At 74.3% G+C, this 45,441-nt stretch carries 46 protein-coding genes; 30 read left to right on the forward strand and 16 right to left on the reverse strand.

Going from position 1 to position 45,441, the window contains the following annotated elements:
* The coding region (locus tag ABD352_RS56215; protein ID WP_344620925.1) for a chitinase at positions 1 to 978 on the forward strand (978 nt) is incomplete at its 5' end.
* 101 nt (positions 979 to 1,079) lie between these two features.
* Here ABD352_RS56215 and ABD352_RS56220 read toward each other — a convergent pair.
* Genes ABD352_RS56220 through ABD352_RS56235 form a run of 4 tightly spaced genes read right to left on the reverse strand, consistent with a single transcriptional unit; the run spans position 1,080 to position 4,300 of the window.
* The gene (locus ABD352_RS56220; protein ID WP_344620926.1) at positions 1,080 to 1,556 is read right to left on the reverse strand and encodes a MarR family transcriptional regulator; all 477 of its coding nucleotides are present in this window, start codon (positions 1,554 to 1,556) and stop codon (positions 1,080 to 1,082) included.
* A gap of 57 nt (positions 1,557 to 1,613) precedes the next feature.
* Positions 1,614 to 2,585 (reverse strand): sigma-70 family RNA polymerase sigma factor, encoded by a 972-nt coding sequence (locus ABD352_RS56225; RefSeq protein ID WP_344620927.1) that lies wholly within the window; start codon positions 2,583 to 2,585, stop codon positions 1,614 to 1,616.
* Positions 2,585 to 3,319, reverse strand: a complete 735-nt coding sequence (locus ABD352_RS56230; protein ID WP_344620928.1) for an SDR family NAD(P)-dependent oxidoreductase — start codon at positions 3,317 to 3,319, stop codon at positions 2,585 to 2,587. Before ABD352_RS56230 ends, ABD352_RS56225 begins: the two co-directional genes overlap by 1 nt.
* A 36-nt stretch (positions 3,320 to 3,355) precedes the next feature.
* On the reverse strand, positions 3,356 to 4,300 hold the full coding sequence (locus ABD352_RS56235; protein ID WP_344620929.1) for an ArsR/SmtB family transcription factor: 945 nt from the start codon (positions 4,298 to 4,300) through the stop codon (positions 3,356 to 3,358).
* A gap of 73 nt (positions 4,301 to 4,373) precedes the next feature.
* Between ABD352_RS56235 and ABD352_RS56240 the strand changes: the two genes are divergently transcribed.
* From ABD352_RS56240 to ABD352_RS56265, 6 genes are all read left to right on the forward strand, one after another.
* Positions 4,374 to 5,570, forward strand: a complete 1,197-nt coding sequence (locus tag ABD352_RS56240) for an MFS transporter (RefSeq protein ID WP_344620930.1) — start codon at positions 4,374 to 4,376, stop codon at positions 5,568 to 5,570.
* Positions 5,571 to 5,700: 130 nt separating this feature from the next.
* A complete protein-coding gene (locus ABD352_RS56245) occupies positions 5,701 to 6,714 on the forward strand; it encodes a TauD/TfdA family dioxygenase (RefSeq protein WP_344620931.1) in 1,014 nt (337 codons plus the stop codon).
* Positions 6,715 to 6,791: 77 nt separating this feature from the next.
* Positions 6,792 to 7,859, forward strand: coding sequence for a cobalt transporter CbiM (gene cbiM, locus ABD352_RS56250; RefSeq protein ID WP_344620932.1), 1,068 nt, complete (start codon positions 6,792 to 6,794; stop codon positions 7,857 to 7,859).
* The gene (cbiQ, locus tag ABD352_RS56255) at positions 7,856 to 8,779 is read left to right on the forward strand and encodes a cobalt ECF transporter T component CbiQ (RefSeq protein WP_344620933.1); all 924 of its coding nucleotides are present in this window, start codon (positions 7,856 to 7,858) and stop codon (positions 8,777 to 8,779) included. The genes cbiM and cbiQ overlap by 4 nt, the downstream gene beginning before the upstream one ends.
* Positions 8,776 to 9,543 (forward strand): energy-coupling factor ABC transporter ATP-binding protein, encoded by a 768-nt coding sequence (locus tag ABD352_RS56260; RefSeq protein ID WP_344620934.1) that lies wholly within the window; start codon positions 8,776 to 8,778, stop codon positions 9,541 to 9,543. Before cbiQ ends, ABD352_RS56260 begins: the two co-directional genes overlap by 4 nt.
* A gap of 31 nt (positions 9,544 to 9,574) precedes the next feature.
* Positions 9,575 to 10,894: a L,D-transpeptidase gene (locus tag ABD352_RS56265; RefSeq protein ID WP_344620935.1), complete on the forward strand. Its 1,320-nt coding sequence runs from the start codon at positions 9,575 to 9,577 to the stop codon at positions 10,892 to 10,894.
* Here the strand turns inward: ABD352_RS56265 and ABD352_RS56270 are convergent, their stop codons facing one another.
* Both ABD352_RS56270 and ABD352_RS56275 read right to left on the reverse strand, forming a co-directional pair.
* Positions 10,895 to 11,626, reverse strand: a complete 732-nt coding sequence (locus tag ABD352_RS56270) for an NAD-dependent epimerase/dehydratase family protein (RefSeq protein ID WP_344620936.1) — start codon at positions 11,624 to 11,626, stop codon at positions 10,895 to 10,897.
* 24 nt (positions 11,627 to 11,650) lie between these two features.
* Positions 11,651 to 12,532, reverse strand: coding sequence for an SDR family oxidoreductase (locus ABD352_RS56275; RefSeq protein ID WP_344620937.1), 882 nt, complete (start codon positions 12,530 to 12,532; stop codon positions 11,651 to 11,653).
* Positions 12,533 to 12,616: 84 nt separating this feature from the next.
* Here ABD352_RS56275 and ABD352_RS56280 point away from each other — a divergent pair, with 84 nt between their 5' ends.
* From ABD352_RS56280 to ABD352_RS56290, 3 genes are read left to right on the forward strand one after another with little or no spacing between them, the layout of a single operon-like run.
* Positions 12,617 to 13,195: a TetR/AcrR family transcriptional regulator gene (locus ABD352_RS56280; RefSeq protein ID WP_344620938.1), complete on the forward strand. Its 579-nt coding sequence runs from the start codon at positions 12,617 to 12,619 to the stop codon at positions 13,193 to 13,195.
* Between the two features lie 13 nt (positions 13,196 to 13,208).
* Complete coding sequence (locus ABD352_RS56285) at positions 13,209 to 13,736, forward strand: AAA family ATPase (protein WP_344620939.1); 528 nt, start codon at positions 13,209 to 13,211, stop codon at positions 13,734 to 13,736.
* A 10-nt stretch (positions 13,737 to 13,746) separates the two neighbouring features.
* Positions 13,747 to 15,804, forward strand: coding sequence for a hypothetical protein (locus tag ABD352_RS56290; RefSeq protein WP_344620940.1), 2,058 nt, complete (start codon positions 13,747 to 13,749; stop codon positions 15,802 to 15,804).
* A gap of 496 nt (positions 15,805 to 16,300) precedes the next feature.
* On the opposite strand, the gene ABD352_RS56300 is transcribed toward ABD352_RS56290, so the two are convergent.
* The 4 genes from ABD352_RS56300 to ABD352_RS56315 form a co-directional block, all read right to left on the reverse strand.
* A complete protein-coding gene (locus ABD352_RS56300; protein WP_344620941.1) occupies positions 16,301 to 17,221 on the reverse strand; it encodes a glycoside hydrolase family 16 protein in 921 nt (306 codons plus the stop codon).
* 163 nt (positions 17,222 to 17,384) lie between these two features.
* On the reverse strand, positions 17,385 to 17,972 hold the full coding sequence (locus tag ABD352_RS56305) for a zinc ribbon domain-containing protein (RefSeq protein ID WP_344620942.1): 588 nt from the start codon (positions 17,970 to 17,972) through the stop codon (positions 17,385 to 17,387).
* A gap of 17 nt (positions 17,973 to 17,989) precedes the next feature.
* Positions 17,990 to 18,619: a hypothetical protein gene (locus tag ABD352_RS56310; RefSeq protein ID WP_344620943.1), complete on the reverse strand. Its 630-nt coding sequence runs from the start codon at positions 18,617 to 18,619 to the stop codon at positions 17,990 to 17,992.
* Between the two features lie 61 nt (positions 18,620 to 18,680).
* Entirely contained in the window at positions 18,681 to 19,631 is a 951-nt protein-coding gene (locus ABD352_RS56315; RefSeq protein ID WP_344620944.1) for a hypothetical protein, read from the reverse strand.
* A 149-nt stretch (positions 19,632 to 19,780) separates the two neighbouring features.
* Here ABD352_RS56315 and ABD352_RS56320 point away from each other — a divergent pair, with 149 nt between their 5' ends.
* The 3 genes from ABD352_RS56320 (at position 19,781) to ABD352_RS56330 (ending at position 21,816) form a co-directional block, all read left to right on the forward strand.
* Complete coding sequence (locus ABD352_RS56320) at positions 19,781 to 20,410, forward strand: TetR/AcrR family transcriptional regulator (protein WP_344620945.1); 630 nt, start codon at positions 19,781 to 19,783, stop codon at positions 20,408 to 20,410.
* Between the two features lie 188 nt (positions 20,411 to 20,598).
* The gene (locus ABD352_RS56325; protein WP_344620946.1) at positions 20,599 to 21,018 is read left to right on the forward strand and encodes an ASCH domain-containing protein; all 420 of its coding nucleotides are present in this window, start codon (positions 20,599 to 20,601) and stop codon (positions 21,016 to 21,018) included.
* A gap of 102 nt (positions 21,019 to 21,120) precedes the next feature.
* Positions 21,121 to 21,816, forward strand: coding sequence for an MBL fold metallo-hydrolase (locus tag ABD352_RS56330; RefSeq protein WP_344620970.1), 696 nt, complete (start codon positions 21,121 to 21,123; stop codon positions 21,814 to 21,816).
* A 105-nt stretch (positions 21,817 to 21,921) separates the two neighbouring features.
* On the opposite strand, the gene ABD352_RS56335 is transcribed toward ABD352_RS56330, so the two are convergent.
* Both ABD352_RS56335 and ABD352_RS56340 read right to left on the reverse strand, forming a co-directional pair.
* Entirely contained in the window at positions 21,922 to 23,769 is a 1,848-nt protein-coding gene (locus tag ABD352_RS56335; protein WP_344620947.1) for a hypothetical protein, read from the reverse strand.
* The gene (locus ABD352_RS56340) at positions 23,754 to 23,888 is read right to left on the reverse strand and encodes a hypothetical protein (RefSeq protein ID WP_344620948.1); all 135 of its coding nucleotides are present in this window, start codon (positions 23,886 to 23,888) and stop codon (positions 23,754 to 23,756) included. The genes ABD352_RS56335 and ABD352_RS56340 overlap by 16 nt, the downstream gene beginning before the upstream one ends.
* Before the next feature lie 50 nt (positions 23,889 to 23,938).
* Between ABD352_RS56340 and ABD352_RS56345 the strand changes: the two genes are divergently transcribed.
* The 3 genes from ABD352_RS56345 (at position 23,939) to ABD352_RS56355 (ending at position 25,917) form a co-directional block, all read left to right on the forward strand.
* Positions 23,939 to 24,328, forward strand: coding sequence for a PPOX class F420-dependent oxidoreductase (locus ABD352_RS56345; RefSeq protein WP_344620949.1), 390 nt, complete (start codon positions 23,939 to 23,941; stop codon positions 24,326 to 24,328).
* Between the two features lie 174 nt (positions 24,329 to 24,502).
* Positions 24,503 to 24,829, forward strand: a complete 327-nt coding sequence (locus ABD352_RS56350; RefSeq protein WP_344620950.1) for a beta-galactosidase small subunit-related protein — start codon at positions 24,503 to 24,505, stop codon at positions 24,827 to 24,829.
* A gap of 149 nt (positions 24,830 to 24,978) precedes the next feature.
* Positions 24,979 to 25,917 (forward strand): Dyp-type peroxidase, encoded by a 939-nt coding sequence (locus ABD352_RS56355; RefSeq protein WP_344620951.1) that lies wholly within the window; start codon positions 24,979 to 24,981, stop codon positions 25,915 to 25,917.
* 12 nt (positions 25,918 to 25,929) lie between these two features.
* Here ABD352_RS56355 and ABD352_RS56360 read toward each other — a convergent pair whose 3' ends face one another.
* Positions 25,930 to 26,259: a response regulator transcription factor gene (locus ABD352_RS56360; protein ID WP_344620952.1), complete on the reverse strand. Its 330-nt coding sequence runs from the start codon at positions 26,257 to 26,259 to the stop codon at positions 25,930 to 25,932.
* Positions 26,260 to 26,394: 135 nt separating this feature from the next.
* Between ABD352_RS56360 and ABD352_RS56365 the strand changes: the two genes are divergently transcribed.
* A complete protein-coding gene (locus tag ABD352_RS56365) occupies positions 26,395 to 29,136 on the forward strand; it encodes an AfsR/SARP family transcriptional regulator (protein ID WP_344620953.1) in 2,742 nt (913 codons plus the stop codon).
* Here ABD352_RS56365 and ABD352_RS56370 read toward each other — a convergent pair.
* On the reverse strand, positions 29,133 to 31,088 hold the full coding sequence (locus ABD352_RS56370; RefSeq protein WP_344620954.1) for a hypothetical protein: 1,956 nt from the start codon (positions 31,086 to 31,088) through the stop codon (positions 29,133 to 29,135). The two genes, ABD352_RS56365 and ABD352_RS56370, sit on opposite strands and share 4 nt — an antisense overlap.
* Before the next feature lie 164 nt (positions 31,089 to 31,252).
* The gene (locus ABD352_RS56375) at positions 31,253 to 31,654 is read right to left on the reverse strand and encodes a DUF2004 domain-containing protein (RefSeq protein WP_344620955.1); all 402 of its coding nucleotides are present in this window, start codon (positions 31,652 to 31,654) and stop codon (positions 31,253 to 31,255) included.
* A gap of 155 nt (positions 31,655 to 31,809) precedes the next feature.
* On the opposite strand from ABD352_RS56375, the gene ABD352_RS56380 reads away from it, so the two are divergent.
* From ABD352_RS56380 to ABD352_RS56440, 13 genes are all read left to right on the forward strand, one after another.
* The gene (locus tag ABD352_RS56380; RefSeq protein ID WP_344620956.1) at positions 31,810 to 32,469 is read left to right on the forward strand and encodes a carboxypeptidase-like regulatory domain-containing protein; all 660 of its coding nucleotides are present in this window, start codon (positions 31,810 to 31,812) and stop codon (positions 32,467 to 32,469) included.
* A 32-nt stretch (positions 32,470 to 32,501) separates the two neighbouring features.
* Positions 32,502 to 33,713 carry a phage tail sheath family protein gene (locus ABD352_RS56385; RefSeq protein ID WP_344620957.1) on the forward strand — a complete coding sequence of 404 codons (1,212 nt, stop codon included), beginning with the start codon at positions 32,502 to 32,504 and terminating at the stop codon, positions 33,711 to 33,713.
* Positions 33,714 to 33,725: 12 nt separating this feature from the next.
* Positions 33,726 to 34,223, forward strand: coding sequence for a phage tail protein (locus tag ABD352_RS56390; RefSeq protein WP_344620958.1), 498 nt, complete (start codon positions 33,726 to 33,728; stop codon positions 34,221 to 34,223).
* A gap of 937 nt (positions 34,224 to 35,160) precedes the next feature.
* Positions 35,161 to 35,487 carry a hypothetical protein gene (locus ABD352_RS56395; RefSeq protein ID WP_344620959.1) on the forward strand — a complete coding sequence of 109 codons (327 nt, stop codon included), beginning with the start codon at positions 35,161 to 35,163 and terminating at the stop codon, positions 35,485 to 35,487.
* Positions 35,475 to 36,206, forward strand: coding sequence for a CIS tube protein (locus ABD352_RS56400; RefSeq protein ID WP_344620960.1), 732 nt, complete (start codon positions 35,475 to 35,477; stop codon positions 36,204 to 36,206). Before ABD352_RS56395 ends, ABD352_RS56400 begins: the two co-directional genes overlap by 13 nt.
* The gene (locus ABD352_RS56405; protein WP_344620961.1) at positions 36,203 to 37,702 is read left to right on the forward strand and encodes a phage baseplate assembly protein V; all 1,500 of its coding nucleotides are present in this window, start codon (positions 36,203 to 36,205) and stop codon (positions 37,700 to 37,702) included. Before ABD352_RS56400 ends, ABD352_RS56405 begins: the two co-directional genes overlap by 4 nt.
* The gene (locus ABD352_RS56410; protein ID WP_344620962.1) at positions 37,699 to 38,037 is read left to right on the forward strand and encodes a hypothetical protein; all 339 of its coding nucleotides are present in this window, start codon (positions 37,699 to 37,701) and stop codon (positions 38,035 to 38,037) included. The genes ABD352_RS56405 and ABD352_RS56410 overlap by 4 nt, the downstream gene beginning before the upstream one ends.
* Complete coding sequence (locus ABD352_RS56415; protein WP_344620963.1) at positions 38,034 to 38,459, forward strand: GPW/gp25 family protein; 426 nt, start codon at positions 38,034 to 38,036, stop codon at positions 38,457 to 38,459. Before ABD352_RS56410 ends, ABD352_RS56415 begins: the two co-directional genes overlap by 4 nt.
* Before the next feature lie 175 nt (positions 38,460 to 38,634).
* Positions 38,635 to 41,211: a putative baseplate assembly protein gene (locus ABD352_RS56420; RefSeq protein WP_344620964.1), complete on the forward strand. Its 2,577-nt coding sequence runs from the start codon at positions 38,635 to 38,637 to the stop codon at positions 41,209 to 41,211.
* Positions 41,192 to 41,665, forward strand: a complete 474-nt coding sequence (locus ABD352_RS56425; protein ID WP_344620965.1) for a phage tail protein — start codon at positions 41,192 to 41,194, stop codon at positions 41,663 to 41,665. The genes ABD352_RS56420 and ABD352_RS56425 overlap by 20 nt, the downstream gene beginning before the upstream one ends.
* Positions 41,666 to 41,683: 18 nt before the next feature.
* Positions 41,684 to 42,736, forward strand: coding sequence for a PASTA domain-containing protein (locus tag ABD352_RS56430; RefSeq protein WP_344620966.1), 1,053 nt, complete (start codon positions 41,684 to 41,686; stop codon positions 42,734 to 42,736).
* A 1-nt stretch (position 42,737) separates the two neighbouring features.
* The gene (locus ABD352_RS56435; protein ID WP_344620967.1) at positions 42,738 to 43,181 is read left to right on the forward strand and encodes a hypothetical protein; all 444 of its coding nucleotides are present in this window, start codon (positions 42,738 to 42,740) and stop codon (positions 43,179 to 43,181) included.
* A gap of 5 nt (positions 43,182 to 43,186) precedes the next feature.
* Positions 43,187 to 43,996, forward strand: a complete 810-nt coding sequence (locus ABD352_RS56440; protein WP_344620968.1) for a hypothetical protein — start codon at positions 43,187 to 43,189, stop codon at positions 43,994 to 43,996.
* Positions 43,997 to 44,006: 10 nt separating this feature from the next.
* On the opposite strand, the gene ABD352_RS56445 is transcribed toward ABD352_RS56440, so the two are convergent.
* On the reverse strand, positions 44,007 to 45,441 hold a 1,435-nt coding region (locus ABD352_RS56445), incomplete at its 5' end, for a CHAT domain-containing protein (protein WP_344620969.1).

Raw genomic sequence — 45,441 nt, forward strand, 5'->3', positions numbered from 1 at the left:
TGGACCTGCGGCGGCGGCGCCAACCAGAAGTGGACGCTGCCCGGCGGCGGCCCCACCAACCCGCCCACCAGCACCCCGCCGACCACCACCCCGCCCGGCCCGGGCGCCATGGCGGCGGCACCGTACCTCTACGAAGGCTGGGGCAACCCGCCGAACCCGGCGACGGTCATGTCCGCAACCGGCGTCCGGTGGTTCACGATGGCGTTCATGCTCAACAACGGCAACTGCAACCCCCTCTGGGACGGTGGCCGCGCCCTGACCGGCGGGGTCGACCAGTCCACGATCAACACGATCCGGGCCAACGGCGGCGACGTCGTCATCTCGTTCGGCGGCGCGTCGGGCCCGTGGTTGGAGCACTACTGCACGAGCGCCACGGCGCTCGCCGCCGCCTACCAGAAGGTCATCTCGACGTACAACCTCAAGGCCATCGACATCGACATCGAGGGCACCCCGTACAACAACGCGACCGACCAGCAGAAGACCGTCGACGCGTTGAAGATCATCAAGGCGAACAACCCCGGCATCGTCCTGTACATCACGCTGGGCAGCGGCACCAGCGGACCGGACGCCTCGCTCATCAACCGGGCGGCGGCCTCCGGCCTCGTGATCGACGGCTGGGGCATCATGACGTTCGACTGGGGCAACTCGACCGGCAACCAGGGCGTGCTCACCACCCAGGCGGCCGACGGCCTCAAGAACCGCCTCAAGACCGCCTACGGCTGGAACGACGACACCGCGTACCGCCACGTCGGCATCTCGTCGATGAACGGCATCACCGATGAGGGCGCCCGCGTGACCGTGGCCGACTTCCAGACGATCCTGGCGTACGCGCAACTGCATCACATCGCACGCCTCACGTACTGGTCGCAGAACCGCGACCGGCCGTGCCCGGGCGCGTACCCCAACGACGACACCTGCAGCGGCGTGAGCCAGAACGCGTGGGACTTCACCCGGGTGTTCGCGCAGTACAAGGGATAAGGGATCCGAAACGGACGTTGGCCGCCCCGGCCCGTGGGCGGCCGACGTACCGGCTCGCCCCTGACGGCGGCGGGGACACGGTGCCGGATCGCGCAGGTTGCTCAGCCGTTGGCGAGGTCGTCCGTGGCGGTGCGGCCGGCCTCCGTCGCGTTGCGCAGGAAGCCGGCCAGCAGGTCGAGCTGCTCGTCCGTGTAACCGGCGCAGAGGTCGTCCATGGCCGTGTTCATCCCGGCGTACAGCTGGAAGAGCTCCGCGTTGCGGTCCTTCAGGGCGCGGACGGTCACCGCCCGGCGGTCGGTGGCCTCGGGGTCGCGCTCGCGGGTGACCCAGCCGCCCTTCTGCAGCCGGTCCAGGATGCCGGTCATGGTGGCCGGGTGCAGGCCGGTCTGGCGGGACAGGGCGGTCGGGCTCAGCGGGCCGAGGCGGTTGATGAGGTCGAGGCAGTAGAAGTCGACGTCCTTGAGGTCCAGGTGGGCGCCGACCTGGTGGTTGAGCAGCGACAGCTGGATGCTCAGCACGCGCAGCGACTCCTTGATGTCGTTGGCCGCGCGCCGGCGCCGTCTCGGCTCTCCCGTCATCCTCGATGTACTCCTCGAACCATATTTTCCCGGATCTGAATCGTATCCGTCCCGCGGTCACAGGGTCTGCGGCAGGCCGAACGGGCGGTACAGGGAAGGGTCACGGAAGGCCACGATCCGCGCGATGGCCGTGGGGGTCACGGTCAGCACCATGATGGCGTGGAAGTGGCGACGGTCGTACATGGCGGCCGCGGGCTGGCCGTTGGCCGCCGTGGGCAGCATCCGGTGGACGCCGGGCTCGACCAGCACTCGTGAGGCGAGGAAGCGGCGGATGTTCGACCGGCCGGCGAACCACGTGGGGGTGGGAGGCATCTCCAGTACCGCATCCTCGGTCAGCAGCCGGGTCAGCGCCTCGACGTCGGCCCGCTCGAACGCCGACGCGTAGCGGTCCAGCAGCTCCCGCCCGGCGGCCGGCTCCACCGTGGTGTCCTCGGTGGGGGAGGCCTCGCTCAGCTGCGTGCGGGCCCGCTGCAGCAGGCTCTTGACCGCCGGCACCGACACGCCGAGCAGGGCGGCGACCTCGGCCGCGGGCAGCCGCAGCACGTCGCGCAGGATGAGCACGGCGCGCTGGCGCGGGGGCAGGTACTGCAGGGCCGCGACGAGAGCCAGCCGCAGCCCGGCCCGTGCCGTCACGATGCTTGCCGGGTCGCCGCCCACCAGCCGGTCGGGCAGCGGCTGCAGCCACGGCACGTCCGGCGGCGGGGCGACCGGGCCCTCCGGGTCGTCGGACGGCGCGCCCAGCCCGGCCGGCAGCGGCCGGCGCCGCCGTTGCTCCAGCGCGGTGAGGCAGGCGTTGGTGGCGATGCGGAAGAGCCACGTGCGCAGCGACGCCCGGCCCTCGAAGGACTCCCTGGCCCGCCACGCGCGCAGGTACACCTCCTGGACCAGGTCCTCGGCGTCGTGCACCGAGCCGAGCATGCGGTAGCAGTACGCCAGCAGCTCGGCCCGGTGCGACTCGGCCGCACCGAAAGCCTCGGGAGAGGCCGAAGGAGAGGCCGACGGGAGGGCCGCAGGGAAGTGGGCGGACATCAGTCGGCGATCAATCCGCCGGTCAGGTTGAGGATCGCGCCGGTCATCGCGGCGGCCCGGTCCGAGGCGGCGAACACCGCCGCGTCGGCGATCTCGGCGACCGTGGGCAGGCGCTTGCGCAGCGTCCGCTCGGCCATGCGGGCGTGGAAGTCGTCCCCGGTGATGCCGTAGGCCTCGGCGTGCAGGCCGTAGACCTCGGTGAGCTGGGCCGTCTCCGGCATGCCGGCCGCGTTGAGGCAGACCACCCGCACGCCGTGCGGGCCGAGCTCCGCGGCCAGGCCCCGCGACATCGCCTCGACCGCCGCCCAGGCCGGGGCCATGCCGCCCATCAGCGGCACCGCGGTGCGAGACGGGCTCGCCGTGATGGTCAGGATCACCCCGGAGCCCTGGCCGATCATGCGCCGGGCCGCGGCCCGGGCGGTGATGAAGCTGGACCGCGGGTAGGCCGCGAGGGGCCGCTCGAAGGCCTCCACGGACAGCTCGGCCGGCCGGGTGCCCTGGATGCCGGCCTGCGGCAGGCTGGTCGCGTTGAAGGAGATGTCGATGGAGCCGGCCTCGGCCAGCACCGCGTCGGCGTGGGCCTCGACGGCGGCCTCGTCCAGGGCGTCCACGACGGTGATGCCCGGTGCCGGCGTGCGCCCGGTGCGGAACACGCGGATGCCGTCGGCCTCGAAGGCGCGGGCGACCTGGTCGCCGACCGCTCCGCCCGCCCCGTAGATGATTGCGTTCTTCATGCCCGTACCGACCCGGCGGCCTCCGGAAAGGAACCGTCAGGAGAGTGTGAGGAGCGACTCACCGACGGCGGTGCGGGCGTACAGCACCGAGCGCCCCGCCCGGTGGGCGCTGACGATGCCGGCGTCGCGCAGCGCGGTCAGGTGCTGGGAGACGCCGGCCGCCGAGGTGCCGGTGCGGCGGGCCAGCTCGGTGGTGGAGGCGGGGGCGTCGAGCTCGGTCAGCAGGCGGGTGCGGAACCGGCCCAGCACGGCGGCGATGGCCTCGGCGCGTTCGGCCGGGCGGCGCTCCCACAGCGCGCCGGTGCCCCGGGCCGGGTACGCCAGCTGCGGCGGGGCCGGCGGCCGGGACCACGTGAGCACGCGCTTGGCGAAGACGGAGGGGACCAGCAGCAGGCCGGGGCCGGTGGCCTCGCGGGACAGGGCGCACTGGCGGCGTACCAGTCGCAGGGTGTTGTCGTCCCAGCTCACCGTCGAGTGCAGGTCGTTGAACAGGTGGGCCGCCCCGCGCTCGGCCACCTGCCGGGCGCGGTGGAACACGTCGGCGTCGAGGAGGGCCTTCACCCGGGCCCAGTAGGGGGCGATGGCGAGGTCCCAGTACGCCTCGATCTCCTCCACCAGCCTGGGCAGGCGCAGTGGGCGCGCGACCGGGGTGCCGAGCTTGTCGAGGTCGGCTTGGACCTGGTCGGCGGGGGTGGAGCGGATCGCGGCCAGTTCCTCGGCCAGGGTCGGCGCCGGGACCGGGGGGAATGGGGTGAGGAAGTCGGGCAGGTAGGCGCGCTCCGGCGGCAGGAGCTCGGCCAGCCGGCCCGTGTCGAGGCCGGCACTGGCCACTCGCGGTCGCACCTGGTCGAGCCACGGCTGGTGGACCGGGTGCGGGGCGCCGGCGGCCAGCAGGCGGAAGCTGTTGACGACCTCCCACATCGGCGAGACCGCGAACCGGGTCAGTGCGAGGTCGTCGGCCGTGAAGACCAGGTCGGACACTGTCTGCCCCCGTGGATTCGTTCCTGGCTTAATCAATGGTGGCGAGCATAGCGCGGCCCGCACGATGCCGATCATGTTCTCGACCTTCGGCGGGCTGCCCCGGGCGGCCTGGATCGTCTTCGCCGGCACCGTGGTCAACCGGCTCGGCTACGTGATCACCCCGTTCTTCGTGTTCTACCTCGGCGCCCGCGGCGTGCCGACCGCGCAGGTGCCGATCGTGCTCGGCGCGCTCGGCGCCGGAAACCTGGTCGGCGCGGCGCTCGGCGGCCTGCTCGCCGACCGGTTCGGCCGCCGCCCGACGATGCTGGCCGGCCTGCTCGGCACCGCCGCCGCCCAGGGCCTGCTGTTCGTGTCCCCGAACGTCCCCGCCCTGGCCCTGTCCGCCGTCCTGCTCAGCGCGGCGGGCTCGATGGTCGGCCCGGCCGCGAGCGCCCTGGTGACCGACGTGGTCCCGGCGGTGCGGCGGCGGGTCGCGTTCTCGCTGGTCCACTGGGCGGTGAACATCGGCACCGCGGTCGCCGGCATGCTCGGCGGCTTCCTGGCCGAGCGCGGCTACTGGCTGCTGTTCGCCCTGGATGCCGCGACCTCCCTGGCCTACGCCGCCATCGTCGCCCTGCTCCTGCCCGCCGGGCGCACGCCCCGCGTCTCCACCCCGGCGGCAGGCGCCGGCTACGGCGTGGTCCTCCGCGATCCCCTGATGCGCGCCCTGCTCCCGCTGTTCGCCGTCGCGGTGATGATCTACTCCCTGACCGAGGTCGGCCTGCCCCTGGCGATTCGCGACGACGGGCTGTCCGCGACCACCTACGGCCTGATGGCCACGCTCAACGCGGTCCTCGTCGTCGTGCTGCAGCCCGTCGCCACGCACGTGTTCGCGGGTGTACGGCAGGTGCCGCTCTACGTCGGCGCCAGCCTGCTGGTGGCGGCGGGCGTCGCCCTGACCGGCGTCGCGAACACTCCTTGGGCCTTCGCCGGCACGGTCGTGCTCTGGTCCGTCGGCGAGGCGCTCATCGGTGGCCTGCCCGGCGCGATCGTGGCGTCGCTCGCCCCGGCCGAGGCCCGCGGCCGGTACCAGGGCGGCTACCAGTGGACGTGGGGCGTGGCCCGGTTCGTGGCGCTGAGCGCGGGCACCGCCGTCTACGCCGCCGCCCCTTCGGCCCTGTGGTGGCTCGCCCTGGCCCTCGGCATCGGCGCCGCCGTTGGAGTGGCCACCCTCGCCCCGGCGATCACCCGCCGCACCGCCGCCCCCGCGAAGGCGCTGGTCGCCGTGTGAGGACTACGCACGCAGGGCGGCCGGTTGTCGGTGAACAGCCCGCCGACGGCAGTCTCCCGCCGCCGCAGGGGGCTTCGTGGCAAGATCGACATCATCCGCCGTTCACGCACGGGTGGCAGGGTGGCTCCCCATGGAGCTGCCGTTCCCGCCCGTGTGGTTGCGCGACAACTGCCCGTGCCCGGCCTGCCGCGACCCGCACAGCGGCCAGAAGCCGCACACCGTCGCGGATCTCGACCCGGACGTCACGGTCCGGTCGGTCGCCGGGGACGAGCAGACCGTCGCCGTCACGTTTTCGGACGGGCACCGGTCCGTGTTCGACCGGAACTGGTTGCGCGCACACGAACGGGCCGACGACGCCGGGGACGGGCGGACCGAGCGGGGCAAGGACCTCTGGGACCAGGTCGAGCCGCCGGAGGCCGGCTGGGCGGCGTTCAGCAGGGACCCGGCGCCGCTGTTGCGTGCGCTGTGGCGGACCGGCTTCGCGCTCGTGCGCGACACCCCGGTCGAGGAGGGCACGGTGCTGGCCGTGGCCCGCGCCTTCGGGCACGTGCGCACCACCAACTACGGCGAGCTGTTCGACGTGCGGATCGAGCCGGACCCGGCGAACCTGGCGTTCACCGCGCGGGCCATCGCCCCGCACACCGACAACCCCTACCGGGACCCGGTGCCGACGCTGCAGCTGCTGCACTGCCTGCGCGACGCCGCGGCCGGCGGGGAGTCGGGCCTGGTGGACGGGTTCCGGGCCGCCGTACTGCTGCGGGAACGGCATCCCGGTCACTTCGCGGTGCTCTCGGGCACGCCGGTGACCTTCGCCTGGGGGCGGCTGCGGGCCCAGCGGCCGATGATCGGGGTGGATGAGCGCGGCCGCATCCGCGAGATCCGGTACAACAACCGCTCGCTGCAGGCCCTCGCCGGCCCGCCGGAGGCGCTGGCCGCCTTCTACGCCGCCTACCGGGCCTTCGACGACCTGCTCAACCGTCCCGGCGCCATGGTGACGTTCAAGCTCGCCCCCGGCGACTGCGTGATCTTCGACAACACCCGGGTGCTGCACGCCCGCACCGCGTTCGGCGGCCGCGCCGAGCGCCACCTGCAGGGCTGCTACGCGGACCTCGACGCCGTGCAGTGGGTCACATCGGCGCCGTGAAGGCCTCATGCCCGCGTTTTGCTATTGCAAATAACTTGCGATAGCGAAAGACTGCCGTCGACACCAAGGAGGCGGTCGTGCACATTCCGGACGGATACCTGAGCCCGCAGACCAGCGTCGTGTTCGGCGCCGCGATGCTGCCGCTGTGGTGGCAGTCCGCGGCGCGGGTGAAGAAGGTCGTCAAGAGCCGTTACGTGCCCCTCGTCGCGCTCGGCGCGGCGTTCTCGTTCGTCGTCATGATGTTCAACATCCCGATCCCCGACGGCACCACCGCGCACGCGGTCGGCGGCGGGCTGATCGCCATCCTGCTCGGGCCGTGGGCGGCGTGCATAGCCGTGTCCATAGCCCTGCTCATCCAGGCCCTGTTCTTCGGCGACGGCGGGATACTCGCGTTCCCCGCCAACGCCTTCAACATGGCGGTGGTGCTGCCGTTCGTGGCCTACTGGACGTACCGGCTGCTCACCAGGAACGCCTCGCTCACCTCGGGGCGGCGCGTGTGGGCCGGCGCGGTCGGCGCCTACGTCGGGCTCAACGCCTCGGCCCTGGCCGCCGCGGTCGAGTTCGGCATCCAGCCCGACCTGTTCCACAAGGCCGACGGCACCCCGCTCTACGCGCCGTTCCACCTCTCGCAGACCATTCCCGCGATGATGCTGGCCCACCTGATCATCGCCGGCGTGGTCGAGGGCGCGCTCACCGGCGGCGTGGTCGCGTACCTGCAGCGGGCGAACGTGCCGCTGCTGCGCATCAACGCCCCCGAGGTCCCGCTCACCGACGCCGAGGTTCAGCGCCGGCCGGTCAGCCCGGTCCGCGCCGCCCTCGTCACGCTCGGAATCATGGCCCTGATCAGCCCGCTCGGCCTGCTCGCGCCCGGCGGGGCATTCGGCGAGGACGCCCCCGAGGACCTGGACCTGGCCAAGTACAAACTCGGCGCCGTGCCCGAGGGGCTGCAGCGCTACACCGACTTCTGGGGCCGGACGCTGCTGCCGGACTACGGGGGCGGGAGCTGGTGGCAGTACATCCTCAGCGCGTTCATCGGCGTGGTGGTCGTCGCCGCCGTGGTCTTCGGCCTCACCTGGCTCATCGGGCGCCTGCGCGGCGGCGAGCGGGAGGCGGCCGACCTCGACTCCCCGCCGGTGCGGTCGTGACCGCGCCCGCCTGGCTGCTGCAGCCCGAGGTCGGGCTGTGCCCGTGCGGCTGCATCGGCAAGCGCCGCAAGGGCAGCTTCGTGGCCAAGACCCTGGCCGGGGCGACCGGCGTGCTGCGGCAGGCCATCTTCTCCGAGGACGTGGCCGCCGGGCCCGGCCTGCTGCAGCGGCTCGACCCGCGGGTCAAGCTCGTGACCATGGTCGGCCTGCTGGTCGTCGTCGCGCTCGTGCACTCGCTGCCGATCCTGGCCGGGGCGTACGTGGCCACCGTGGCCCTCGCGGTCGCGTCCGGGCTGTCGCTGGGGTTCTTCATCAAGCGGGTCTGGCTGTTCATCCCCATCTTCACCGGGATCGTGGTGCTGCCGGCCACGCTGTCCGTGGTCACGCCCGGCGACGTGCTGCTCCCGCTGTGGCACTGGCACGGACACACCCATGGCGTCACCGAGCAGGGGCTGCACGGCGCCGGGATCATCGTGACCCGGGTGGCCACCTCGATCTCGCTCGTCGTGCTGCTCACCCTGACCACGCCCTGGGTGCGCCTGCTCGCGGCGCTGCGGGCGTTCGGCGTGCCGAAGATGTTCGTGCTCATCATCGGCATGGCCTACCGGTACCTGTTCCTGCTGCTCGACGCGGTCGACGACATGTACACCGCGCGCAAGGCCCGCACGCTGGCCTCCAGCGCCGGGCGCGGCGAGACCGAGGCGGGCCGCCGGTTCGTGGCGGCCGGCGCCGGTACGCTCTTCGGCAAGGCCCACCAGCTCTCCGAGGAGGTCCACCAGGCGATGACCGCCCGCGGTTACTCCGGCAACGCCCGGACGCTCAGCGGCTTCCGGCTGCGCGGCGCCGACCTCGCGTTCACGCTCGGCGCCGCCGCCCTGGCCGCGGCCATCCTGGTCGCCGACTACAAGGTTGGACGATGACCACGGTCTTCGAGTGCACGGACCTGCACTATTCGTACCTCGAACGCTTCCCCGCCCTGGACGGCGTCTCGCTGCGCGTCGGCCAGGGCGAGACCGTCGCGCTGCTGGGCGCGAACGGCTGCGGCAAGTCGACCCTGCTGAAGCTGCTCGACGGGCTGCTCTTCGCCGACCGCGGCACCTTCACCGCGTTCGGCGAGGAGGTCACCGAGGACAAGCTCGAGGACGAGCAGTTCAACCACGGCTTCCGGGCCCGCGTCGGCTTCGTCTTCCAGAACTCCGACGCCCAGGTGTTCTCCCCGTCGGTGCGCGAGGAGATCGCCTTCGGCTGCCTGCAGCTCGGCCTGGACCGCGCCACCGCCGCTGCCCGGGTCGACGACGTGCTGGCCATGCTCGACATCGCCGACCTGGCCGACCGGGCGCCGTTCCAGCTCTCCGGCGGGCAGAAGAAGCGGGTGGCCATCGCCTCCGTGCTGGTCATGAACCCGGAGGTGCTGCTCTTCGACGAGCCGACCGCCGCGCTCGACCCGCGCACCCAGTTCTGGCTCATCGAGCTCCTCGAGCAGCTGCGCGCGGCCGGCAAGACCATCGTCCTGGCCACCCACGACCTGGACACGCTGCCCGACCTGGCCGACCGGTGCGTGGTCTTCAGCGAGCAGCACCGCATCGTCGCCGACGCGCCGACCGCGGAGGTGCTGGACGACCGCGGCATGCTGCTGTCGGCCAACCTCATCCACGGCCGGGCAGATCGTTTAAGGAAGACGTAAACTTTCGCGGCTCGCCGTGCGTCTTCATGGTGTGCGCTTCACCCCCTCCTCGTTGAAGGCCTACGCCATGCTTCGTGACGCCCGGACCAGCCGGCGCTCCGTCATCGTCGCCGGGAGCGCGGCCGTGCTGGCCGGCTGCACCACCGACGGCAAGTCCCCGCAGTCCTCGGGGCAGGGCCCCGGCGGGCCGTCGGCCTCGACCGGCCCGAGCGCCCCGCCGGTGACGGCGCAGATCACCGCGCCGGCCGACGGCGCGGCCAACCTGCCGGCGGCCATGGAGGTCGCGGTCACCGTGGCCAACGCCAACAAGACCGAGGTCGTGTTCCTCGACGCGGCCGGCGGGCGCATCGCGGCGGTGCCGCACCAGGTCCCGGGCTCGTGGGTGCCGGCGCAGCAGCTGCAGTACGGCACCGCCTACCAGGCCCAGGTCACCGCGACCGGCGCCGACGGCACGACGGCCACCGCCAGCACCAGCTTCACCACCATGAAGAAGCCCGGCAACCTGGCCAAGGTGACCACCGTCGTCGCCGACGGCCAGACCGTCGGCGTGGCCATGCCGTTCATCATCAACTTCGGCGTCGACGTGGCCAAGGACCAGCGGGCCGCCGTCCAGCAGCGCCTCAGCGTGGTCAGCGAGCCGCCGCAGGAGGGCGCCTGGAACTGGTTCACGCCCAAGGAGGTCCACTTCCGGCCGAAGGACTACTGGCAGCCCGGCACCCGGCTCACCCTGCGGGCCTCGCTGGGCGGGATGCCGATCGGCGGGAAGTGGTACGCCGAGAAGGACCTCACCGTCGCCCTCACGGTCGGCCGCCTGTTCCTCATGGAGGTCGAGAACCGGACACACCAGCTGACCGTCACCCAGGACGGCCAGGTCGTGAAGACGATCCCGGTGAGCAACGGCCGCCCGGGCCACCCCTCGGCCAGCGGGCACATGATGATCATGATCAAGAACGAGTGGGAGTGGTTCGACTCCTCGTCCTTCGGCGTCCCGTCGGACTCGAAGGACGGTTACCGCCTGAAGGTGTACTGGCCCCAGCGCCTGACCTGGGACGGCGAGTACTTCCACTCGGCACCCTGGTCCGTCGGCGACCAGGGCAAGCGCAACGTCTCCCACGGCTGCACCAACCTGTCGCCCGCGAACGCGGAATGGCTGTGGAAGCAGACCCTGATCGGCGACCCGGTGATCATCCGCAACACCGAGGAGCACGTGAAGTGGGGCAACGGCTGGACCGACTGGGACGTGCCGTGGGAGCAGTACGTCAAGGGCAGCGCGGTGCCGTACCAGCCCCCGGCGTCGCCTTCGGCGTCGGCGTCGCCGTCAGCGTCGGCGTCGGCCGCGCCCTCGGCGTGATCAGCTCCGGTGGGCGATGCCCCACTTCGGGTGGGTCGCGGGCGGGCCGGTCAGGTCGTCGGGGAGGTCGGTGAACGCCGCCGAGTCGTCCCGCGGGGCGTAGCCGGGGAGGGCGTGGGCGTACACCTGCGGCGTGTTGGCGGACACCCCGTGGAACGTGCCGAACTGGAGGTCGGCGGCGAGGGCGGCGGCGACGAACCGGTTGAGGTCACCGGGACTGAGCCAGCCGCCCCGCCAGCTCCGGCCGAGCGGACGGTCGCGCACCCCGCCCAGGCGCAGGCACACGACCGTCAGGCCCCAGATGTCGGCGTAGCAGCGGCCGAGCTGCTCGACGAGGACCTTCGTGGCGCCGTACGGGCAGCAGGCGTGCGGCGGCATGTCCTCGGTGACGAACGTCCGGCCCGCGTCGAGGTGGCCGGCGACCGCATGCAGCGACGAGGCGAGCAGCACCCGCGGTACACCGGCGGCCACCGCCGCGTCGAGCACGTTCACGACGACGTCGGCGTTGGGCGAGCGCAGCCCCGGCCAGGGCGTCTGCGGGTCGGCCTGGCCGGCGAGGTGGACGATCGCGTCGGCGCCCCGCACGACCTCGCGGCAGAACCCCGCATCGGCGAGGTCCCCGGTGACGATGCCGGGATGGTCGGGGTGCGGCACCCGGTCGGTGCGTCTGATCGGGCCGGGCAGGTCGAGCAGCCTCGCCACCCCGCCGGCCGCCCCGGTGATCAGGATCATCGCAGGATCATGTCACGCCCGCCGTCAGGGCTGGATGTTCTCCAGGTCCTCCAGGAGGCTCGGGTGCTTCGGCTCCCAGCCGAGCGCCGTGCGGGTGTGGGCGCTGGATGAGGGCTGGTCGGTCGCGAAGATCGGGCCGAGGGGGCCGTAGGTCTGCGCCGGCACCGCCTCGACCGGCAGGCCCAGCCGGCGGCCGATGACCTCGGCGATGTCGCGCACCGCGTCGCCCTCGTCGGCCACGGCGTGCCAGGAGGTCCCGGCCGGCGCCAGCTCAAGGGCCAGCCGGAAGAGGGTCGCCGCGTCGAGCGCGTGCACGGCCGGCCAGCGCTGTGCGCCGTCGCCCGGGTAGCCGGACACGCCGGTCTGGCGCGCGATGCCGGTCAGCAGGCCGGCGAACCCGCCGTTGCCCTCGTTGTGGACCGTCCGCGGCAGGCGCACGGCGGCGCTGCGGACCCCGCGCGAGGCCAGGCCCAGGACCCCCATGACCGCCAGGCTCCGGCCGCCGACCGGCCCGTCGGTCGGCAGCGGGTCGGCCTCGGTGGAGGCGCGGCCCGGGGCGTACGGCGTGCCCGAGCACGTGACGAACGGGCGGTCGGTGCCGACGAGCGCCTCGCCCAGCGTCGCGAGGGCGGCGCTCTCCTCGGCGACCGCCGCCGCGACGGCCTCGGCGCTGCTGAAGTCGTTGCTGAAGGCGAGGTGGATCACCCCGTCGGCCCGGGCGGCGCCGGTGCGCAGGACGTCCAGGTCGGCGAGGCCTCCCCGCAGCGGCTCGGCGCCGGCCGCCTCGGCGGCCCGTGCGGACGCGTCGGAGCGGGCGAGCGCGAGGACGGTGTGGCCGTTGCCGAGCAGCTCGGCGACGACGGCGGACCCGATCAGACCGGTGCCACCGGTGACGAAGACGCGCATGGGACTCTCCCCAAGTGATGGGACTCTTGTCCCGTCACACTACCAGGTCGACGGGACAAGAGTCCCATCACCTATGATCGGAGTATGGGCCGGTGGGAACCAGGTGCACGCGAACGCCTCGTCCTGGCCGCCGTCGACCTGTTCGTCGAGCAGGGCTACGACGCCACGACGGTCGCGCAGATCGCCGAGCGCGCCGGGGTCACGAAGAGCACCTTCTTCCGGCACTTCCCCGACAAGCGCGAGCTGCTGGTGGCCGGCCAGGAGACCCTCAGCCGGCTCCTGGCCGAGGGCATCGCCGAGGCCCCCGCGGGCGCCACCCCGCTCCAGGCGGTCGCCGCCGGCCTCGAGCGCGCCTCGAGCATGATGGGCCCCATGAACCGCGAGCTCGCCCCGCGCCTGAAGGCCGCCGTGGCCGCCAGTGCCGAGCTGCAGGAGCGCGACGCCCTGAAGAGTGTCGGCCTCGCGGCGGCGATGACCACCGCCCTGGTCGCCCGCGGCGTGCCCGAGTCGACCGCGGCCATTGCGGGGGAGCTGGGCGTCCTCGCCTTCAAGCGGGGCTACGCGGAATGGTCCGAGGGCGACCGTGCCGCCAATGACGACCTGGCCCGCTACACGCTCGCGGCCCTGGACGAGCTGCGGGCGGCGAGCGCAACGCTGGGCTGACCAGGAGGAGCGGATGAGGGTCGGGGTCTCCGGCACGCACGGGACCGGGAAGACGACGCTGGCCGAGGCGCTCGGCGCGCACCTGCCCGGCCATGTGGTGGTCGACGAGCCGTATTACCTGCTCGAGGAGGAAGGGTACGAGTTCGGCTTCCCGCCGTCGGCGCAGGACTACCGGGCGATGCTGGCCCGCTCGGTCCGGGCCCTGGGCTCGCCGCTGCCGGACGTGGTCTTCGACCGGACGCCGTTGGACTACCTGGCGTACCTGGCCGCGGGCGGCGCGGACCCGGCGGACGAGTCCGACGCCGCGGCACTGCGCCGGGCCTTCGCGGGCCTGGACCTGCTGGTCATCACGCTCACCACACCGATGCTGCCGGCCGCGGAGATGCCCGGGCTCCGGGCGGGCATGCAGGACGCGCTGCTGGACCTGCTCTACACGGACCCGCTGGAGGCATGGGAGGACGTGCCGGTGCTGGAGCTGAGCGGCCCGCTCGACGGCCGGGTGGACGCGGTCCTCGCCGCCCTGGGCGGGCCGAGGTCGTAGGCTGCGAGGCGTGCTCGATGGTCTTGACGCGATCGCCTGGGGCGAGCTGTCGCACGCGTACGGCGAGGCGGACGACACGCCGGAACTGATCCGGCAGGCGGGGGCCGAGGACGGGGAAGCGGCCTCGGCGGCGATCTCCGAGCTGTACGGCAGCATCTTCCACCAGGGCACGGTCTGTCCCGCCACGGTGGCCGCCGTACCGTTCCTCGCCGAGCTGGCCGCGGCGGGCGCCACGCACCGCGCGGACCTCGCCTGGATGCTGGGCATGCTGGCCGACGACCGGCAGGCCTACGGGGAGTCCCTCCCGTGGGTCCGGGCGGCGGTGGCGGCCCGGCGGGAGACCCTGGTGGCCCTGCTCGACGACGCCGACCCCGAGGTCCGCGAGGCCGCGGCCTACGCCGCCGTGAAGGCCGGCGCGGGCGCCGGGCCGCTGTGGCGGCGCTGGGCGGTGGAGGACGCACCGGCGGCGCGGGCCACGCTGGCGCTCGGGCTGGGCGAGGTGGATGCCGCCTCCGCCGGGGGCGCGCTGGCCGGCGCCGTCCTGCGCGGTGACCCGCCGGTGCGGGTGGCCGCCGCGCTGGCCCTGCTCCGGGCCGGCCTGGACTGGCCGGCGGGCACGATCCCTGGCCTGGTCGCCGCGGTCGACGACGGAGCGAAGATCCCCTATGCCTGGGCCCGCGGAGCGGAGTGGTCGGAGGAGCTCGTGGTCGCCCCGCCCGCCCCCGTGGCGGTCGAGGTCGCGCGGCAGATGCTCGGGTCCGCCAGCCCGGTCACGCGCCGGGCCGGGCTCTGGGCCCTGCGGCAGCGCTGCGACGTCAGCCGGTCCGCGCCGCCGATGTTCGTGCCGCTGGTGGGGCCGCTGCTCGACGACCCCGACGCCGGCGTGCGTGAGGGCGTGATGGACGTCCTGCGCCAGGCGGGCGCGGCGGCCGGGCAGTTCGCCGACGTGGTGGCCGGTGCCGCCGCCCGCTTCCCCGAAACGGCCGGGGAGCAGGGGTTCACGGTCGAGTACCGGGCGGTCGAGACGCTGCACCGGCTCGGTGACCCGCGCTGGGTCGAGCCGGTCTGCGTCGCGGCCGCCCCGGATCGCCCGTTCCGGTTCGCGCCCGGCGCCGTCCGCCCGACTCCGCAGGTCGTGGCCGCGGTCGGGGAACGGCTGGCCGCCCGTCCCGCCGACGCCGAGGTGCTGGCCGGGCTGATCGGGCACTGGGGCGCGGCCGCTGCGCCGCTTTTGCCGGAGCTGGTCGCGGCCGTGCCGCACGCCGGTGCCCAGGCCGCCGGGGTGCTGCTGATGCTCGGCCACGACGATGCCGCCGCCCTGCCCTTCTGGCGCACCCGGGCGGCGGAGGGGGGCGACCTGCAGGCGGCCCTGGCGGTCCGCCGGCTGACCGGGGACACCGGCGCGGTGCTCGACGCGCTGCGCGCCCTCCTGGCCGGCGACGTGTGGCTGCGGCAGACGAACATGCCGGACCTCGGCGAGCTTGGCGAGGCGCTGGCACCCCTGCTGCCCGTCGCGGCGGCGCACCTGACCGGCACGGCCGATCGGATGCATCCGAAGCGGGACAAGCAGGTCCTGGCGGCCCGGGTGGTCGCGGCCGTGTCCGGGCCGGACGGCGTGCTGCCGACCGTGGAGGCCGTGCTCGCCGGCGGGCGCACCCCCGCGCGGCACGCCGCGGACTGCGTCGCCGACCTCGCGCGCGCGTTCCCGGCGGCGGTGGCGCACCTGGAACCGCGGCTGCGCGACCGGCTGGACGACCCCTGGAACCGGCTGGCCGCCGCCCGGGCCCTGGCCCGGCTCGGCGTGCCCACGGCGGAGCTGGCCGGGCCGCTCGGCCGCGGCATCACCGACTATGCCGGCCGGCTCGCCCTTCCGATCATCGTGGAACTGGGCGCGGTCGAGACGATCCCCGCCCTGGAGGAGTTCCTCGGTCGGGATGGCCGCTCGGGCGCCATCGCTTCCGCGGACGACCTCGTCTGGGCCGACGAGCTGCTCCAGGAGCGGGTCCGGGAAACGATCGCGCGCCTCCGCGCGTTGTCCGCGGCGGATCAGGATGCCGCCGATCGATAGCGTTCGTGTGTCCCTCCACGACCTCGGCTTCTTGCTGACGTCGCCCCACTGCGCCTGCGGGAGCTGGGCGACGTGCCGGTTGAGCGCGCCGCACAGGGCCGCGTTGGATGCGAGCGACCCGGCGCAACCGAAGACGTCGCTCGTGGAGACGTTGTAGCCGAGGGACGACGTGTAGCTCTTGAAGTAGTTCTGGTACTGGCCGCCCGGCTGGAACGCGGTGTCCTTGCTCGGCGCGAGGATCCGGTACGGCGCCTGGACCTGGGCGAGGTGCTTGAACTGCGCCGGCATCGCGTCGACGAACTCCTGGAACGTGGCGTTGCGGCCCTGCGCGAAGACGGCCTGGGTCTCGCCGACCGTCGACTCCTGGCCGCCCTTGGTGTGCACGCGCAGGGCGAGCTTCAGGCCGAACCCGTCGACCCGCGTGGGGCGGCGAGGAGCACGCCGGCGGCGGCCACCGCGGCGCAGACGCGCGCGGTGATGCGGGTCATCCCGGGCCCTACTTCCGGTAGACGGCGACGTAGTCGATCTTCATGGCGTGGCCGCCGGCCGTGGCGGCGTTGGGGCCGCCGCCGAAGGCGCCCGGGAAGCCGCCGCCGATGGCGAGGTCGAAGATGATGAAGAACGGGTGGTCGACCGCGTTCGTCCAGGTCGCCGCGGGCACCTGGTTCGCGTTCACCGTGAAGTAGTTGGTGCCGTCGCGGTACCAGCGGATCTGCTCCGGCTTGACCGAGCGGTCGACCTGCACCGCGTACGTGTGATAGCCCGTCTGGCACCCGCTGCAGGCGCGCTCGCCGCTGCCGATGCCGGTGGACTCGTTGCACGGGCCGCCCGGGTTCGTGCCGCAGTGCAGCGTGCCGAAGACGGAGCTGCGGCCGTTGACGTCCTCCATGATGTCGATCTCGCCGGAGGTGGGCCACGGGGTGCCGGTGCGCAGCGTGGAGCCGAGCATCCAGAACGCCGGCCAGTAGCCCGCGCCGTTGGCCGTCGTCACGTCCGGCTGCCAGACCGCGGCCTTGACGAGCAGGACCCCGCCCGCGCCGGCGCCGAACGTCGCCTTGGTCTCGATCCGCCCGGAGGTCCAGCCGGTGGCCGGGTCGGTGCCGGCGTGCTTCGCCTTGATGACCAGGTGGCCGTTGCCGTCGCGGTAGACGTTCTGCGTACTGCTGGTCATCGTCTCGATCTCGCCGGTGCCGAAGCTGCTGCCCGGGCCGGTGTCGTACTGCCAGGCGTCCGTGTCGACGCCGGTGTTGGCCGCGCCGTCGAAGTCGCTGCTCCACACCTGGGTGAAGCCCGCGGGCGGGGCCGGGATCGCCGCATTCGCGGTGGTGCCGGGCGCCACGGCTCCCGCGGTCAGCAGGCTTACGACGGCCGCGGTCCTCGTCAACCTCGGGAGCCGCGGCGATGCTTGCATTGACATGGTCCTCTCCCACCATCCTGACGGGCCGTCCCGCCGCGGCCGCCAGCTGGGCAGGGAGTTTCCATCACGATAAAAGGAATTCATAAGGTTCCGTCAATACTCTTTTGTAAGAGTTCGGCAAGGAAAACGAGCGTCATTCTGTCGCCGGGTCCCGGCAGAATTGCTACGCCCGCGCGTCGGGAGGTGGATTCTCCGCCGGGTGGTAGCGGTGTTCGTGAGCGCCGCGGCGACGCAGGTCGGCGGTGCTTGCCGGGCGCCGGGCCTTGCCCGGATCGTCGAGCCCGGCCGCCAGACGTGCCACCGCGGCCAGGACGTCGTCCCGGTTGCGGGCCGACTTGAGCCACGCCGGCAGCGTCTCGATCATCGACATCGAGCAGCCCCCGTGCGCGCCGCGCTCACGCAGCCCGGCCGCCACGAACTGCGCCAGCAGGAGCAGATGCTCACGGTTGTACGCCCACAACAGGTGCCCGCGGACCGCCGTCGTCAGCGCCAGCGGCTGCCGGAAGAACGGGTCGACGGCCGCGCCCCACCACGACGATCCGCTCCGCGGCGACCACGTCGCCGTGTGCCCGCACGCGGCACACACCAACCGCCGCGCCCGGGTCGTCGACGGCCGGTCGTCGCCGGGAGCCCCGACCACGCGGGCGCGGGCAGCGCACTGCGGGCACACCACGTCGATCGGGTGCAGTGCCAGGTCGTACAGCGAATAGGCCGACGTCGGATCGCGGAAACGCGCCGCCTGCCCGGTCATCCCGCTCCGCTGCCGTCTCAGTGGCCGGTGGGCCACCACGTCTGGTCCCACGGCTGTGGCGTGTGCGTCAGCCACGGCAGCATGACCAGGATCGCCACCCACGGCAGGATCCCCACCAGCAGCGGCGTCGGTCGGGCCCGCCCGTACCCGCTCAGCCGGAACACCGGCGAGCCGGTCTGCGGCCGGGGCGGCGGCTCGTCCGCGACGGTGACCGTGCCGCCGCTGAGCTCCCGCACCGCGGCCGCGGCGTCCGGGCCATCGGGAATCGGCGCCATGTACGGCCGGTCCCGCTCACCGGCGAGCACGAACAGGCACCGCTGGCTGCCGAGGTACGCGATCCACGCCGCCCTTACGTCGGACCAGGCCACGTCGGTCAGGTCGGGCGAGATCGCCAGCGCGCGCAGCCGGGGCCCGCCGGCGGTCAGCTCGGCCGGCGGCGCCGTCAGGGTGGTCACGAACGCGATCAGGCCGATGAGACCGGTCACCCCGAACACCACGAACACCACGAACACGAAGCCACCCCGGACGCCGAGCGCCAGGGAGTAGGCGACGATCAGCGCCCGGAACACGAGCGTGACCGCCAGCGGGGCGGCCGCCCGCCAGCGCGAGCGCACCAGCACGAACCGCGCCACATCGGTATCTGACACGACATCCCCCGAAGTGATGAGTCGCCGCATCGTGCCAGATGCGCGAACGTCGATCAAGCCGTCAGGTGTTCGCTATCGGGAGGACACGGATCACGTCGGCGCGGGTTGCGCCCGCGACCTCGATCTCGCCGGCCACGGAGAGGGCCAGGTGGGCGAAGGCGGGGGCCAGGCCGCGCAGCGCGTCGAGGGGGTCGCCGTCCGCCTCGTACGGTTGGATCCGCAGGCTGTTGATCCTCAGGGTCTCCAGCTGGGGCAGGATCGGGGAGTCGGCGAGCGCGCGGAGGGTGCCGAGGTCGCCGGCGTCGAACTCGGACCGGCCCAGATCGAGGTGCCGCAGCCGGGGGTACCCGGCCGGGTCGAGCTCCTCGAGCTGTTCGGCCGGGCACGCGGTGCCGAACACGTCGGTGCGGATCTCCAGTTGCAGCGTGACCAGGCCGGGTGCCTTGGCGGGAAAGATCCCGCCGTGGGCGAGCAGCGCGCCGCGCAGGCGCAGGTCGGTGAGGCTTTCGCTGTCGATGTCGTCGAAGAGCAGGCCGCCGGCGGCGGTCAGCTCACGCAGCGCCGGGAGCGCTTGCCACATGCCGTTGCGGGCGTCGTCGACGAAGCCGTCGTGCAGCCGGCTCAGCGGGTCGATGACGCCGCCGGTCGAGGTGTGGTGGTGCTCGTAGAGATGCTCGAAGTCGTGGCCGAAGTACAGGATGGTCAGCCGCTCGCGCGACCGCGTGGCCAGTGCCTGCGCGGCGCGGCGCGCGGAGTGGTGGAAGTCGGTGAGGTGCAGTTCCAGCCGGCGCAGGCCGGCCGCGGCCGGGTCGGTGAGCAGCGCCTCGATCAGGGCGGCCTCCCACTGCTCCGGATCGGCGGCGTCCGTGCCGAGCCGCCGCACCAGTGCCCGGCGGCCCGCGGCCGGGTCCGGGGCCAGCCGGAACACGGCCTCGTCCAGCCGGCCGCCGGACCAGGTCAGCCGCCAGGAGCCGTCGGCGCGCAGCTCGTCGAGGTTGGAACCGTTCGTCACGGCCGCATCGTATGTGCCGGGGGATGGTCCCCGGGCGGTCACGCCTCTGCGAGGGCCACAGGATTCCCCTACCGAACAGTAGGTCGAGAGTCCATGCTGAGCTCGTCCAAGCGCTACGATCAAGTTTTTGAGCAAGGAAGCAGGTGCGCATGCCGCCCTCGAAGGCTGCCCCGAAGAAGACCGACGCACCGCTCAACGGGCGGCGGTCGCGCGACCGTGAAGTCATCGAGGCTGCCGTGAAGCTGTTCTGGGAGAAAGGCTACGCCTCTACGTCCGTCCAGGACGTCGCCGACGAGCTCGGCATGATGAAGGGCAGCCTGTACTACTACATCGACGGCAAGGACGACCTGCTCCGCAAGATCTTCGAGGACTCCCACCGTGAGGTGCAGGAGATCGCCGAGCGCCATCGCGCCGCCGATGGCAAGGCCGTCGACCGGCTGCGCGCCTTTTTTGAGGAGTACGCCCTCTGGTGCCTCACGCACCTGCAGCGCGCGAGTCTCTACGCGCGGGAGTGGCGGCACGCGAGCGAAGACCTGCGCGCATTGATGGCCGTGCAGCGCAGATACTACGACGAACTGCTGGTGCCGATGATCAAGTCCGCGATCGCGGAGGGGAGTGTGTCGGCGGACCTGGACATCCGGATGGCGAACTACTTCATCATGTCCGCGATCACCTCCATCCCGGACTGGTTCGACCCCGCCGGCAAGCTCAGCGCGGACGCGGTCGCCAAGCGCTACGCGGACCTGGCGATGCTCGTCATCACCCGCAGCGCCTCCTGATCGACCATGACGCCGGACGGGTCGCTGACGCATCGACGCCGCCCTCGTCACCGGCCGATAGGTAGAACGCCGCCCGGAAGCAAAGCCCCGAGAACGGACTGCGTGCCTTGTGACCGGCGCTGTGTGGCCTGCTCGTGGACCGCACAATCGACTCGCCGAGGACCGGTTGGATCGCTAGCCTCGGGCCGGTGACCACCGACCACCTGCCCACGTTCGAGTTCGCCTTCCCCGGTCCGCTACGCGACAAGCTGGTCGCCGCCGTGCTCGACGGGACCAAGACCGCCACGACCGGCCTGCTCCAGGACTATGAGATCGACCGCGAGCCGCTGCCCGTCGTGGGAACCCGAGCGGCTGTGGTCGACTCCGCCGGTCGCCGGGTCGCGGTCATCGAAGTGACCGAGGTGCGCGTCAGCCGCCTTGGCGACGTCGACCTCGACCACGCCCGCGACGAAGGCGAAGGGGACGACTCGGTTGCCTCCTGGCGGGCCGGGCACGAGAAGTACTGGCACGGAACGGACTACCGAGGCTGGCTGGGCAACCCGGACTTCACAGTGCACGACGACACGCCGGTCGTGCTGCAGCGCTTCCGCCTCGTGACGGTGCTCTGAGCGCTGCACAACGGCGAGGTGAGCGTCCGCTGTGAGCGGATCCGCGCACAGCGAAGTGGGCTGCACCTGATTCGCGGCGGGCCGTAGCGTCGGGGTGTGGCGATGGTGGTACTGCATCCGCAGCTCGTGATGCTCGCTTTTCCGGTCGGGCAGGCGTACCTGTGGCACGGGCGGGACGGGCTGACCCTGGTGGACACGAGCGTGCCCGGGTCGGGGCCGCAGATCCAGCGGGTGATCGGCGAGCTCGGCTATCTGCGGCGCGATCTGCGGCGCATCCTGCTGACCCACTGCCACGAGGACCACGTCGGCGCCGCCGCCGAGCTGGCGGGCCGGCTCGACGTGGAGGTCGTCGCGCACCGGCTGGACGCGCCGGTCATCCGCGGCGAGGCGGCCGTGGCGCCGCCGGTGCTGTCGGACTGGGAACGGCGCCTGTGGGACCAGGTCCACGCCCAGATGTCCGACGAGCCGCCACCGCCGGTGCGGGTGGACCGCGAGGTCGACGACGGCGACGACATCGACCTGGGCGGCGGGGTGCACGCGGTGTGCGTGGCCGTGCCCGGGCACACCGCCGGCAGCGTCGCGTACTACCTGCCGGAGCCCCGGATCCTGTTCGCCGGCGACACCATCGCCGGCGGGCCCGACGGCGGCGTCATGCTCGGGGTGTTCAACGCCGACCCGGAGCGGGCGGCCGCGTCCTTCCGGCGACAGGCCGACCTCGACGCCGAGATCGCCTGCTTCGGGCACGGCCGGCCGCTGACCGGCGACGCCGCGACCCACCTGCGCGCCGCCGCTGCCTGAGTGCGCTGTGACCCAACGTGCGGGCCGCCGCTGCCTGAGTGCGCCGCGACCCGGTTGCGGGCCGCCGCCTGAGTACGCCGCCGAGGCGCCGAGGCGCCGAGGCGGTCATTCCGGCCGGATGCGGCCGAGCGCGGCGCGGGCGTCGCGCACCAGTGCCTCGTCGGCGAGGATGGGGTGCCGGGCGTGGCTGTCGATCAGGCGCTCGTCGCCGGCCAGGGCGGCCTCCAGGATCGGCAGCGCGGCGCCGGCGCGCGGGCCGATGGCGCCCAGGTACCGCACCGCCGCCCGGACCACCGCACTGGTCCGCCGGGTGCGCAGGGGCTCGATCGCGGCCAGCAGGACGGGGATCGCGGGCGCCGGGTCGCCGGTGATGCGCCACCAGGCGTGGGCGGCCTCGACCCGGTTCCAGTCGCCCGGGAACTCCAGGAGGCGGCGCACGTCGCCGGCGTGGCCGGCGGCGAGCGGGCCGAGGTCGGCCAGGAACGGCAGCATGGCTTGGCCCGGGCCCCGGCGGACGGCGCGGCCGAGGACCACCAGGGCCACGCGAGGATCGCCCGTGACCCGCCAGTGGGCCCACGCCGCGTCCTGCGTGCCGTGCCACTCGGGAGACCGGGCCCTGCCCACGGACGGGGGACGGCGCCGGCCGGTCGCGAGCTGGTCGAGGGCGTCGGCGGCCGGGCGGGCGTCGGGGCCGATGTGGCCGAGCGTGACGCAAACGCGGGCGGCGTGCACCGTGTCCAGCAGGGCGACGAGTTCGGGGACGGCGGCAGCGCTCGCCGGGCCCCAGGCGGCCAGGGCGGACAGGAGCGGGGCGGGCTCCGACGCGGGATGGCCGACGGCGTCGCGGATCGTGGGCAGCAGCTGCGGGAACGGGGTGAGGAGTTCGGCGGCCGCGATCGTGAGCGGCCAGTAGCACCGGCCAGAGATCCAGCTCGCCAGCCGCGGGACCGCTCCGGCGTCGCCCAGGCCGGCCAGGGCGGCGGCCGCGTGCAGGGCCGTCATCGGCTCGTCGCGCTCGGTCGCGGCGAGCAGTTGGCCGGTGTACGGGCGGACAGCCTCGCCGCCGGTCGCGAGGACCTCGGCGGCGAGCTGCGCGACCAGCGTGGACGGGTCCGACAGGGCAGCGGCCAGGGCGGCCCAGAGGCGGGGCATCGGCCGGCGCCAGCGGTTCAGCACGGTGGCCGCGGCCCCGGAGGCGCCTCGCCGCGCCTCCTCGGCGTTGCTGGTGAACGCGGCCAGCGCCGGCCGTTCGCCCTCGTCCGGATGCTCGGCGAGGCGCCGGGCGAGCCATCGCACCGTGCTGGAGGGGCCGCCGCGGGGCCGCCAAGGGGAGTCCCCCCACGGCTGGGGATCCTCGGACAGCACGTCGGCGGCGTGCTCCCCGAGCCCGGCGCCGCGCCGGGCGAGCGCCCCGATGGCGGCCAGCCGTACCACCGGGCTCGGGTGCCGCAGCCACGACGCGAACCACGGCGCCGGTGTCGAGCCGGGTGCCGGCGCGTGCCCGAGTTCGTCGAGCGCCCGGATCTGGCCTGCCAGCGCCGGCGGGTCCTCCTCGACGGCCGCCTGATCCCGGATCCGCCACGCCAGGCCGGACTCGCCGGTGACGATCTCGCAGATGGCGTAGGGGGCGACCCGCCGTACCAGGGGATCCGCATCGGCGACGAAGGTCGTCAGCGCCGGCAGGCCGTCCCGCAGCTGCTCGCCCACGGCCGGTGACCGGTCCGGCGCCCAGGTGTGCCGGTGGCTCCAGGCGATGCGGGCGATCAGCCGTACGAGCAGCGGGCGGTTGCCGTTGTCCGGCGCGGACGCCAGCTCGTACAGCCGGCGGACCAGCCACAGGCGCGCCGGGCCCCGCTCGATGCTGAACATCTGCCGCTCCAGGGCGGCGAACGCGCGCCGGCCGTCGCGGCCCGGGGCCAGCTCGGCCAGCAGGTCGGTCAGCGCGCTGTCCACCGGGCACTCACGATCCAGGCGCGGGCGCCGAACCAGACGCCGTCGTCCGCCATGTGGGCGGCCAGGACGCAGTGCGGTGTGTCGTCGTACCTGGACAGCTCAGCGTCGTGGCCGATCACCCTGCGTACCACCTCGAGCGGAAGGGGAGCCCAGGATATAGCCTGCGGTCGTGGATCTTCCCGAGGTACTGCTGCAGCTGCTGGAACGACCGAGTCTCTGCTATCTCACGACGCTCATGCCCGACGGGTCGCCGCAGATCACCCAGACCTGGGTGGACACCGACGGTGAGCATGTGCTGATCAACACCGTGCGCGGGCACCAGAAGGTGCGCAACATCGAGCGCGACCCGCGGGTGGCCGTGGCGATCGGCGACTCCGACGAGCCGCGGCGGTACTTCCAGGTGCGCGGGCGGGTCATCGGCATGACCGAGGAGGGCGCGGTCGAGCACATCGAGAAGCTCGCCCATCGGTACCTCGGCGGGCCCTACCCGTGGTTCGGCGGGCGCGACCAGATCCGGCTCCTGCTCACCATCGAGCCGGAGCGCGTCACCGGGCGCTGACCCGTGCGGTGGGAGTGCGGGCCTCGCGTCCACCGTGGACGGCCTGGCCACGCCCTGCGTGCCCGCAGGAGACACGCCGTGGCGCGTCCACCGTGGACGGCCTGGCCACGCCCTGCGTGCCCGCAGGAGACACGCCGTGGCGCGTCCACCGTGGACGGCCCGGCCACACCCTGCGTGCCCGCAGGAGACACGCCGTGCGTCTGCCCGCAGGCGAACGGCAACCGCGCCGACGCCCGGTGGGTGTGCCTCACCGCGCCGGACGGCACCGGGCTGCGGGTCGAGCGCCGTCGCATCGGCTTCACCGCCCGCCCCTGGTCGACCGCGGCCCTGGACGCCGCCCGGCACGCCACCGGCCTGGTCCGGTCCGACCGTGTCCACCTGCACCTGGACCACGCCCATCACGGGCTGGGCAGCGCCGCCTGCGGGCCGGGCGTGCTGCCGCGGTACGTGCTGGCCGCCGAGCCCGCGTCATTCTCCGTCGCCCTGCGCGTGCTGCGCTGAGCGAAGGGCGGCGCGCAGCAGCTCGTGATCTGGTCCGGTTCGTCGTCCCAGGCGCAGCAGCTCCCGAGCGTCATGGCCCGCGACGCTACGCGAATATCCCGGCCCGGGCCGGGTAGCAACCGCGGGCCGACGAGCGGGGAGGTGAACGGGTGGGCGCGCAGGTGACGCCGCAGGCGGTGCTGAGCCCGCTGACCCGGGCGGCGCTGTTCCTGGTGGCGACGATCGACGCGGGCGGCGAGCCGCGGGTGCGGGACCTGCTGGCGGACCTGGCCGGGCTGCAGCGCGCCGTCGGCTTCCGGGACCAGGACGGCCGGCTCAGCTGCGTCGCCGGGATCGGGTCCGACGCCTGGGACCGGCTCTTCGCCGGGCCGCGGCCGGCCGGGCTGCGCCCCTTCCGGGAACTGACCGGGCCGGTCCACACGGCCGTGGCCACCCCGGGCGACCTGCTGTTCCACGTGCGGGCCCAGCGGCCCGACCTGTGCTTCGCGCTCGGCGCCGAGATCATGGACCGGCTGCGCGGCGCGGTGACGGTCCGCGACGAGGTGCACGGGTTCAAGTACTTCGACATCCGCGACCTGCTGGGCTTCGTCGACGGCACCGAGAACCCGGTCGGCCCGGTCGCCGGCGCCGCCGTGCTGATCGGCGCCGAGGACCAGCGCTTCGCCGGCGGCAGCTATGTGACGGTCCAGAAGTACCTGCACAACCTCGACGCCTGGAACGCGCTGCCGGTGGAAGCCCAGGAGCAGGCCATCGGCCGCCGCAAGCTGTCCGACGTCGAGATCCCGGACGCGGCCAAGGCCACCGACTCGCACGTGGCCCTGACCACGATCGTCGACGCGGACGGCACGAAGCACCGGATCCTGCGCGACAACATGCCCTTCGGCGAGGTCGGCCGCGGCGAGTTCGGCACGTACTTCATCGGGTACGCCCGCACCCCGGCGGTCACCGAGCGGATGCTCGAGCGGATGTTCCTGGGCGCCCCACCCGCTCGGCACGACCGCATCCTGGACTTCTCCACCCCGGTGACCGGCTCGCTCTTCTTCGCCCCGAGCGCGGACCTGCTGCACGCCCAGCCGGCCGCGCCCTGAGGCAGCGGTCCGTCAGTGAGCGTTGGGCTGGGCCAGCGTGGCCAGCCGGACGCGGGAGTCGATCTCCAGCTTCCGGAAGATCTGACGCAGGTGGTAGTTGACCGTGTGGGTGGAGATGTGCAGGCGATGGGCGATCTGCTGATTGGTCAGTGCCCGGCCGGCCAGGGTGGCCACGGCCGCCTCCTGGCTGGTCAGCCGGGCCCATCCGGTCGGGCGCGCCGGGGCCGGGGCCGGCCGGCCGCGCCGCACCGCGTCGACGAAGACCGCCACCGCGCCCGGTTCACCGGAGACCGTGACCGTGAGACCGGCCGCATTGAGCTCGACGAGGACGTGCTGTTCCATCGGTATCCCCCCTGTAGACGCCGCCGTCCGCTCGACTGTCTCCGGGGCCTGCGGTAAGGCGTCTGAGTGGGATCTGAAAGTGATCTGAATATCGACATCTCGCGTCCGCGTGAGCAGATGCGGTACATGTGGACAATGCCCGACTCCGCGGTCCGCTTCCGGCTGCTGGGCCCGGTGCGGGTCTTCGGCGCCGACGGGCCCGTCGACGTCACCGGCGCGACCGCGCGCGCCCTGCTGGCGCTGCTGCTGATGCGCGGGGAGGGCGGGGCCAGCCTCGACGAGATCATCTCGGCGGTGTGGGGCGGGCCGGGCGGCGCCACCCGGGACAGCGCCTACCACTACCTGTCCACGCTGCGGCGCACCCTTGCCGCCGGGGGCACCGGCGGGGAGCTGGAGACCCGCCGGCCCGGGTACCGGCTGCGGGTCGACCCCGAGGCGGTCGACTGGCACCGCTTCCGGCGGCTGGCCGGCGCCGCCCGGGTCGCGCGGGACCAGGGCAACCCGGCCGCGGCGGCGGCGCTGCTGCGCGAGGCGCTGGGCCTGTGGGAGGGCCCGCCGCTGGCCGACGTCGGCGACCGGCTCGAGCCGCTGCGCCGGCAGATGGACGACCGGCGGCGGGCCGCGCTGGAGATGCTCGCCGGGATCGAGGCGCAGCAGCGGCGCTACCCGGTCGTGGTCGAGCTGCTGCAGGACGAGGTGGCCGCCGGTCCGGTCCGCGAGGGGGCCGCGGCGCTGCTCATCGACGCGCTCACGGCGCTCGGCCGGCGCGACGAGGCGGGCGCGGTGTACCGGCTGGCCGGCGAGCGCCTCCGCGACGAGCAGGGGCTGGAGCCGGGGGCCGAGCTCGCCGCGGCACACCGGCGCGCCCTCGGCGCCGCACCGCCCGCCGCAGGGCCGGCCGAGCCGCCGATCTCCGGGCTGCCGCGCCCCGACCCGCACTTCACCGACCGCGAGCAGGAGCTGCGCCTGGTCGCCGACGCCATCGGCGGGCCGGGCGGGCGGTCGCTGTGCGCCATCTACGGCATGGGCGGGGCCGGCAAGACCGCGCTGGCCGTGCGGGCCGCGCACGAGCTGCAGGGCGCGTTCCCCGACGGCGTCATCTTCCTCGACCTGCACGGGTACGCCGAGGAGCACGCCGCGCTCAGCCCCACCCAGACGCTCGACCGCCTGGTCCGGCGCCTGCGCGTGGACGCCGAGCGGATCCCGTCCGAGCCGGGCGAGCTGGCCGCGTTCTACCAGGACCTGCTGGACGGGCGGCGCATCCTGCTGGTGCTCGACAACGCCCGCGACGCCGGCCAGGTCCGCGCGGCGCTGCCCCGGCCCGGCGGCTGCGCGGCCATCGTCACCAGCCGGCGGCGGCTGCCCGCGCTCGACGACGCCCTCGTGCTGCCGCTCGACGTGCTCGGCGAGGACGACGCCGCCGCGCTTTTCCTCGCCGTCGCCGGCGCCGGGGACCACCTGGACGCGGCCGACCCGGTCCTGCTACGGGTGGTCGAGCTGTGCGGGCGGCTGCCGCTCGCGATCCGCATCGCCGCCGCCCGCTACCGGGCCACGGCCGACCGCTCGCTGGCGGAGCTGGCCGCCGGCCTGACCGAGGAGTGTGACCGGTTGAGCGAGCTGGAGGACGACGACCGGTCGGTGGCCGCCTCGTTCCGGGTGTCGCTGCACGACCTGCCCGACCCGGTGCGCCGGCTGTTCGGCCTGCTCGCCGTGCACCTCGACGGGTCCTTCGACGGGCACGCCGCCGCGGCCCTGGCCGACCTGCCCGTCGGCGATGCCCGCCGGCACCTGCGCCAGCTCGCCGACCGGCACCTCATCGCCGAGTCCGGCCCGGGGCGGTACCGGTTCCACGACCTCGTCGCCGTCTTCGCCCGCCAACAGGACTCGGACCTGGACCCGGAGCCGCTGCGCCGCCTCGCCGACTACTTCCTGCGCGCCGCCGACCAGGCCGACCGCCGGATCACCCCGCACCGCTACCGGGTGCCGCTGGACCTGCTCGGCCGGGAATGGTCGCTGCCGCAGCTGGACGGCTACGACGACGCGCTCGCCTGGCTCACCGCCGAGCAGCGCAACCTGGCCCGGGTCTGCGTCGCCGCGGGGGCGGCCGGCCTCGACGACGTGTGCTGGCAGCTGGCCTACACCCTGCGCGGCTTCTACTTCCTCACCAAGCGCTGGCGGCCGTGGACCGGCACGCACGAGGCGGCCCTGGCCGCGGCCCGCCGCCGCGGCGACCGGCGGGCAGAGGCGATGACCGCCACGAACCTCGGCCTGGCCCATCAGGAGCAGGGCGACCGGGCCGGGGCCGAGCGGCACTTCACCCTCGCGGAGCAGCTCTTCGCCGCCGAGGGCGACCGGCACGGGCTGCACACGGCCCGGATCAGCCTGGCCTGGCTGCGCTACGACGAGGGCGACTACGAGCAGTTCCTGGGCTGGATGCGCCCGGCGCTGGACTTCTACGTGGACGAGGGGGCCGAGCGCAACGCGGCCATCACCCGGCGCGGCATCGGCCTGGCCGAGGCGGCGCTGCACCGGACCGTCGCCGCCGCCGAGTCGCTGACCCGTGCGCTGGACACGTTCGACCGGCTCGACCTGCGCATGGACGCGGCGATGACGTACAACGCGCTCGGCGAGCTGCACCAGGGCGGCGGCGACCCGGCCCGCGCCGCCGCGGCCTTCACCAAGGCGATCGCCGCCGCGGCCCGCTCGGGCAGCCGCTTCGAGCAGGCCCGGGCCCGGCAGCGGCTGGGCGAGCTGGCCGCCGCGGCCGGCGACCGCAGCGCCGCCCGCTGGTACTGGACCCAGGCCTGGGCCGGCTACGACCGGCTGCGCGCGCCGCAGGCCGACGAGCTGCAGGCCCTGCTGGCGTCGCTGGACTAAGGTCTGTGTCGAAGTCCGGTCGTAATGCCGGGCTTGATGGACAGTCCGGGGTGTGCGTCTCGTCGTTCCGGCGTGGTCCGGCCCACTGGTGTGGTGGTGGGGCTCATCCGGGGTTGTCGAGGGCTTGTCCCGAAGGTTCGCCGAGCGCCCTGCCACCGGCCGTGTTGGCCGGTGGTGGGCTGCGGCCGCCGCGGCCGTCCACCGGTGTGGTGGGGGTCGGGGTGGTGGGTTCCGGTTGACTCGGTCAGGGCTCCTTGCAGCCCTCCGTTGATGGTCTCGACCCCGTACCGGTCGAGGGTGGCCCGCGCCGCGTCCCAGTCGACCCGCGCCGTACCGGGCTGGGCCGGGTCGGTGAGCACGGTGTGCGCGCCGATCAGCGCGGCGACGAGGTCGCGGTCGCCGGTCAGCCCGCAGCCGGGGCAGTGGTGGCGGCGGTCCGCCAAGCTCTTGGGGACCCGCTGGCTGCAGAGGCAGTGTTGGGTCCAGGCGGTGTGCCGGGTCCCGGCCCGCACCAGCCCAAGTCCGCGTCCGGTGTGGGCGGCGACGGCGGTGGTTTCGCGGCGCAGGGCGGTCAGGAGCATGCCAGGGGTGAAGGCGTGAATCCCGCGTCCCCACCGGCGGGCCCATGCGCGGATGTCGGTGTCCTCGACGACCAGCCCGAGGCCGTGGACGGCGATCAGGGCTGCGGCGGTGATCCGGGCGCGGGTGTGCCCGGCCCGGGTGCGGGCGGCGCCGTCGGCGGCGGCTCGGCCTCGTAGCTGCTGGTAGGTGTTGGTCAGGGTGTCGTGCCGGTAGGCGCGGGCCGGTATCCCGGCGGTGTTGGCGACCCGCGGGCCGCCGGGCATGGTGGTCTGCACCGGTGGCAGCCCGGCGGCGTGGCGGCGGTCGGCGCGGCGCTGCTGGCGTGGTGAGAGCCGGTATTGGGTGGGGTTGGCGGCTCGGCGGGATCGTTCGAGGGCCCGGTTGCGGCGCCGCTGCCGCAACCGCTGCGCGGCCAGGACGGCGTCGTGCTCGCCGGTACGGGCGACACGGCTGGCCGCCAAGCCGCCGTCCGGGCCGGTTGGGACGGACACGACGGTCAGGTTGGACACGTTGACGTCCACCCCGCCCCGCCGCTCGAGTTGGGCGGCTGCCTGGCGGCGCTGGGTGACGGCGGGGGAGGTGTAGCCGGGCCCGAGGATCATCAGGTGCGCCTCGTACCGCCACCCACCCGCCGCGCCCGGGTCGCGGTACCGGACCAGGTCGACCTTGTGCCAGCGGTTCGGGTCGGCCAGGTAGTGCTCCAGGACCGGCCGGCGGCCCGGGCCTTGCGGCAGCCGCACCGGCACGACCAGGTCACCTCCGCCGAGGCCGGTACACACGATGGCGAGCGGGCCGTCGTGCTCCCACCACGACCGCACCGGCTTCCCACTGGCGGCGGTGGCGGTCACGGCCGGCATCCGCCGCGGCTGCCACAGCCGGCCGGCGTGCTCGAACGCGGCGCAATGCCCCGCTAGGCTCCCCACCAGCCGGAACGTCTCCCATTTCCGGGCGCGGGTATGGGAACGGGCCCGGCCCGGAATCGTCGCGAACTCCCACCAGCCCCCAGGGCGGGGCCGGCCATGCCGGCGGCCAGAGGCGTCGGGAAACAGATGCCGCTCGGTGGCCTCCCACACCCCGCCGGCCAGATGCATGGCCAGAGCCTTGGTCAGATACCGCCGCACATGCGGCGCACCATCCACATGCCGGTAGGCGGCGTGTTCCAGGCCGCTGCGGGACAGCCCGAGCCGGCCGCGGACCGCGTCCGGTCCAGCCGCAGCCCGCTCACGACGCGCGGCCCAGTAGGCGTCGACCCGGGCCCGGGCGTCACGCTGGACCGCCCGCCGGACGGTGAACGCGGCCGCGAACACCCGCTCCAGCGTCCGCCGCGTCCGCGGCTCGTGGACGTCCAGCGGCAGGCGTAGCACCGACACCGGACCCTCGCACCGCCACGGCACCGTCCGGTTCGGCCCCCGCCGCCGTGGTCCTGCCCCCGTCACACATCGACACTACCCAACGCCACCACCCAGCCGGAACCGCGACACATCCCGCGGACAGCAGCGTTCACGACACAGACTTTGATACGCACCCTAGGCCTTTAGCTCTCCATCGCGAGGCCGGTGACCGCGCCCCGGGCGTCGAAGCGGACCGCGACGAGGCAGTCGGTGACGTCCCGGCCCGTCGTGTAGTCGAAGCACGCGCAGCGGTCCGGTTCGCCCGGGTACAGCCCGATGCGGACCAGATGCAGGCGCCGCAGGAACGTCTCCTCGTCGCTCGGCTCCTCGCCCAGGTCGTCGACGTGGTGCTCCAGGTACTCGCCCAGCACCGGGTCCTCGCGGATCGCCCGCCGGGCGGCTCGATCGAACTCGTCCGCGTCGGCGGTGAACCGGGCGACGCGGTCCTGCGCCGCGGCGTCCGGCGGCGCGTCGTTGAACCACAGGTCCACGGCCACCGTGCGGCCCGCGCACTCGATCGTGGTCTCCCAGACGTTGCTCGTCACACGGTCGAGCGTAGTGCCGCCATCCCGGCGGCTCCGGCCGATCGGATGATCACCATCCGTGGTCGGCTTGCTGACACTCCGCTCCGTATCACGACCGGTCCCCGGCCGTCTTCCTCACCGCCGACGCACCGAGCGCGGCGGACGGAGGAGCGGCGATGCCTGAGGGAGTCATCTCGGCCACCACCGGGACCCTGTTGCGGTGGGCCGGCGGCACCGGGCTCACGGTCGCGGCCGGTCCGCCCGCCGCCGAGGATCCCGCCGACGTGTACTGCTGGCTGCTCGACCTGCTGCCCGAGCAGGAGCTGCGGCCGGGCACCGGGGCGAACCCGGTGCGGCTGCGGCTGCGGTACCTGCTGTGCGCCGGGCACCCGGGTGACCTCGACTCGCTCGACCGGGTGCTGGCCGCGAGCGTGGGCGGGCCGTACGCGCCCGTGTTCGAGCCGGTCCCGCCGGGCCTCTGGGCCGCCGCCGGTGTGGCGCCGCGACCGGCCTTCCAGGTCGACGTGGCCGTGCGCCTCGACCGGCCGCGGGCCGTCGCGCCACGGGTCACGGTGCCGCTGCGCCTGGTCGACGCGCCGGTCCGCGAGGTGGCCGGCACCGTCCTCGGCCCCGGCGACGTGCCGGTGCCCGGCCTGCGGGTCGAGTCCGCCGACGGCCTCGCCGCCACCCACACCGACGGCGCCGGGCGCTTCGCGCTGCCCGGTCTGCCCGCCGGGCGGCCGGTCACGCTCCGGCTGTCCGGCCGCGGGCGGCAGTTCCACCACCAGGTCCCGGCGGACGACCCGCGCCCCGCGGTCATCCGCTGCGAGTTGTAACCGCGGTCCATCCGAGCTCAGAGAGGACTGACATGCCCCACTACGCATCCCCCGGCGTCTACGTCGAGGAGGTCAGCGGCGGCGCCCGCCCGATCGGCGCGGTCGGCACCAGCACGGCCGGCTTCGTCGGCACGGCCCCCGCGCAGGACGCCCGGCGCAACGAGGCCGTCGCGATCGGCTCCTGGTCGGAGTTCCTGCGCGTCTTCGCCCCGGGCGAGGGCGCGGCGAGCACCCCGCTGGCCCGGGCCGTGTACGGCTTCTTCGACAACGGCGGCGGACGCTGCTACGTCGTCAACGTGGCGCCCGGCGAGCCGATCGGCGGCGCCGGCCGCACCCGCAGCGGCCTGGCCCTGCTCGAGGCGATCGACGAGGTCGCCATCGTGGCCGCGCCCGGCTACCACGACCCGATGTCCCACGAGGATCTGCTCAAGCACTGTGAGCTCATGGGCGACCGCATCGCCATCCTCGACCCGCCGGAGGAGATCACCGACGTCGAGCCGCTGACCCGGGTCGCCGCGGCCGGAACGAAGGCCAAGCCGAAGGCGGCCGAGGGCGACAAGGCGCCGGCCGCGCCCACCCCGGACGACGGCGGCCTGCGCCCCCGCCAGTCCGACTACGGCACGTTCTACCTGCCGTGGCTGGTGGTCCGCGACCCGATCAGCGGCGACGTGGTCAGCACCCCGCCCAGCGGCCACGTGGCCGGCATCTGGGCCCGCACCGACACCCTGCGCGGCGTGCACAAGGCGCCGGCCAACGAGCCGGTCCGCGGCGCCGTCGACCTCGCGTACCGGGTCACCCGGCAGGAGCAGGAGCTGCTCAACCCGGCCGGGGTCAACTGCATCCGGTACTTCCCGGCCGAGGGCATCCGCGTCTGGGGCGCCCGCACGCTCGCCGCCGAGGCCTCCGAGTGGCGCTACCTCAACGTGCGCCGGCTCTTCAGCATGCTCAAGGAGTCGATCGCCGACGGCACCCGCTGGATCGTCTTCGAGCCCAACGACGAGCAGCTGTGGCGCTCGATCCGCCGCGACATCGGCGCGTTCCTGACCCGCGTGTGGCGCGACGGCGCGCTCATGGGGGCCACCCCGCAGCAGGCGTTCTTCGTCAAGTGCGACGCCGAGACCAACCCGCCGGACGTGCGCGACGCCGGCCAGGTCGTCGCGCTCATCGGCGTGGCGCCGGTCAAGCCGGCCGAGTTCGTCGTGTTCAAGCTCAGCCAGTCCTCCGTCGGCACCGAAGCCCAGTAAGGGAGCCCACCAATGACCGCACCCGTCGCCCCCGCGACCTCGTCGGCCCAGCCCGGCAACTGGGTCGACCCCTACCGGGCGTACAACTTCAAGCTGCTCATCAACAACGTGGTCGAGGGCCACTTCACGGAGGTCACCGGCCTGGGTGTCAAGGTCGAGCGGATCTCGTACCGCGAGGCCGGCAACAACAGCATCGTGCGCGCGATCCCGAGCCGGGTCAGCTACCCGCCGGTGACGCTGAAGTTCGGCCTGACCGGCTCGCCGGACCTGTGGGAGTGGCTGATGACGGCCGTCGAGGGCCGGGTCAGCCGCCGCAACGCCTCGATCGTGCTGCTGGACTCGTCCGGCTCGACCGAGGTGCTGCGCTGGAACCTGCTCAACGCCTGGCCGCAGGAGTGGTACGGCGCGCCCCTCGACGCCATGAGCCGGGAGCTCGCCATCGAGACGCTGTCCCTCGCCCACGAGGGCCTGCAGCGCGAGGCCGGCAGTGGCCCGGCGCCCGCTGCGTAGCGCGCTGTCGGCGCTGCTGCGGACCTTCTCGACCCGGGCTGGGCAGGGGCCGGCCGGGCCGTCGGCCCCCGCCCAGCCCGACCCGGCGACGCGACAGGACCAGGCCCTCGCACCGGCGCAGCCGGACCCGGCCCAACCGGATCAGGCCCAGCCGGGCGCGGTTCCGGGCGTGCCGGAGCATTGGCGGGCGTTGGTGCAGGCGCGGGCCCCCCAGCTCCTGGAGGGCCGGCGCACCGGTGGGGTGGCGTCCAAGCCCGCTGGTCCGCCTCGGGCGGCGGGGCCGGACGTTGCGCCGCCCGCCGGCGAGGAGCCGGTCGCCGAGCCGCAACCGTTGCCGGCGACCGGCGAGGAGGAGCAGCCGGCAAATGGACCGAAACCGGTCGAAGTCTCACAGCCGGAGCCCGTGGCCCCCGGACCGCGTCCGAATGCGCCACAGCCGGAGCCGGAGCCCGCGCAACAGGGTGCACCAGGCCCGGTGACGGTAGTGCGTGAGCCGGCGGAAACGGTCGTCCAGAAGGCGGTCGCCGGACCGCCGGCCCCGCAACCCGAGTCGGCAACGACGCCGATCGGGTCGCAGCCGCCGCCCGAGACGATCGCGACTGCGGGGTCGGGGATGGGCGGGGTCCTGCCCGACCTCGAGGAGGCGGGTCCGCAACCCCCTGCCCGAACGGCCGCCGGCAACCCGGCGCCGTCCGCGGCGGGCGCGCTCGGCAGCCCGGGCGCGGTCGGCACTCAGGACGCGGCGGCCAGTCACGGCGCGGCCGGCGAGGCGGGACAGGCGGCTACGGCCGGTCCGGGCCCCGCAGCGCCTCCGAGTCAGGAGACAGCGGCCGTCATGCCTGGCATCGCGCTCGAAGCGGTGCTCGGCCCCGGTCACGGAAGCGCTGTCGCGCCCGCGGCGGAAGTGGATGCCGGACGCGGTGCCGTTGCCGGCCCGGTGGAGGGTGCCGTTGCGGGTCCGGGGCGGGGGACGGAGATCGGCGCGGGCCGGGCCGCGGCGCCGCGGGCGGCGATCGTCGGCTCCGGCCGGCTGCCGGTCGACCTGCGGTTCGAGCGCCCCGCCCCGCGCCGGGAAGAAGCACGCTCCACTGTGGACGAGCGGCCCGGCGTGAAGCTGTCCACAGTGGACGAACAGGCGAGCGCGGAGCGGTGGCCCCGGCTGCCCGACGACACGCCGCAGTGGACGGTCGTGGTGCGGGCGGGGTCGCGGGAGCGGGATCGGTACCTGGACGAGGAACAGCGAGGTCTGCCATGGAACGCGTAGCGTTCATCGTCGATGCCACCGGCGAGCGCATCGACTGCCTGCTCAACCCGGAGACGTTCGAGGTCACCCGGCTCGCCGGGATCCGCGCCTCCGCGGCCGGCGGGGACCGCCTCGTCGGGCGCGGCCGGGCCGACGACCCGGTGCGGTTCACCGGCGGCGGGCGGACCGAGCTGCTGCTGGACATGGTGTTCGACGTCGAGCTGGTCGAGTCGGCGGGGGCGCCGCAGGACGTACGGCAGCTGACCGCGCGGCTGTGGAACCTCGCCGAGAACTCGGCCCAGGAGCGGGGGGCCGTGCGCCCGCCGCTGGTCCGGCTCGTGTGGGGCAAGTCGTGGAACGTGCCCGGCGTGGTGTCGGCCATCGCCGAGCGGTTCGACGCGTTCAGCGCCACCGGGGCCCCCGGGCGCTCGTGGATGCGGCTCAAGCTGCTGCGGGTCGACGAGCCCGAGGACGGCGCCGCCCGCTCGTTCGACGAGGAGCTGGCGCACTCGGCCATCGCGGCGCCAGACGCCGACCGGCCGGCGGCGGTGCAGGCCGTCGGCGGGGGCGCCGGTGGGCCGGACGGGCGCACCGGGGTGCGCATCGACCTGCTCGCCGCCGAGGCCCTCGGCAGCCCCATGCGCTGGCGGGAGCTGGCCGACCACAACGGCGTGGCCGACCCGCTCGACGTCCAGCCCGGCAGCGTCCTGGGCGTGCCCGCGTCGGGAGGGGCGTCATGATGCCCGCGGTCGAGGTGGTCGCCGGTGGGGCACTGCTGCCCGACACCTGCCGGGTCATCGCGGTCCGGGTCGCGGCCCGCCTCTCGCTGCCGGCCCAGTGCGAGCTCACCCTCGACGATCCGGAGGGCCGGGCGCTCGACCTGCTCGGCGCGCCGCTGACGGTGCGGGTCGCCGGGGACGAGGAGGACCTGTTCGATGGCGAGGTCACCGGCGTGGACCTGGTGCGCGGCGGGGACGGCGAGACCGGGACGCGGGTGATCGCGTACGACCGGCTGCACCGCCTGCGCAAGCGGCAGACGCTGCGCAGCCTCGAGCGGCTCGACGCGGCCGAGCTGGCCGGGGTGGTCTGCGAGGGGATGAAGGTGGCGGCCGAGGAGCGCGGGCCGCGCTTCGAGCGGGTCGTGCAGCACCAGAAGCGCGACCTCGAGCTGCTCACCGACACCCTGGAGCGGGTCGGGATCTACGTCGTGCTCGACGGCGACGAGGTGCGGCTGGTGACGCTCGAGGGGCGCGGGGTACCGATTCCCTTGCGGTACGGGCGCAACCTGCACCGGGTCGAGGTCAGCGCCAGCCTCGAGCGGGCCGCGACCGGGTGCGCGGCGCTGGCCTGGCGGCCGCGCTCGGCCGACGTGCTCAGCGCCACCGTGGACGCGCCGCGCGGCGGGCGCGACATCGAGCTGCGGCCCAGCCCGGCCGGCGGCAGCACGCTGACCCTGGTCGACCTGGCCGCCGGCAGCGACGACGAGCTGCGCGCGGTCGCCCAGGCCGCGCTGGATGCCAGTGCCGCGCGGACCGTGGTGCTCGACGCCGTGGTGGCAGGCGACGCCGGGCTGCGGCCGGGGCAGCGGGTCCGGGCCGAGGGGGTGGCGGCCGCGCTGGACGGCACGTACGTGCTGACCGAGGTGGTGTCCACGGTGGACGCCGACGGGTACCTCGCGGCCGTCTCCACCCGGCCGCCGCAGCGGCGGGCGGGGCGGGCCGCGACCGCGCTGAGCCTCGGCGCCGTCACCGACGTCGGCGACCCCGACGGGTGCGGGCGGATCCGGGTCAGCCTGCTGGCCCAGGGCGGGCTCGACATCGGCTGGCTGTCCGTGCTCACGCCGGGCGCCGGGGCCGGGCGGGGCCTGGTGGTGCTGCCCGCCGTCGGGGACCCGGTGCTGGTGGCGCTGCCGCACGACGCCACCGGCGACGCGGTCGTGCTCGGCGGGCTGTTCGGGACCACCAAGGCGCCCGACGGCGGCGGGGTGAGCGGCGGCGGGGTGCGGCGCTGGTCGATGCGCACCGCCGGCGGGCAGTCGGTGGTCGTCGACGACGAGCACCACTCGCTGCGGCTGCAGAACAACGCCGGCTCCTACCTGGAGCTGACCCCGGACCAGCTGCGCCTGCACGCCGAGACCGACCTGCTGCTGGACGCGCCCGGGCACGGGATCACCATCCGCGCGGCCTCGGTGGACTTCGACCATTCCCCGCTCGGCATCCCTGGAGGAATCGCATGAAGGTCGTGACGAAGGACGCCACCGTGCGCTGCGGGCACGACGGCCGCGTGCTCAACAACCCGTCGCAGCACTGGGTCCGCATCGGCGGCGGCGAGGTGCTCGTCGACAACGACCCCGAGGCCAGGAAGATCATGGCCTGCCCCAACATCGGGCCGACCATGAAGCCGTGCACCACCACGCTCGCCGTGATCAGCGGCTACAGCTCGTGGGTACGCATCGGCGGCAAGGCCGTCGTGATGTCCGATATGGACGGGCTGACCGACGGCACCGTGCCCGGGACCGTGCACTACACCGTCCGTGAGCCGGGCCAGACCTTCGTGGCGGTGAACGCATGACCGCCCCGATGCGCGCGATCCGGTTCGCCGGCGCCGGTTCCGCCGGGTACGGGGCGGGCACCGGGCCCGTCGTCACCGCGGCCGGGGCACTGTCCATGGTGGACGGGGACGGTGCCGTACGACAGGCGCTCCTGCTGCTCCTGGCGACCACGCCGGGGGAGCGGCTCATGCGGCCGGAGTACGGCTGCCACCTCAACCGGCTGCTGTTCGCCCCCAACGACCACACCACCGCGGGCCTCGCCGTGCACTACGTGCGCCAGGCCGTGCAGCGGTGGGAGCCGCGTGCCGACGTCGTCGAGCTCGACGCGGCCGCCGACCCCGACGTCCCGACCCGGCTCAACATCCGGTTGCGCTACCGGGTGCGCGCCACCGCCTCCGTGGACGTCATCGACCTCCCGCTCGATCTAAGGCCCGCTTCATGACTGGGGCGGGGCTGCGGCGGGCCCAGATTCCGCCTGCGCGCGTCCCGCGAAAGGCCGGTTACAACCCCGGTAGCCGGCCTTCCGCGGGCCGCACGCAGACGAAATCTGGACTCCGCCTCGCTCCCACCCCATTCATGAAGCAGGCCTTGTGCCCGGCCGACCACAGGAGCCAGCCATGACCCTGCCCGTGCCCAACCTCGACGACCGCTCGTTCGTCGACCTCGTCCGCGACGCCCGTGAGCGCATCGCCCGCACCTGTCCGGAGTGGACGGACCTGTCCGTGCACGACCCCGGCATCACGCTGGTGGAGGCCTTCGCGCATCTGACCGAGGTGTTGCTGTACCGGCTCAATCGCCTCCCGGAGAAGGCGTTCGTCGAGTTCCTCAACCTGCTCGGGGTGACCCGCCGCCCGCCCGCCGCGGCCTGGGCGGAGCTCACGTTCGCCCGCACCGGCGACGATCGGGCCCGGCTCACCATCCCGGCCGGCACCCGGGTGGCCGCGGCCGGGACCGCCGACCCGCGGCCGGTCGTGTTCGTCACCACCGAGTCCGTGGTGCTGGCCGAGGACGCAACCGAGGTGCGGGTCCGGGCCCACCACGCCGAGCCGGTCGCCGCCGAGCTGCTCGGCCTCGGCACCGGCCGCCCGGGCCAGGTGCTGCGCACCGCGCACGCGCCGATCGTCACCACCACCGAGGCGATCGACGTCATGCTCGGCGTGCAGACCCCGCCCGAGGAGGCCGGCGAGGGCGCCCCGGCCCGCGACTTCGACGGCCGTTCGTTCGAGATCTGGCAGCCGGTCGCCGGGTTCGCCGGGGTGCCGGCCGGCGCCCGGGTGTACCTGCTGGACCGCTCCACCGGCACGGTGACGTTCGCGCCCGCGGTCGACGAGGGCGGCGCGCCGGTCGCGGCGGTGCCGCCGGCCGGGCGGGAGGTCCGGATGTGGTACCGCACCGGCGGCGGCCCGGCCGGCAACGTCGCCGCCGGCAGCCTCACCGCCCTGCGCGAGCCGATCCCGGGGGTGAGCGTCACCAACCGCGAGCCGGCGGCCGGCGGCCGCGCGCTGGAAACCACCGACGCGGCCCTGGTGCGCGGCCCCTACGAGTTCTTCGCGCTGCGCCGGGCCGTCACCGCCCGCGACTTCGAGCTGCTGGCCACCGCCGCCTCGGCCGCGGTGGCCCGGGCCAAGGCGTTCACCCGCAGCACGATGTGGGCCTTCGCCCGGCCGGGCGAGGTCGAGGTGGTGCTGGTGCCGCATGTCGGGCCGGAGTCGCGGCCCGACTGGCGGCTGCCGCTGGCCGCCATGCTGCGGGTGCAGACCGACGACGTGCGTGAGGAGGCGCAGCGCGACCTCGACGCCCGCCGGGCGCTGGGCACCCGGGTGGTGGCCGGCTGGGCCCGCTACAAGGCGGTGTCGGTACGGGCCCGGGTCGTCGTCGGGGCGCACGAGGACGTCGACGCGGTCCGCCGGCGCATCAACGACCGGCTGCACGCGACGATCAGCCCGCTGCCGACGCCGCTCAACCCGACCGGCTGGGCGTTCGGCGAGCCGCTGCGCGGCTCCAACGTCTACCGGATGCTGGAGTCGGCCGAGCCGGGCGTGCGCTACGTCGACGACGTGCGCTTCGTCGTCGACGAGGTGCCGGACGCGGCCGTGCGCACCGTGGTGGCCGACCGGTTCCAGCGCGACACGTGGTACGCCGGCTGCGGCGAGCTGCTGTTCCGCTCCATGAACGGCGGCGACGGGTGGGAGACGGTCGGCCGCTTCCCGGGCGAGGAGGTGCGCCGCGTCGCGCCCGCGCCCGACGCGCAGCGGCCCGGCGTGGTGGCCCGCCCCGGGCACCTCGTCGTGGTGACCCGCACCGACGACGGCGGCTCGGCGATCCGGCTCTCCAACGACCTCGGCGAGACCTGGACGCTCGTGTCCGTCCTCGAGCCGGCCGTGGCCGACATCGCCTGGATCGACCGGGAGGGGGTGGCCACCCTGCTGTGCGCCACCGACACCGGGCTCTACGAGGTGCCGGCTGAGGCCGGTGCGGTACCGCTGCAGATCCTCGTCGACGCCCAGGACCCCGACCGCGGCTTCGCCGGCGTGCGCAGCTTCGTGTCGGAGCGCGGCGTGCACGGCGTGGCGGTGACCGCCCAGGCCCAGCAGGGCGTCTACCTCTCCGTGGCGGGCGGCACCGCCGGCACCTTCACCCACGTCGGGCTGAAGGGCGTCGACGCCCGCGCGATCGAGGTGCAGCTGGACGGCTCGGCCACCGTGCTGTGGGTCGGGGCCGGCGAGGCCGACCCGAACAAGCCCGGGCAGGGCTGCCACCGGGCCCGGCTGTTCGAGGCCGACGTGCGCTGGGAGCGGATCAACGCCGGCTGGACCGGCGGCACGTGCTGGGACCTCGACTTCGACGGCCGCACCGTGGTCGCCGCCACCCAGAGCGCCGGGATCCTGCGCCTGGACACGTCGGCCGCGTCCCCGCATTGGGAGGGCTCGACGGTCAACGGCGGGCTGCCGCTGCGCGACCGGACCCGGTTCGAGCCGGTCGAGGCCCTCGCCGCCGGCGGGGTCGGCGGGCCCGAGCACCGCACGCTGGCCGGCACCAAGCGCGGGGTCTTCCGCAGCGACGACGGCGTCGCCTGGGCGTTCGCGGCCCAGCGGGAGACCCGCCAGCCGGTGACGATCCCGGAGACCTGGCTGCTCTGCTCGGCGGAGCACGACATCGAGGTGGTGCGCGAGGATGCGACGAGCGGACATTGAGCGGCTGCTGCCGGCCGTGTACCAGCACGCGGCCGGCCCCGGTGGCGCCCTCGCGGCGCTGCTGGACGTGATGGAGGGCCTGCACGCGCCGGTCGAGGCGCGGCTGGCCGTGGTCGAGGACCTCTTCGCGCCGTACCGGGCGCCCGAGGGGCTCCTGCCGTACCTGCTCGGGTGGCTGGCCATGGACCACGTCGGCCGGTCGCTGCCGGCCGGCCGCCAGCGCGACCTCGCGGCCCGGGCCGGCGACCTGGCCCGCGAGCGGGGCACGGCGGCCGGGCTGTGCGCGCTGCTGGAGACCCTGACCGGCGTCCCCGGCTTCGCGGTCGAGGAGCCGGCCGACCGCCCGTTCCACATCGTCGTGCGCATCCCCGAGGCGGCGCGCGACCAGTCGTACCTCGTGCGGCTCGCGGTCGAGGCGGAGAAGCCCGCCGCCGTCACTGCCGAGCTGGCCTGACTTCCATAGGAGCTGTCCATGCCCACCAACTGGGTGGTCACCACCGCCGCGGAGCGCATCGTGATCAACGATGCGAAGCAGGGGGAGACCACATTCACCGTCACCAACCCCAGCGGCAAGGTCGACCGGGTCGTCTTCGAGGCGGTGCCCGGCGAGGGCGCCGACCCGTCCTGGTTCACCGTCGACGAGCCGCAGCGCCGGGTGGCCCCGGCCCAGTCGGTCACGTTCCTGGTCAAGGCGCACGTGCCGCAGACCGCGCCGCCGGGCACCTACGAGGTACAGGGCCGGGTGTACTCCGCCGACTCCGCGCCCGAGGAGTCCTCGGTGCTGAGCAACCGGGTCGTCTTCGAGATCGCCGCCCCGCCCGCGCCGCAGAAGAAGAAGATCCCATGGTGGATCATCGCGGTCGCGGCCGGCCTGGTCGTGATCACCGCCGTCACCGTGACGCTGGTGCTCACCCTCGGCGGCGGCGGCAAGACGTCCCAGGACCTCGTGGTGCAGCCCTCGCCGTCGGCGTCCGGGCCGGTCACCGTGCCCGACGTGACCAAGCTCAACGAGACCCAGGCCGTCTTCGTGCTCAAGCAGGCCGGCCTGACCGCCGGCACCATCCGGCACAAGTTCGACGCGACGCACGCCGACCAGGTGCTGGAGCAGACGGTCGCCGCGAACTCCACCGCCGAGAAGGGCAGCCCGGTCGGGCTGGTCGTCGCCGTGAAGGTCAACCCGCCGACGCTGAAGACCGCGCCGAACGCCCCGATCAAGGTGCTCCAGGGCAAGGTCGAATGGGACCAGGCCGAGTCCTACGTCACCCACTGGGCCGTCAACGTCTCGCCGATCGTGTGCGTGAACTCGCCGGTCCTGCCGCCCACGAACGGCTGCGGGCCGGCCTCGATCATGCAGGCCCGCGTGGACCAGAAGTCCTACGAACTGCCGCTGCACGTCTTCGGGTTCCCGATCGGCTACGTCAGCCTCACCTTCAACGGGCAGTTCCAGTGGGCCGTGGCCGCCGTCGACGATTTCGGCAACATCGGCCCGTTCAGCCCCGTTCTCACCGCGCAGATGGTGGCGTGACATGCAGCGCCGGATCATGATCGGGGCGTTCGTGCTGCTCGCCCTGCTGTTCGTCCTCGCCACCGCGCACCGCAACGGTGGCCGGGCCGACCTGTCCCACCCGGGCGGCTTCGTCGGCTGGCTCGGGCACCGCTTCGGCGGCACGCCGGACGCCGACCGGGCCGACCTCAGCGCCCCCTGCCTGGTGCAGGACAAGCTGGAGGTGCACGACGGCACCTGCACCGTGAAGGTCGCCAAGTCCGGCACCGGCCAGCGCAACGTGCGCCTGCACAGCGACAGCGCCGTCGCCGTGCAGGCCCCGGCCCCCGGCAAGGACACCCTCGTGCGCAGCGACGTCGACGCCGGGGCCACGGTCAGCGTCGCCGTCTCCGGCGACGGCGCCGACATCGACGTCATCTGCGCCGGCGAGCGGACCTGCACCCTGACGCTCGTCAAGGGCGGGTGAGGGCGATGACGCCACCGGCCGCGCTGGACCGCCTGCGCACCCCGTTCTTCATCATCGCCCTCGTCGCCATGGCCCTCGTCGTGTGCGTGGAGCTCGGCGAGCACCTCATCGTCGGCGGCTTCGACGCCGGCGGGGCGCTCACCGACTCCGCGGGCGCGGCCGGGCTGCAGGTGCCGGCCGGCGGGCAGGTCGAGCGCCCGTCCGGGCTCGGCATCCCGTACCTGGCCCTGGTCGACGCGTGCGCCCTGTTCACCGTCGCGCTCATGGCCGCCGGGCTGGTCGTGCCGCAGCGGCTGCACGGGCGCCTGCAGGGGGTCGTGACGCTGGTCTTCGCGATCCTGCTGATCCTGGCCGCGCTGGGCCTGCTCGTGCTCGCCGTCGCCAAGCTGATCCTGATGGTGACGCTGCTGCTGGCGTTCCCGTTCGGGACGATCGCGTACCTCATCGGGTTCGGGTTCTTTCCCCGCGGTACCGCATCAGTGATCTTGTCTCTGCTGATGTTCCTGAAGTTCGCCTTCGCGGGCGCGCTGGTCGCCGCGCAGCAGCGCTTCCTGCAGAACAAGGGGCTCGTGCTGCTGGTCCTGACCTCGCTGCTGTGCAACATCGTGGTGTCGTTCCTGCACGGTGTCGTGCCCGGCGTGCTGGTCAGCATCACCGACGCGATCGCCGGCATCGTGTGCGCGGTCGTGGCCGTCATCTGGGGGCTCGTGCTGCTGGTCGGCGCGATCGTGGGCATCGTGACGGCGGCCCGCGCGACCGCCGACACCGCCCGGTCCACGGTGCTCGCGGCCCCGGCCGCGGTGACCGGCGGCTGACGTGGGACGGTCAGCCCGCGCCGAAACAGACGAACGCGGCGGTACTGCACCGGTGCGCCGGATCCGCGGCCAGCTGGGCGGCGGCGAGGGCCGTGGCGGCGCCCCCGCCGGCCGCGAGGCGCTTGTGGAAGTCCGTCATGAGCGCGCGCGTCGCCGCGTCGTCGACCGGCCCGGTGCTGGCCACCACGGTCCGGGTGCCCAGCTGCAGCAGCGCGCTGGTGAGCCCGAGCAGTTCTTCCCCCGGGTGTACGGCGGCGACGCCGGTGTCGCAGCCGGACAGCACCAGGGTGCCGGGGGCGGTGCGCAGGGCCGACAGGTCGTAGATGGTCAGCGGCCCGTCGGCCAGGCGCAGCGCCGAGAACAGCGCGTTGTCGCTGCGGAAGTCGCCGTGGCAGGCGATGTGCCCGATCCGCGCCCCGTCCAGGGCGGCCAGCACGGCGGCGACCCGGGCGTCGGGGCCGCGCAGCACGCGGGAGCCGGGGGAGTACGGCGCGATCTGCCCGACCTCGGCGAGGGCGTGCGGCGGCTGCGGCGCCCCGACGAAGACGGCGGGGCCGTCGGGCTCGGGCGCGCGGTGGGCCCGCCACCACGTCGCCGCCGAGGGCGCCACCCGCACGGGCCGGCCGCGGCAGGACGGCAGCAGCGGCCAAGGCAGCGCGTGCAGCTGCGCGGGCGGGGCGAGCACCAGGCCGCGGTCGCCGACGAGGTCGGCCAGCGGCTCGAGCAGGGCCCGGTTGAGCGCCTCGGCGGCGTGCGCGGCGGCGGCCGCGGCGGACTCGAGGTGCCCGCGCCGGGTCACCAGCCGGCGCTGGGCGAAGCGCAGCCCGGCCAGTTCGTCGGCGATCGGCCGCAGCGGGCCGAGCGGGCGGTGCACGACCCGGCCACCGGCGACCACGAGCGCGTGCAGCACCCCGTCGACCGCGACCAGGTCGACCAGCGCGGTGCCCTCGTCGAGCCCCGCGATCATCTCGGCGTCGCGGGGGCCGGTGGCCGGCACGGCGCCGCCCTGGGCCCGCCACGAGCGCTCCCGGATGCGGGCCTCCAGCTCGTGCTGGTGCTGCATGAGCCGGCCGGCCTGGGCGGCGCTGGTCGGGGTGGCCTCGAGGTCGGCGTGCAGGCGGCGCAGCAGGGTCAGGCCGCGGGCGATGACCGGATCGCCGCTGGGCCGGGCCGGCGGCAGCCACAGCGCCGCCGCCCGGCACCGCTGCGAGGCGGCCAGCAGCTGGGCCGGGCCCTCGTGGGCGGCGGCCAGCCGGAGGCGGAACTCGGCCAGCTCGGCGATCGTGGCGCCGCTTCGCACCCGCAGCTCGGTGGCGCCGAGGCTGGCCCGGTGCGCCTCGAACTCGCGCAGCCCGGCGTCGGCGGCCCGGATCGCCCCGGCCACGTCGCCGCCGGCCAGCGCGGCCCGGGCCCGCAGGTGCCACAGCCGGGCCCGCAGCGCGGCC

It is taken from the genome of Dactylosporangium salmoneum, from assembly GCF_039532525.1.
Lineage (GTDB): Bacteria > Actinomycetota > Actinomycetes > Mycobacteriales > Micromonosporaceae > Dactylosporangium > Dactylosporangium salmoneum.

Excerpts from the sequence above, each read along its gene's own strand:
- ABD352_RS56220 (WP_344620926.1), bottom strand. The coding sequence starts at position 1,556 with ATGACGGGAGAGCCGAGACGGCGCCGGCGCGCGGCCAACGACATCAAG.
- ABD352_RS56225 (WP_344620927.1), bottom strand. The coding sequence starts at position 2,585 with ATGTCCGCCCACTTCCCTGCGGCCCTCCCGTCGGCCTCTCCTTCGGCC.
- ABD352_RS56230 (WP_344620928.1), bottom strand. The coding sequence starts at position 3,319 with ATGAAGAACGCAATCATCTACGGGGCGGGCGGAGCGGTCGGCGACCAG.
- ABD352_RS56240 (WP_344620930.1), top strand. The coding sequence starts at position 4,374 with ATGTTCTCGACCTTCGGCGGGCTGCCCCGGGCGGCCTGGATCGTCTTC.
- ABD352_RS56245 (WP_344620931.1), top strand. The coding sequence starts at position 5,701 with ATGGAGCTGCCGTTCCCGCCCGTGTGGTTGCGCGACAACTGCCCGTGC.
- ABD352_RS56260 (WP_344620934.1), top strand. The coding sequence starts at position 8,776 with ATGACCACGGTCTTCGAGTGCACGGACCTGCACTATTCGTACCTCGAA.
- ABD352_RS56270 (WP_344620936.1), bottom strand. The coding sequence starts at position 11,626 with ATGATCCTGATCACCGGGGCGGCCGGCGGGGTGGCGAGGCTGCTCGAC.
- ABD352_RS56275 (WP_344620937.1), bottom strand. The coding sequence starts at position 12,532 with ATGCGCGTCTTCGTCACCGGTGGCACCGGTCTGATCGGGTCCGCCGTC.
- ABD352_RS56280 (WP_344620938.1), top strand. The coding sequence starts at position 12,617 with ATGGGCCGGTGGGAACCAGGTGCACGCGAACGCCTCGTCCTGGCCGCC.
- ABD352_RS56285 (WP_344620939.1), top strand. The coding sequence starts at position 13,209 with ATGAGGGTCGGGGTCTCCGGCACGCACGGGACCGGGAAGACGACGCTG.
- ABD352_RS56300 (WP_344620941.1), bottom strand. The coding sequence starts at position 17,221 with ATGTCAATGCAAGCATCGCCGCGGCTCCCGAGGTTGACGAGGACCGCG.
- ABD352_RS56305 (WP_344620942.1), bottom strand. The coding sequence starts at position 17,972 with ATGACCGGGCAGGCGGCGCGTTTCCGCGATCCGACGTCGGCCTATTCG.
- ABD352_RS56320 (WP_344620945.1), top strand. The coding sequence starts at position 19,781 with ATGCCGCCCTCGAAGGCTGCCCCGAAGAAGACCGACGCACCGCTCAAC.
- ABD352_RS56330 (WP_344620970.1), top strand. The coding sequence starts at position 21,121 with ATGGTGGTACTGCATCCGCAGCTCGTGATGCTCGCTTTTCCGGTCGGG.
- ABD352_RS56360 (WP_344620952.1), bottom strand. The coding sequence starts at position 26,259 with ATGGAACAGCACGTCCTCGTCGAGCTCAATGCGGCCGGTCTCACGGTC.
- ABD352_RS56365 (WP_344620953.1), top strand. The coding sequence starts at position 26,395 with ATGCCCGACTCCGCGGTCCGCTTCCGGCTGCTGGGCCCGGTGCGGGTC.
- ABD352_RS56380 (WP_344620956.1), top strand. The coding sequence starts at position 31,810 with ATGCCTGAGGGAGTCATCTCGGCCACCACCGGGACCCTGTTGCGGTGG.
- ABD352_RS56385 (WP_344620957.1), top strand. The coding sequence starts at position 32,502 with ATGCCCCACTACGCATCCCCCGGCGTCTACGTCGAGGAGGTCAGCGGC.
- ABD352_RS56390 (WP_344620958.1), top strand. The coding sequence starts at position 33,726 with ATGACCGCACCCGTCGCCCCCGCGACCTCGTCGGCCCAGCCCGGCAAC.
- ABD352_RS56400 (WP_344620960.1), top strand. The coding sequence starts at position 35,475 with ATGGAACGCGTAGCGTTCATCGTCGATGCCACCGGCGAGCGCATCGAC.
- ABD352_RS56405 (WP_344620961.1), top strand. The coding sequence starts at position 36,203 with ATGATGCCCGCGGTCGAGGTGGTCGCCGGTGGGGCACTGCTGCCCGAC.
- ABD352_RS56410 (WP_344620962.1), top strand. The coding sequence starts at position 37,699 with ATGAAGGTCGTGACGAAGGACGCCACCGTGCGCTGCGGGCACGACGGC.
- ABD352_RS56415 (WP_344620963.1), top strand. The coding sequence starts at position 38,034 with ATGACCGCCCCGATGCGCGCGATCCGGTTCGCCGGCGCCGGTTCCGCC.
- ABD352_RS56420 (WP_344620964.1), top strand. The coding sequence starts at position 38,635 with ATGACCCTGCCCGTGCCCAACCTCGACGACCGCTCGTTCGTCGACCTC.
- ABD352_RS56425 (WP_344620965.1), top strand. The coding sequence starts at position 41,192 with ATGCGACGAGCGGACATTGAGCGGCTGCTGCCGGCCGTGTACCAGCAC.
- ABD352_RS56430 (WP_344620966.1), top strand. The coding sequence starts at position 41,684 with ATGCCCACCAACTGGGTGGTCACCACCGCCGCGGAGCGCATCGTGATC.
- ABD352_RS56435 (WP_344620967.1), top strand. The coding sequence starts at position 42,738 with ATGCAGCGCCGGATCATGATCGGGGCGTTCGTGCTGCTCGCCCTGCTG.
- ABD352_RS56440 (WP_344620968.1), top strand. The coding sequence starts at position 43,187 with ATGACGCCACCGGCCGCGCTGGACCGCCTGCGCACCCCGTTCTTCATC.